Source organism: Comamonas denitrificans (assembly GCF_042654745.1).
GTDB lineage: Bacteria > Pseudomonadota > Gammaproteobacteria > Burkholderiales > Burkholderiaceae_C > Comamonas > Comamonas denitrificans.
This window is the reverse complement of sequence record NZ_JBHSEY010000014.1, coordinates 1-57,671: the sequence shown is the minus strand read 5'-3', so window position 1 is coordinate 57,671 and position 57,671 is coordinate 1. Positions and strand designations below refer to the sequence as shown.

Sequence of the window (57,671 nt, the reverse complement as noted above, 5' to 3'; positions counted from 1 at the left end):
GCGGGTGGCGGTGATGTCGGCCTCGTTGCGCAAACGGATTTCTACGGTTTGCCCATCCCGGGTGATGCCGCCATGGCGGATGCCCTTGTCCCGCAGCATGGTGCGCAAGTCACCCGCCAGGGATTCTGTCTTTTTGGTCAGCGCAGCGTCCATGTCCACCTGCAGCATGAAGTGCACGCCGCCGCGCAGGTCCAGCCCCAGGTACATGGGTTGGGCCCCCAGGGCCGAGAGCCAGGCGGGGGTGCGCGGCACCAGGTTCAGCGCCACGATAAACATCGGGTCCGTGGGGTCGGTGATGAGCGCTTTTTCAATGGCATCTTTGGCCTTGAGCTGCTCGTCGGGCGTGGCGAACCGGGCGCGAACCGAGTTGCCTTCCAGCCCCAGGGTGTCGGGCGTTACGCCGGCCGCTTGCAAGGCCGCTTCCACCTGTTTCAAGGTGCTCAGATCAACTTTGAGGGTGGCTTTGGCCGACGACACCTGCACGGCAGGGGCCTCGCCAAAAAAATTGGGCAGGGTGAAGATCACCCCAATCAGCAACGCTATCCCTAAGATAGCGTACTTCCAGAATGGATAACGATTCATAACGGCGCGAGGGTCAAGGCCTGCAGTGCGCTGCAGGACAGCGCCCCTGCAGCCGGGATTATTTCAAAGAGCCTTTGGGCAAGACTTGCGTCACGGCTTGGCGCTGCACTTGCACTTTCACGCCGCTGGCAATTTCGATAAACAGGTGCTGCTCGTCCAGATCGGCCACACGGCCCAGCAAGCCACCGGCGGTGACCACTTCATCCCCTTTGGCCAGCGCCTCCACCATGGCACGGTGCTCTTTTTGGCGTTTCATTTGCGGCCGGATCATGATGAAGTACAGGGCCACAAACATCAGCGCCAGCGGCAAGAACTGACCCAGCTGGCTCATGATGTCGCCACCGGCAGCGGGGGCAGTTTGGGCAAAAGCAGAAGAAATAAACACAAAAGACTCCACAAAAAAAGAGGGGGGGTAACGGGCAAGACAGTGCCCTCAGCGGGCCAGCCCAAGGCTTTGCTACAAACCCTTCATTGTAGGGCCACGCCTTTGGCGGCCACAAAAATCAACGCTATCTAACGAAGCCGGTCATGCCAAACGCACAAAAGCCAGCAAGGGTTTGTACTAGGTTTTTTTACGGAATGGCGCAGCGCATTGAAAAATCTGGCCTGAAAGCTATTTTTCTCTGCAGGCAAGGCCGACACGGTGACACCGATCCCCCCTACACTTGCGCCCGCAATTTGTAAGGAGACGATAAGTATGCGCATTTTGATTGCCGAAGATGACCAAGTCCTGGCGGATGGCTTGCTGCGCAGCTTGAGAACCTCTGGCGCCGTGGTGGATCACGTGGCCAACGGCGCCGAGGCCGATACCGCCTTGGTCACGCACAACCATTTTGACCTGCTGATTTTGGATTTGGGCTTGCCGCGCATCCATGGGCTGGAGGTGTTGCGCCGCCTGCGCAGCCGTGGTGACAGCCTGCCGGTGCTGATTTTGACGGCCGCCGATGCCGTGGAAGAGCGCGTCAAAGGCCTGGACTTGGGGGCCGACGACTACATGGCCAAGCCCTTTAGCCTGCAAGAGCTGGAGGCGCGGGTGCGGGCCCTGGCCCGCCGGGGCATGGGCAACTCCACCAGCACCATCAAGCATGGCCCGCTGACCTACGACCAAGCGGGCCGCGTGGCCACCATTGACGGCAAGATGGTCGAGCTGTCCGCCCGCGAGCTGGGCCTGCTGGAGGTGCTGCTGCAGCGCGCGGGCCGCTTGGTCAGCAAAGAGCAATTGGTCGAGCGCCTGTGCGAGTGGGGCGAAGAGGTGAGCAACAACGCCATCGAGGTCTATATCCACCGCCTGCGCAAAAAGATTGAAAAAGGCCCCATCCGTATCGCCACGGTGCGGGGCCTGGGGTATTGCCTGGAAAAAATTCCGGGTTGATCAGTGGTGGTGCCCGTGGCCGCCATGCACGTGGCGGTGGGCGATTTCTTCGGCAGTGGCCGCACGCACCTCGGTCACGCTGGCGGTAAAGCGCAGGGCTTTGCCCGCCAGGGGGTGGTTGCCGTCGAGCAGCACCACGGGGCCTTTGATTTTCACGACGTTGTACACCTGCGGCTCGCCTTGGTCGTTGCTGCCGCGCAGCTGGCCGCCGACTTTCACGCCGGGGGGAAAATCGCCTTTGGGGATGGTGCGCTTGAGGCTGTTGTCAATGGCACCAAAGGCATCTTCAACGGCCAGGTCCACGGTCACGCTGTCGCCCACGGTTTTTTCGGCCAGGGCCGCTTCCACTTTCGGAAAAATATTTTCATACCCGCCGTGCAGGTAGGCCATATGGCCTTTGTCCAGCAGTTTCAAGGCGCTGCCATTGGGCAGCAATTCATGCACGGTGTAGCGCAGGGTGACGGCGGTGTCTTGGGTAATTGGCATGGGATGGTGGGTGAAAACAAAACAAGGCGGCCATTGTCGCTGATGCCAACGCTGGGCCACTGGAGGGGGATTAGGCCGCTGCTGGGGGGCGCTCATCCTCGGTTTTTCCGGGGCGACGGGCAAAGCGCCGGGGCACGGGGCCGTGTACGGGGGCGCTTTCTGGCCAGGGCCAGCCACCGAACTGGGTGCGGCGGTAGTCGCTGATGGCTTGGTGGATTTCGGCCTCGGTGTTCATCACAAAGGGGCCGTAGCGGGCCACGGGCTCGTCAATCGGCACGCCTTGCAGCAGCAGCAAGGCGGCGGTTTGCTGGCCAGTGTTGTGCAGTTGCACGGCGTGCTGGCTGTCTAATTGAAGAGCTGTTTGCGCTTGCTCTGCTTTGTTTTCAATACTTAAACTATCACCTTCATACCAATAAAGTACGCGTCCAACTTCTTTATTGGTAGCAGCAGGCAGCTGCCACTGCGCCCCAGGGGCCAGTTCGATGATCCACACGGCCACATCGCTGCCGGCTTGGGCGGCCCACGAGGCCGGTGGTGGCGGCAAGGGTGCTTCAGCCCCCGGCAAGGGGCCCGCGACCACGGTGACGGTGGTGGTGTGGCCGGCTGCGTCGTGGTGGTGCAGGCGGGGGATGGTCTCGTTCCAGTACATGGTGAAGTGGGCGGGGTCCATCTTGTGGCTGGCGGGCAGGTTCAGCCAGATTTGGAAGAGCTGCAGCGGGTTGGGCCGATCGGTGTGCAGCAGGGGAAACATCTCGGTGTGCTGCACGCCGCTGCCCGCCGTCATCCACTGCACGTCGCCTTCGCCAAAGCGGGCCATGGCCCCGAGCGAGTCGGCGTGGTCGAGCATGCCCTGGCGCACCAGGGTGATGGTTTCAAACCCCCGGTGCGGGTGCACGGGGAAGCCCGGCACGGTGTGGCCGTGGTACATGTTCCAGCCGTCTTGGCCGCTGAAGTCATGGCCCAGATTGCGCCCGGTGAGCAGGGCCGCATCGGGGCCATACGCGCCATTGCCCTTTGGGTAGGCATCCAGGTGGTGGGCACAGAATAAAAAGGGGTTCATGCACGGCCATTGGCTGCCCAGGGGCAGGCGGCGCAGGATGGGGGAGGAGGAGGAGGAGGAGGACATCAGCAAACCTTTCAAACCAGCGCCAGCCCCAAAACACTGAGAACGTGTTCATGGTCTCGAATGAAGGTGTGGGGGATGCGGTTCGGGATGGGTTGCGAGGCGCAAACCACAGCAATAGCTTGGCTATTGCGAGGATTTGCAACGACGCAGACCGCCCGAAGCCGCGCCCGCACACCCATGAGGAGATCGTGAACACGTTCTGAGGGCCGCGCGTGATGAATAGTTGCAGCTTCAGCGCAGTTTTACTAGGGCCGCAATGCACAACACACTGTTGCCAGAAAAGCGCCGTGGGGTGCGTTAGGAGCTTACTGAATGCAAAGCGATGCGCAGACCATCGGCGTGCACCGTGATGTCGCCCACCGCCAGATGCAAGTGGCTTAGTTGCTGTTGCTGCTCAGCGCTCAAGGTGTACAGCGGCCAGTTTTGCAGCACGTGTTCGACCACATACGGGCCGTAGGCGCTGAACATTTGCGCCAACGCTTCGGGGGCTCCATCCAAGCGCATTTGCTGCACTTGCACCTGCTGGGCCTGTACGCTGGCGGTGGCCGCATCGAAGACCAGGGTGCAGCGCAGGCTGACCGCTCCGGTGTACACCTTGCCCAGCGCGGGGCCGGACAGCGCCGCTTGCAGCAGGGCCTCGATTTGCTGGGTTGGGGGGTGCAGGGTCAGCACCGGCTGGGCCAGACTCAATTGCAACAACCCCGCCAGGGGCAAGTCATGCGGAAAACGCCGCTGCAGGGCCGCCTCGATGGTTTCAGTGCCAATGAGCCACTGCGTGGGTACCGCCGGGCTGCAGGCGGCAAGCAAGGCCCCCAACGGCAGCACAGCAAGGAAAGAACGGCGTTGCATGACAACTCTTTTGTAAAAGGCAATGTGAAAGGCGATGGCAGAGTGCGCCGGGGCTTGCGGCCGGGGTTGGACCTGCAGGCCCTCCAAGATGTCGGCCAGTGTGTTTATTTCAAGGGGCTTTTGACCGATTCAGCCTGAAAAAATCGCGCTCACCCGCGCAAACAGCCTAATGCTGGCATCATCGCGGGCTTTGGTTTTTTCTTTGCAGCCTTGGCTGCCCGCCCATGACTGATACCACCGCTGCTGCTGCCTCGCCCGAGGCCTCGACCTTGCCCCCCGCCAACACGGCCGCCGTAAAGCGGGGCCCGCACCCCGTTTTGCTGCAATTGGCGCAGCTGTACCCGGCCCTGTTTGGGGCCACCGTGCAGCCGCTCAAACGCGGCATTTTTCAAGACCTGCTGGCCGCCCATGGCGAGACGCTGGACAAAGCCGGGCTGAAAGTGGCCATGGCCATCCACACCCGCTCCACCCGCTACCTGCAGGCCGTGGCCAGCGGGGCGCAGCGCCATGATTTGCAAGGCAATGCGGTCGAACCCATGGCCCCCGAGCATGTCCTGCACGCCGTGCTGGAAGTGTTCAAACGCCGCAAACCCCGCCCCGGCGAGACGGTCGAAGAGCAGCAACAGCGCCTGCAACGGCGCATTGCCCAGCTCTTTATGGACAGCGGCCTGACGCGCGAAGCGTTTTTAGAGCGGGCCAACACCAAAGAGCCCAAGGCGCTGGAGACCATCACCGCCGCGCTGGACTACGCCGCCGAGCAAGATGCCCGCGCCGAAGCCGTGCAGCGCTCCTTTGCGGCCAGCGGCGCGGCCACCCCGGCCGCCTTTGCCCAGATGTACGGCATGCACCCCAAAGCCGTTGAGCGCCAACTGGCCCGCGCCGCGCAGCTGCAAAACCTGCAGTCTTAGAACGTGTTCACGCTCTGCGCGCGAAGGGGTGCGGGATGCGGATCGGGATGGGCTGCAAGGCGCAAACCACAGACATAGCCGTAGCTATGGCGAGGATTTGCAACGCCGCAGACCGCCCGAGGCCGCGACTGCACACCCGCGAGGAGAGCGTGAACACGTTCTGAAGCCACCCCCAACGCCACAACACCGCCCTGGGCGGTGTATGGTTTGCGCAGTTTGACTTTGCCCACTGCTGCGCTATGACTTCCACGCTTCTTGGCACCCTGCACACCGTTTTGCGGGGCCGCGCCCGCCCCTATGCCCGATTCGATGGCCGCCCCGGTGGCATGAGCGGCATCGACAAGCACCCCGTCACCGGCCCCGTTACCCTCACCGCCCAGGGGCTGGAGGGCGATGAGCAGGGCGACCGCAGCGTACACGGCGGGCCGGACAAGGCCATCCACCACTACGCTTGGGAGCATTACGCCACCTGGCAAGCCGAACTGGGCGACCTGCCAGTGCTGCGCCAGCCGGGGGCCTTTGGCGAAAACTTTTCCACCACCGGCATGACCGAGGCCAGCCTGTGCTGGGGCGACCGCGTGCGTGTGGGCAGCTGCCTGCTGGAGCTGGCCCAAACCCGCCAGCCCTGCTGGAAGCTCAACACCCGCTTTGGCCACGCCCACATGGCCCGGCAGGTGCAAACCACCGGGCGCACCGGCTGGTACTGGCGCGTGCTTGAAGGCGGGCAGGTGCAGGCGGGCGATGCGCTGTATTTGCGCGAACGCCCCCACCCCGATTGGCCACTCACCCGCGTGCTGCAAGTGCTCTACCACCAGTGCTTGGACAGCGCCAGCCTGCACGCCCTGGCGCAATTGAATCTCCCCCCGTCCTGGCAGCGCCTGGTGCAGGGGCGGCTGCAGCGCCTGCAGGTCGAGGACTGGGACAAGCGCCTAGAGGGTGCGCACGATGCATAAGGCCCACCCCCCAATGACCAGCCCGCCCCTGACCCCCGGCTTTCTCGCCCTGCACGGCAACTGCGCCGAAACCCTGGCCCAGGCCCTGATCGACTGGAGCAGCGCCCACCCCCTGGGCCCGCTGGAGCAAGAAGTCGTTTTAGTGCAAAGCAACGGCACGGCCGAATGGTTCAAGATGCTGCAAGCCCAGCACCAAGGCATTTGCGCGGCCACGCGGGTGGAGCTGCCCGCACGGTTTTTGTGGCGCAGCTGGCGGCAAATTTTGGGGCCGCAGCGCGTGCCCAGCCTCTCGCCGCTGGATGAGCAGCCCATGGCCTGGCGGCTGATGCGCCTGCTGCCCACCTGCCTCGCATTGCCGGCCTTTGCCCCCATCGCCCGCTTTTTGCGCGACGACCAGCCCCAGCGCCTGCTGCAATTGGCCAGCCGCCTGGCCGACTTGTTTGACCAGTACCAGGTCTACCGCAGCGACTGGCTGCTGGCCTGGGAGGCCGGGCGCGACCACCTGCCCGGCTTGCCCGGCCAACCCGACACCCCCCTGCCCGAAGGCCAGGAATGGCAACCCCCCCTGTGGCGGGCCGTGCTGGCCGACCTGACGGCGCAAGAGCGCAGCGTCACCCGCCCGGCCCTGCGCCAGCAGGTGCTCGATGCCTTGCGCACCGCCGACATTGGCAGCCTGCCCATTGCCCGGCGCGTGCTGCTACTGGGGCTGACCCAGGTGCCGCTGGAGATGCTGGAATTTCTCCAGGCCATCGCCCGCCACAGCCAAGTGATTCTGGCCGTGCCCAACCCCTGCCGCTACCACTGGGCCGATGCCATCGACGGGCGCGAACTGCTGCGCCAGCAGCGCCGCCGCCATCCCAACCGGGGGCAGGATTTGGCCACCGTCTCGCTGGAGGCCATGCACGCCCACGCCCACCCCTTGCTCATGGCCTGGGGGCGGCAAAGCCGGGACTACGTGCGCTTGCTCGATGATTTAGAGAGCAGCACCCGCTTAGCACAAGCCATTTCTCGGATTGATATCTATGACGAAGCGCCTAATGACCAAGGCAGCCTGCTAGAACAAGTGCAGCGCAGCATTCGCGACCTGCTGCCGCTGGCCGAACACCCCAAGGCCACCCAGCCGCAGCACTGCATCGCGGCGGCCGACCAATCCATCGTCCTGCACAGCGCCCACAGCCTGGTGCGCGAACTGGAAGTGCTGCACGACCACCTGCTCACCCTGTTGGCCGCACCGCCCCCTGCCGGGCAGGCCCCGCTGCAGCCGCGCAACATCATCGTCATGCTGCCGGACATTGCCGCGGCCGCCCCGGCCATTCGCGCCGTGTTTGGCCTGCACGCACACAACGACCCGCGCCGCATCCCCTTTGCCATTGCCGACCTGGCCGCCCAGGCCCACAGCCCCCTGGTCGTGGCCTTGCAATGGCTGCTGCGCCTGCCGCAGCAGCGCTGCCATTTCAGCGATCTGGCCAGCCTGCTGGACGTGCCCGCCGTGGCCGCCCGCCTGGGCCTGGACCCGGCCGATGCCCCGCAACTGCGCCACTGGATGGCGCAAGCAGGCATCCGCTGGGGGCTGAACGCCGAGCACCGCCGCCAGCTCGATCTGGCCGCCTGTGGCGACACCAACAGCGCCTGGTTTGGCCTGCAGCGCATGCTGCTGGGCTATGCCAGCGGGGCCGCCCCCATCGAGCACGACGGCCTGCCCACCTGCGCCGACTGGCAGGGCATGGCCCCGCTGCCCGAGGTAGAAGGCCTCAGCGCCCACCTGGCCGGCATCTTGGCCGCCCTGCTGGCCTGCCTGCAAAACTGGTGGCAAGCAGCCCAAACCCCCGCGCCGCCCCAGGTGTGGGCCCAGCGCCTGCGCCAACTCCTGGCCGATGGCTTTAGCGCCCAAGACAGCGTCGATGCCGCCGTGCTGCAAGGGCTGGAGCACAGCCTGCAAACCTGGCTGCAAGCCTGCGAGCACGCCCGCTTTGAGCAAGCCGTGCCGCTGGAAGTGGTGCAGGCCGCCTGGCTGGCCGCCCTGCAAGCGCCCGCGCTGGAAGAGCGCTTTCACGCCGGCGGTGTCACCTTTTGCACCCTGCAACCCATGCGGGCCATTCCGTTTGAGGTGGTCTGCCTGCTGGGCATGAACGATGGCGACTACCCGCGCCGCGCCAGCAAAAACGGCTTTGACCTGATGCAACACCCCGGCCAAACCCGCCCCGGCGACCGCGCCCGCAACGATTACGACCGCCAGCTCATGCTCGATGCCCTGCTCTCGGCCCGCCGCCAGCTCTACCTCAGCTGGGCCGGTCACAGCGTGCGCGACAACAGCCCCCAGCCCCCCTCGGTGCTGGTGGCACAGCTGCGCGACTACCTGGCCGCCGGGTGGCAGGGCGAAGACCCCGCCCAGCCCGGCCGCCCTGGCGGCGATGTAGTGGCCCAGCGCAGCTTTCACCACCCGCTGCAACCCTTTAGCCGCCGCTACTTTGAAGTCGGCAGCCCGCTGACCACCTACGCCCGCGAATGGCAAGCCGCCCACCAGGGGGCCGATGCGCCTGCACCCGCACCCTCGCCAGCGCCCACGGCAGCAACAGCCACTACACCCGCCCCCGCCAGCACACTCCCCGCGCTGAATTTGCCCACCCTGGCCCGCTTTATGCGCCACCCGGCGCGCAGCTTTTTGCGCCAACAGTGGCAAGTCAGCTTTGAGCTGGCCGAAGACCTGCCGCTGGATGAAGAATGCTTTGCCCTGGGCGGGCTGGCCGCCTATGGCCTGGTCGAGCAACTGCAAACCACCTTGGCCGCCGCCACCCCTGCCTGGGCCAGCGCCCCCCCAACATCGCAGGCACTGAGCACCTTGCTGACACACCAGCTGCAACACCTGCAAAACGCCGGCAGCCTGCCCCTGGCTGGGCTGGGCGAACAAGAAAAAGCCGCCCTGCACGCCAGCACCAGCAGCAGCTTGCAGGCCTGGGCGCAATTGCAGCAGCGCTACCCCGTCGAAGCCCCCCACCAGGCGCTGCACATTGCGCACCAGGGCATCGTGCTGGACGACTGGCTCGATGGCCTGCGCCAACGCCATGCAGCGGCCCCGCCGGTGCGCATCAGCCTCTCGGCCAGCAAAGTGCTGCTCGGCGAGGGCAACAAAGCCCAGCCGCGTGCCGACAAACTGCTCACGCCCTACTTGCACAGCCTGGCCGCCGCCGCGTGCGGCATCGCGCTGGAGCAATGGCTGATCGGGCACGATGCCTGCCTGCACATCGCCGCCACCGACCCGGCCGAAGCCACCTCGGCCCTGCACGCCTGGCTGGCCACGTGGCAAGCGGGGCAAGCCCAGCCGCTGCCCCTGCCCTGCAAAACCGCCTTGGCCCAAGCGACCAACGGCAAACCGTGGGAAACCTACGACGGCAGCCACCACAGCGATGGCGAAGCCACCGATCTGGCCTGGGCCCGCTTCTTCCCCAACTTTGCCGCCCTGAGCGCCGACGGGCGCTTTGCCCACTACGTCGAGGCGCTCTACGCCCCGCTGGTCACCTGGGTGGCGCAATCGGTGCAGGTAATTGCGTGGGAACAACTAGAAGAGGCCTGCTGCTCGACGTTGAACCACAAGACTGGTGGTACAACCCCGGCACAGACGTAAATGAAAGCCCATGCTCAAACTAGAAGAAATCACCAAGGACGCTCAAATCACTGGATTACTCCCCGATGAGGTCGTCAAAGTAGTTAATGTTGAAGAGATTGGCCCCAACGCCCGCCTGGTGGCCTACCGCAACGCACAGGGCAAGCTGGAGGAACAGACACTTTTCCGGCAAGACGAGCACCGCCTGTCGCTAGCCGTAGCTGGCCGAGCCTGGGCTTTTGATGCCGACCCTGCGGGTTTCAAGCTGGCCCTAGAGGCCTACCGCATCAGCCTGGCGCATCTGTTCGACCCCTTGATGGCGGTACACACCTCCAACGTCGAACCCCTGCCGCACCAGATTTCCGCCGTTTACGAATCCATGCTGCCGCGCCAGCCGCTGCGCTTTGTGCTGGCCGACGATCCCGGTGCCGGCAAGACCGTGATGGCGGGCTTGCTGATCAGAGAAATGACCTTGCGTGCCGATGCCCGGCGCGTGCTCATCGTCTCGCCCGGCTCCCTGACAGAGCAATGGCAAGACGAACTGCGCGAGAAGTTCGGCCTGGACTTCGAGCTGTTCAGCCGCGAAAAACAAGAGCAGTGCCACAGCCGCAACTACTTTGCCGAACAAGACCGCTTGATTGCCCGCCTGGACCAACTCTCGCGCAACGAGGAATACCAGCAACTGCTGGCCCAGACCGAGTGGGATTTGATTGTGGTGGACGAGGCCCACAAGATGTCGGCCAACTACTTTGGCAACAAGGTTAATGAAACCGCGCGCTTTAAGCTGGGCAAGTTCTTGGGCGGTCTCACACGCCATTACCTGCTGATGACGGCCACGCCCCACAACGGCAAGGAAGAAGACTTCCAGCTCTTCATGTCGCTGCTCGACGGTGACCGCTTCTACGGCAAGTTCCGCGAAGGCGCTCATAAGGTGGACATCACCGACATGATGCGCCGCATGGTCAAGGAAGAGCTGCTGCGCTTTGATGGCAAGCCCCTGTTCCCCGAGCGTTGCGCGTACACCGTCAACTACACCCTGTCAGATGCCGAGGTGCTGCTCTACGACCAGGTTACCGACTACGTGCGCAATGAGATGGATCGTGCTGACCGGTTGGACGGCAAGCGCAAGGGCACCGTGGGCTTTGCCCTGACCCAGTTGCAGCGCCGCCTGGCCTCCAGCCCGCAGGCCATCTACACCTCCCTATCGCGCCGCCGCAAAAAGCTCGAAGCCCGTTTGGATGAGCTGCAACTCAAGGCCCGCGCCGATGTGCTGCGCGAGAACCTGGGGGAATACGTCGTCAAGCGCCAGCTCGATTTGCCCGACAACCTGGACGATGCTGCCGACGAACTCAGCGCCGAAGAATACGAAGCCGTGGCCGACCAAGTGGTGGACCAAGCCACCGCCGCCGAGACCATCCCTGAGCTGCAAGCTGAAATTCTGATCTTGCGCGAGCTGGAAAGCGCCGCCGCCTCCGTCGTGCAATCGCGCAGCGACCGCAAGTGGGAAGAGTTCTCGCGCCTGCTGCAAGACCAGCCCGAGATGCGCACCGCCGATGGCCGCCGCCGCAAAATCATCGTCTTCACCGAGCACCGCGACACCCTCAACTACCTGCTGCTGCGCATCCGCGACACGCTGGGCAGCGAACAGGCCGTGGTCACCATCCACGGCGGCATCAACCGCGACGACCGGCGCAAGGTGCAAGAAGCCTTCCGCAACGACCCCGACGTGCTGGTGTTGCTGGCCACCGATGCCGCTGGCGAAGGCGTGAACCTGCAAAACGCCAACCTCATGGTCAATTACGACCTGCCCTGGAACCCCAACCGCATGGAGCAGCGCTTTGGCCGCATCCACCGCATTGGCCAGCGTGAGGTGTGCCACCTGTGGAACCTGGTGGCAGCCCAAACGCGGGAAGGCGAAGTGTTCAAGACGCTGCTGGACAAGCTCGCTGTAGAGCACAAGGCCCTGGGTGGGCGCGTGTTCAACGTGCTGGGCGAAGCCTTTGACAACATCTCGCTCAAAGACCTGCTGATTGACGCTATCCGCTACGGCGAGCAGCCCGAAACCCGTGCCCGCATGGAGCAAGTCATCGGCCAGGCGCTAGACACCCAGCACCTGCAAGACCTGATGGCCCGCAACGCCTTGGTCGAAAACCACATGAGCTTGGATGACCTTTACGCCATCCGCGAAGAAATGGACAAGGCCGAGGCGCGCAAGCTGCAGCCGCACTTCATTAGCGCTTTTTTTCGCGAAGCCTTCCAGGTGGTGGGCGGCGAACTGCGCAGCCGCGAGGCAGGCCGCTACGAGGTGCGCCATGTACCAGCCGACGTGATAGAGCGTGACCGCGTGATTGGCCATACCCGCACCCCGGTGCTAAAAAAGTACGAACGCATCTGCTTCGACCGCGAGCGCCGCACCATTTACGGCAAGCCCACCGCCGACCTGGTCCACCCGGGCCACCCCCTCATGGCTGCCGTCACCGATCTGGTGCTGTCCAGCCACCGCAACCTGCTCAAACGCGGCGCCATCCTGGTCGATCCCCACGACGACAGCACCGCGCCGCGCGTGCTGTTCATGCTGGACCACAGCGTGCGCGAAACCGCTGCGCCCAACGGCAGCACCCCGCGCGATGTATCCCGCCGCTTGCAGTTTGTGGAAATGACGGCAGACGGCACCGCCACCCCCGCCCCCTTTGCCCGCCACCTCGATTTGGTGCCCATCACCCCCACGGAAGCTGCCCAGGTGGCCGACGTGTTGCAAGCCGACTGGGTCACGCACCACATCGAAGCCCGCGCCCTGGCCTATGCCGTGGAACACCTGGTCCCTGAGCACACACAAGAAGTCGCCAGCCGCCGCCAGCGCCAAGCCGATAAGCAACTGGCCGCCGTGCATGAGCGCCTGGTCAAAGAAATCCAATACTGGTCAGACCGCGCCATCCGCTTGGACATGGACGTGCGCGCAGGCAAGCAACCCCGACTGCAACCTGAAAACGCCCGCCGCCGTGCCGAAGAACTCAGCGCCCGCCTGAAACAGCGCACCGCCGAACTCCAAGCCATGCGCAACGTCGCCTCTGGCACGCCCAACGTCATTGGCGGGGCGCTTGTTATCCCCGCTGGGCTGCTGGCCCAGCGCAGTGGTGCGCCCGATTTCAGCGTGGATGCTGCTGCCCGCGCCCGCATCGAGCGCATTGCCATGCAAGCCGTGTTCGACGCCGAACACGCCCTGGGCCACCGCACCAAAGATGTGTCTGCCGAAAAATGCGGCTGGGACATCACCGCCTACATCGACCAGCCCGAAGGCTTGGCGCTAGAGCGCCACATCGAAGTCAAAGGCCGCGCCAAGGGGCAAGACACCATCACCGTCACCGCCAATGAAATCCGCCACGGGCTTAACCAGAAAGAAAAATTCGTGCTGGCCGTGGTGGTGGTCGATGGCGACAGCGCTGAATCGGTGCATTACATCCCCACGCCCTTTACCCAAGAACCAGATTGGGCTGAGGCCAGCAAGAACCTGGATTTGGGATTGCTGCTGGGCAAAGCCTTGGCGCCCAAGGTGTTCCATGGTTGAACAAGGCCGCCACAAATTCAGAGGGCATACGCCATGCGATTGAAAACCGTCACGCTGAAAAATTTCCGCTGCTTTGAATCCCTGACGCTAAATCTGCACCCGCGCCTGACCGTCATCGTCGGCGAAAACGGTGCCGGCAAGACAGCCGTGTTGGATGGCATCGCCAGTGGACTGAATCCAGTGCTTACCTACCTGTCATCGGCCAATCAGCGTTTAACCGGACGAGGCATCAAAGACGCAGACTTTCGTTTGCAAAGCGCTGAGGCCCCTCGTGGAAAAAAACAATGGGGAGCGGCTGATTTCGCCCAAATTCTGCTGGAAACCTATGAAGGCCTGCGCTGGGATTACTGGCGCCCCTCTGGCAACGCTCAAGGAGCAAAACCTAATGAGACCTGGGGAGAGAAGGCGCTCAAAGAGCACATCGCAACCATCGTGGCCAGCTATAAGACAGCACTGCCAGAGCTCACCCCTGTGTTTGCCTACTACGGTGCCAGCCGTGGGCACATCGAGGTGCCCGAGCGCCTGCGTTCTGCAAAACTCAATTACGAATACCCGGCAGCTGCCTTGGTGGACTGCTTCAACCCGCTCAGCGATTTTCGAGAAATGCTGGCCTGGTTTGATCTGGAAGAGTCGTCTGAGCTGCGTGAAAACAAAAATGCCACGGATGAAACCTATTCGCCGTTTCCCTCCTTAGAGGCTGTGCGCTCCACCGTGCTCTACATCCTGGGCAACGCCTACCGCAGCCCACGGTTCAATGCCAGACACAAATTTGTCTTGGAGCGCATCAGTGACGGTGCAGAAATGCAAGTCAACCAACTCAGCCAAGGCTACCAAAGCATGTTGGCACTGGCCATGGACTTTGCACGCCGCTTGGCGATTGCCAATAAATATCGCGATGAGCCGGACGCCGCATCCGCAAGCTTTATTGGTGAAAACTTGGCGCTGTTAGAGCCTTGGGATCCTGCCAATGTGCCGGGCCCATTTTTGGTGCAGCCTTTTTTAAGCGCCCCAGCCATCATGCTGGTGGACGAAATCGACCTGCACCTGCACCCATCGTGGCAGCAGCGGGTTTTGCAAGACTTGATGCGGGCCTTCCCATTGACCCAATTCATCGTCACCACCCACAGCCCCCAAGTACTGACCACCGTGCCGCGCGACAACATCCGCATTCTTGACCAGGACGAAAACGGTCGCATAGGCGTGCGCACGCCAGATTTCAGCCCGCTGGCCCATGAGTCGGGCGATGCCCTGGCCAAAATCATGGGCACCCACCGAGAGCCACCGCTGGCATTGCAAGACGACATTCGGCGCTACGAGCAATTGGTGCGCGCTGGCCAAGAGCAAACCGAAGCAGCGCAAACCTTGCGGGCAACTTTGGACAAAGCTGGCTACCAATTTCACGAAAGCGACCTCACCACCTGGCGCTTTCTGGCAGCACGCAAAGCAGGCAGGGTGAACTGACCATGGTGGAACTGCAACACCGCACCGTGCCCACACCTGCGCTGACCGCTTTCAATGCCGCCCAACCGACAGCCACCGTGGCTGACTTCAATAGCCTGGCCTTTCAATCGGTCAAGGCGGCTGTGAAGGCCGATCTGAACGCCGACCAGGCTGGCCTGTGCGTTTATTGCGAAAAACCGCTTGCGCCTACCGAAGGCCAGGTAGAACACATCAAGCCCAAGGCCGGTGCCAACGCCCACCCGCACCTGTGCTTCACCTATACCAATTACGCCCACAGCTGCATCAGCAAGAAAACCTGCGGCCAAAGTAAACGCGATCGTTTTTTGCCCATCGAACCCTCACCAGGCTGCAATGCCCAGTTTGCTTTGTCCACCGACGGCACCATCGAACCCATTGCAGGCTTAACCAAAGCCCAGCAACACACGGTGCGCCAAACCCGCGACATGCTGGGCTTGAACGCCGACTCCAATCTGGTCGATGAACGCAAGCGCTGGCTGGCACACGCCATCGCGGTATTGCAGCAAGCCCCCAACGACATCCAAGACTTTCTGCAAACAGCGCCCTACCGCTACATGTTGGCCACTGCCCTGTAAGCCAACCATCACCCGTTTTTTATCTCCCATGTCCCAAATCCGCACCCCCAAAAAACTCATCGAAGTCGCCCTGCCGCTGGACGACATCAACGCCGCCAGCGCGCGCGAAAAATCCATCCGCCACGGCCACCCCAGCACGCTGCACCTGTGGTGGGCGCGCCGCCCGCTGGCGGCTGCGCGTGCCGTCATCTTTGCCCAAATGGTGAACGACCCCGGTGGCGAGCGCGGCTACTACGCCGGCAAAACCCGCGCCCAGGCCGATGCCGAGCGCGAAGAGCTGTTCCACATCCTGCGCGACTTGGTGAAATGGGAAAACACCAACAACGAAGAAGTGCTCGCCCGCGCCCGCGCTGCCATTGCCAAAAGCTGGCGCGAGACCTGCGAGCTGAACAAAGGCAAACCCGGCTTTGACCCCGACGTGCTGCCCGCCTTCCACGACCCCTTTGCCGGTGGGGGCGCGCTGCCCCTAGAAGCGCAGCGCCTGGGGCTGGAAAGCCACGCCTCTGACCTCAACCCCGTGGCCGTGACCATCAACAAGGCCATGATTGAAATCCCGCCGCGCTTTGCGGGCCGTGCGCCGGTGGGGCCAGCCATCGAGGCCGAGCGCGGCACCAAGAAGGCGACGAAGGACGCTTTTGACGACTGGAGCGGTGCCCGCGGTCTGGCCGAAGACGTGCGCCGCTACGGCGCGTGGATGCGCGAACAGGCCCAGCAGCGCATTGGCCACCTGTACCCCTGCATTGAAGTAACTCCTGAATTAATAGCTGTAAGCGCTTTATCCACGGGCGCTAAAGGCCAAAAAGACCATCAAAACGCCGGACTGACCGGATTGCAGCCGGGCCAGCAGCTCACCGTGATTGCCTGGCTGTGGGCGCGCACCGTGAAAAGCCCCAACCCGGCCTTTAGCCATGTGGACGTTCCTCTCGCCAGCAGCTTTATTTTGAGCAGCAAGGCGGGCAAGGAAGCCTATGTGCAGCCCGTGGTGGAGGGCGACAGCTACCGTTTTGAGGTGCGCACGGGCAAGCCGCCGGAGAGTGCCAAGGCTGGAACGACAGCGGGCAAGCGCGCCGCGTTTATATGCCTGATGTCCGGGGTGCCCATTGATTACAAATACATCCGGGCGGAGGGCGCTGCGGGACGCATGGGCCAAAGGTTGATGGCCATCGTGGCGGAAGGCCAGCGAGGGCGCATTTACTTGGCCCCCACAGCTGACCAAATCGCCATTGCTGAAAGCGCCAAGCCTGTCTGGTCGCCTGAAATGGATTTGCCCAACAATCCGCGCGACTTCAAGACGCCAAACTACGGCCTGACCAAGTTTGGCGACCTGTTCACCCCCCGCCAACTGGTGGCGTTGACCACGTTTTCCGATCTGGTGCCCGAAGCCATCGCCCGCATCCGCGCCGACGCCCTGGCCGCAGGCATGGCCGACGATGGCCGAGGGCTGGATGCAGGCGGCAACGGTGCTACGGCGTATGCGGAGGCTGTGGGGGTGTATTTGGGGATTGCGCTGAGTCGTTTGACCGATATTTGCAATGCGCTATGCCGCTGGGAAAGCAGCAAAACCCAGGTGCGAAATCTGTTCGGTAGGCAATCCATCCCAATGCTGTGGGACTTCGCTGAAAACAACGTTTTTGCGGAGGCAGCGGGGGACTACGGTGTAAGCCTTGGCAACATGGTTCGTGCTCTTTTGGAGTTGCCAGCAGTTGGTGATGGTTTAGCCACCCAATCCGATGCCCAATCTCAAACCATCAGCGCGAACAAAGTCGTCTCCACCGACCCACCGTATTACGACAACATTGGCTACGCCGACCTGTCCGACTTCTTCTACGTCTGGCTGCGCCGCAGCTTGCGCCCCATCTTCCCGAATCTCTACGCCACGCTGGCTGTGCCCAAGGCCGAGGAGCTGATTGCTACGCCCTACCGCCACGGCAGCAAGCAGGCAGCAGAGGTGTTTTTTCTGGATGGCATGACAGCCGCCATGCACAACCTGGCCGCGCAGGCGCACCCGGCCTTTCCGGTCACCATCTACTACGCCTTCAAGCAAAGCGACACCTCCGAGGGCGACGGCACCCACAGCACTGGCTGGGAGACGTTTTTGGAAGCGGTATTGCGCGCCGGTTTCACCCTCACCGGCACCTGGCCCATGCGCACAGAATTGGGCAACCGCATGATTGGCTCGGGCACCAATGCCCTGGCCTCCAGCATCGTGCTGGTCTGCCGCAAGCGCGATGCCGCTGCCGAAACCATCAGCCGCCGCGACTTCCAGCGCCAGTTGCGCGAACACCTGCCCGAGGCGCTGGAAACCATGATTGGCGGCACCAGCGGCCAAAGCCCCATTGCCCCGGTCGATCTGGCCCAGGCAGCCATTGGCCCCGGCATGGCGATTTACAGCCAGTACGCGCAAGTGCTCAACCAAGACGGCACCCCCATGCGCGTCCACGACGCGCTGGTGCTTATCAACCGCGAAATCACCGACTACCTGACCCCCGACGCGGGCAGCTTTGACGCCGACACGCTGTTTGCCAACAGCTGGTTTGAGCAATACGGCTGGGCCGAGGGGCCGTTTGGCGAGGCCGATGTGCTGGCCCGTGGCAAAGGCACCAGCGTGGCCGGGGTGGCCGAGGCGGGCGTGGTGCAAAGCGGCGCGGGCAAAGTGCGCCTGCTGCGCTGGGCCGACTACCCCACCGGCTGGAACCCCGCCACCGACCACCGCGCCCCCGTGTGGGAGGCCACGCACCACCTGATTCGCGCCCTCAACACCCAAGGCGAAGCGGCAGCCGGTGCCCTGCTGGCCGCCATGCCTGACAAGGCCGAGCCGGTGCGCCAACTGGCTTACCACCTCTACACCCTGTGCGAGCGCAAAAAATGGGCCGACGACGCCCGCGCCTACAACGAACTCATCACCGCCTGGCACGCCGTGCTAGAAGCCAGCCGCGAAGAAGGCCCGCGCGGGGAGCAGATGGGGTTTGAGGCGTAGATACACCGGAGGGAAACAAGATGCTTAAAACACTCAAGATCAGCAATTTCACGGTGTTTGATAACGTGGATTTCGAGTTCTCGCCTGGGCTGAATGTCATCGTGGGTGAGAACGGCACGGGCAAGACGCATGTGCTCAAGCTGGGGTATTTGTTCTCGCGGGCGTGGCCTGATTTGATGGCCAAGCGGTTGCGCATGACGTCCCAGGGTGCAGAGGTTTATCTGGCCGAACGGTTGGCGGGGTTGTTCCAAGTTTCCAATCTGGCGGCGCTGATCCACAAAGATCATTCGCTGGCACGTGTGCAAGCAGAGGTCGATGGGCATATCCCGACAAGGCAGATACGGATGCCACAAGAGCCTCCATTTCTCAGCCCAGGTTTGCCAGAACCCATGCCCTGGAAGGTGCAGATTGAACGCACATCTTCAGGAGCCGATGGTTTCAAAGCCATCACAGTGCCAGAAAGCGCTGCCCAAAATGCCTTTGTGCCACAACAGGTGTTTGTGCCCAGCAAGGAGATCGTGTCGCTGTTCAAAGGACTGGTCGCCTTGTTTGACAAGTACCGGGATTTTCCGCTGGATGGAACCTACCGCGATTTGGCTGTCGCCATGTCCACGCTGGAGCTTCAGCAAGCTCCACTGCTGGATGCGCAGGCTATGCAAAAAATAGAGACCGTTTTGGGCGGCAAGCTGAAGTTGGATGATGGTGATTTGGTGTTTGAGCGAATGGATGGCTCACGCCTTGAGGTTCCGCTGATGGCAGAAGGTCACCGCAAACTGGCCTTGATGATTTATTTGTTGCGCTACGGTGTGCTGGAAATCGGCAGCACCTTGTTTTGGGACGAGCCTGAAGCGAACTTGAATCCTGCCGCTGGCAAGTTGCTGGCTGCTGCGCTGCATTTACTGGCCCAGTTGGGCATTCAGGTGGTTCTGTCAACGCACAGCTATTTCCTGTTGAAAGAATTGGAGTTGCTGGCGCGTCAAGAGCCTGTGCCCTTGCGTTTCATGGGTTTGAGCAAGACAAAGGAAGGCATCGTGCTTCAGCAGGCCGACAGTCTTTTAGGCTTGGATCACATCGTTGCGCTTGACGAGGAGCTGGCCCAGTACGACCGGGAACTGCAAGGGCAGGCGCATGGCTGAGCCCACCCACCCTATTTACGAAGGTGCTGCAGGGCGACAACTGCGCTTTGACTTTCCCGAGCCTTGGCAGGCGCTGAAGTTTGACGAATCGGCCTGGTACCGCAACACCATCAAAACCCGCGTGAAAGCCATGGACCTTGTGGCCTGCCTGGATGCCACCCATTGGTGGATTGAGGTCAAGGATTGCAAGGGTTTTGAGGCCGACAACCTGCCGCGCCTGTCGCCCAGCGACCCCGCTGAGGTGGCCGTAGTCAGGACGTGGGCCAAAAGCCAGGGGCACGATCGGGCGGTGTCCATCCAGCGCGCAAAGCAGTTTGTCGTGGATGAGGTGGCCGAAAAGCTGGAGGGCACGCTGGTCAGTCTGATGGCAGCAGCGCGTGCAGACGCGCAGAACGCCGATGCCCAAGCATTGCTTCCTTTTGCGCATCTGCTGGAGGGTGCAGCGCAATGGTCGGTGGTGCTGCTCTTGACCTGGAACCCTGCCGCGCGCGACTTTGGCCGCCTGGCGATGCGCTTGCGTGACAAGTTGCGCCAGCGCCTGGCCGCCTATAACGTGCAATGTTTTGTTTTGAATGAAAGCGAGTCCGCGCTGCACCAGCCGTGGACTGTGACCCGAGTAGAACCATGACCATTAAACCTTGGCGCGAAGTCGCCCACCCCCACAAAGACGTGCTGGAAGGCACGTTCAAGCAAAGCGAATTTGCTGCCGACATTTCTCAAGTCCACGCTGGCACCGCGCCTGAGGAGTACCAGGACGCGGAGAAATTTTTTGCGCGCACCTTTATCACCGAGGGCATGCGCCTGCTGCTGCAAAGCGTGGCCGAGCGGCTTTCGGGCCGGGGTGGCGATCCGGTCATTCAGCTGCAAACGGCCTTTGGTGGCGGCAAAACGCACACGCTGCTGGCGGTGTACCACCTGGCCAGCCGCCAGTGCCCCACCGAGCGGCTGGCAGGCATTCCGCCCATTTTGGATGCGGCGGGCATTGCCTCGCTGCCCCAGGCGCGCGTGGCGGTGGTCGATGGCATCAAGTTCTCGCCCAGCCTGGCGCGTTCGCATGCAGGCATCACGGTGAACACTTTGTGGGGCGATTTGGCCGTGCAACTGCTGGGGGCCGAGGGTTACGCCCTGCTGGCCGAGGCCGACCAGGCCGGTACGTCACCGGGCAAAGAGGCTTTGACCACGCTGCTGCAACGCGCCGCGCCCTGCGTGGTGCTGCTCGATGAGCTGGTGGCCTATGTGCGCCAGTTGGAACCGGGCAAGAGTTACCCCGGCGGCACGTTTGACAGCAACATCACCTTCATCCAGGCGCTGACCGAGGCCATGAAGGGCGTGCCCAACGCCATCTTGCTGGCCTCGCTGCCCGAATCAGAAACCGAGGCTGCAGGCACCCAAGGCCAGCGTGCCCTGACGGTGCTGGAGAAATACTTTGGCCGGGTGGAGTCGGTGTGGAAGCCGGTGGCTGCGCAAGAGGCGTTTGAAATTGTGCGCCGCCGCTTGTTTGACTCGGCTGGCGACCCAGTGCAAATACAGGCCACCGCACGGGCCTTTGGCGAGCTGTACCGCCAGAACCCCAGCAAGTTCACGGCTGAGGCACAAGAGGCGCGTTACGAGGAGCGCATTGCCCAGGCCTACCCCATCCACCCCGAGGTGTTCGACCGGCTGTACGAGGACTGGTCCACGCTGGACAAATTCCAGCGCACGCGCGGGGTGTTGCAGTACCTGGCCATCGTCATCCACCGGCTGTGGAACAGCAACGACAAGGATGCGCTCATCATGCCCGGCTCGCTGCCGCTGGACGATGCCGTGGTGCGCAACAAGAGCATTCACTACCTGCCCAATGGCTGGGAACCCGTGATTGAGAGCGAGGTGGATGGCCCACGCTCCACCGCCGCCGATATTGATGGCCATGACACCCGCTTTGGCAGCGTGCAGGCGGCCCGGCGCGTGGCGCGCACGGTGTTTTTGGGCAGTGCGCCGTCGAACGCCGCACAGGCGGTTCGGGGCATTCGCGTGGAAGGCATTTTGTTGGGCGCTGCCCAGCCTGGGCAGGCGGTGGGCACCTATGAAGACGTGATCAAGCGGCTGCGCGATCGCCTGCATTACCTTTACGGCGAAAAGGACAGCTACTGGTTTGACACCCGCCCCAACCTGCGCCGAGAGATGGAGGCGCGCAAGGCCAACCTCAAGGAAATCGAGGATGTGCTGCCGCTCTTGAAAGAGCGTGTGAACCGCGTGTTTTCCAAGGGCAACCATTTCGCTGCCATCCATGTGTTTGTGCCATCGGCAGACATTCCGGATGAGTTGGGCAGTGGGCCGCGCCTGGTGGTGTTGCCCCCCAGTGCAGGCTACCGCAAGCAAGATGAATCTCTGGCGCGATTGGCAGCCACGGAGGTGCTGGAAAAGCGCGGCGATACGCCACGGCTCAAACGCAACCGTTTGATTTTCTTGGCCCCCGATGGCGATGCCGTGCAGCGCTTGCGCGATGCCGCGCGCACGTATCTGGCCTGGAAATCCATCGTTGAAGATGTACACAGCCGTCGCATGGATTTGGGCACTTACCAGGCCGACCAAGCCAAGCGGGCCATGGAGGGTGCGGACAATGATGTCAAGCAGTTGGTGCGCCAAACCTACTGCTGGCTGATGGTGCCCACCGAGGAAATGTCGCGTGGCAAGCTGCAACTGCACTGGGAAGCAGCGGCGCTGTCCGCATCAGCTCCTAGTCTGGTGGAGGCCATTGAATCCAAGCTGCGCGAGGAAGAGTGGCTGATTTCTGCCTGGTCACCCGTCCACTTAAACCGGATGCTGAACCAGTGGTACTTCAAGGAAGGGGTGACCGAGGTATCGGCCCTGAAGGTGTGGCAAGACAGTTGCCAGTACCTGTACCTGCCGCGCCTGCTCAATGCCGAGGTGTTTGTGGACACCGTGGCTGCAGGCTGCGCCACGCGCGATGGGTTTGCCTATGCCGCAGCCAAGGACGCAGGGCGCTGGCAGGGATTTGCGTTTGGTCGGTCTGCACTTGTCACGTTGGATGCCGATAGTTTGCTCATCAACCAAGCAAGCGCATTGCAGCACCAGCAGCAATTGGATGCAGAACAACAGGCCAAAGCTGCGGCCGAGGCTAGCCTGGGCGAATCAAGCACCCCTCTGCCAGCGGTTAGCACCACGGGGCAGGTGCGCAGCAGTCTGCCAGCCCAGGGAGTGTCTCCACCCGTTCCCGATGTGCCAGCGGCGTTACCGCAGCGCTTTTTTGGCACAGTAGAAGTAAGCCCCACCACAGCAACGATGGATTTTTCAACCATCGTGAACGAGGTCATCCAGCACTTTGCTGCGCAAACGGGCACCGAAGTCACGATTACGGTGGAAATCGCCACCCAATCAAACGACGGATTTGATACGCAGTTTCAACGCACCGTGAAAGAAAACTGCGGTGTACTGAAATTCCGCCATGCGAGTTTTGAGTAGCAACACGGGCTGAAAGACGGCACTAGGCCGCTAGGGGCAAGGTGCCGCACGACTTGTAGGCCATCCATAAAAAAATTCTCTCTGTCATGCCTGAAACCCTGCACCCACTGGCCCCCCTCACCTTCCCCCTGCACGGCAGCCGCTTGATAGAGGCCAGCGCCGGCACCGGCAAAACCTGGACGATTGCTGCCCTGGTCGTGCGCCTGGTGCTGGGCCACGGCGGGGCCAATGCCTTTGCCCCGCAGGGCCAGCCCTGCCCCCTGCAACCGGCGCAGATTTTGGTGATGACCTTCACCCGCGCGGCCACGCGCGAGTTGAGCGAGCGCATTCGCGCCCGGCTGGTGGAGGCGGCCGCCTGCTTTCGCGGCCACAGCGCGGGCGATGATTTTTTGCACGATTTATTGGCCACCTACCCCGAAGCCACCCAGCGCGAGCAAGCCGCCTGGCGGCTGGAGCTGGCCGCCCAGGGCATGGACGATGCCGCCATCTTCACCATTGATGCCTGGTGCCAGCGCGTGCTGCGCGAACATGCGCTGGACAGCGGCAGCCTGCTGGACGAAACCCTGGAGGCCGACGAGGCCCAGCGCCTGACCGAAGCCCTGCAAGACTACTGGCGCCAGCAGTGCTACCCGCTGGACGCGCCGAACCTGGAGCGCCTGCAAGCGCAGTGGAAAAATTTTGCGGCCTTTGCCAACGATATTCGCCCCCTGGCCCAAGAAAACCTCGACCCCGCCCTGGGAGCGGGCGACCTGGCCGATCTGCTGCCCCACTGGGAGGCGCAAGCCCACGCCCGCCTACATGCCCTGGCCCACGGCTGGGCGCAAGCGGCCGAGGACTACGAAATCTGGCTGGAAGGGCAGTGGGCCCACAACAAGGACGCATGGGATGGCCGCCGCTTGCAGCGAAAAAATTGTTTGAAATGGCTGCAAGCGCTCAAAGACTGGGCCGCCGCGCCCCACGCCGATTTGGCCGGGGATATGGCCACTGGCGCGTGGCGCCTGACCCCCGCTGGCCTAGACGATGCCCGCAGCGGCGCTGCGCCCGTGAACTACCCACCGCAAGCGGCCGCGCTGGAACGCCTGCTGGCCGAGCTGGCCGCCCTGCCCTCACCCCACCTGCGCCAGCACGCGGCCGCCCGCGTGCAACAGCGCCTGCAGTGGATCAAAAGCCAAACAGCCACCTTTGGCTTTACCGACATGCTCCAGCGCCTGGATGCGGCCCTCACCGGCCCGCAAGGGGCGGTGCTGCGCCAGCGCCTGCTGCAGCAGTACCCGGTGGCGCTGCTGGATGAATTTCAGGACACCTCCCCGCTGCAATACCGGCTGTTTTCCAGTGTTTACAGCCCAGAAACCAATACCAGCGACCGCGCCCTGCTATTGATTGGTGACCCCAAGCAATCCATCTACGGCTTTCGCGGGGCCGATATTTACAGCTACCTGCAAGCGCGGCAGGCCACCGCCGGGCGGCACTATGTGCTCGATAAAAACTACCGCTCCAGCCATGCCCTGGTCGCTGCCGTGAACCACTGGTTTGCCCAGGCCGAAAACCGGCCGGGCAGCGGTGCGTTTCGCTTTCGCACCCACAGCGCGCACAACCCCCTGCCGTTTATTCAGGTCGCCGCCCAAGGTCGTCCCGAAGTGCTGCACGCCAACGGCACCCCCGTGCCCGCCCTGCACATGGCCTGGCACGCCGCGCCCGAGGCCGTCAGCGGCCAGGACTTGCGCACCCTGTTTGCCGCCGCCTGCGCCGAGCAATTGGCCCAGTGGCTGAACGACCCCGGCATGGGCTTTGCCCAGCCCGATGGCCGCTTTGTGCGCCTGCGCCCGGGCGATGTGGCGATTTTGGTGCGCCAGGGCAAAGAGGCCGCCGCCGTGCGCCAGGCGCTGCGCCAGCGCCGCATTGCCTCGGTGTATTTGTCCGACCGCGAATCCGTCTTTGCCAGCCCCGAGGCGCACGACCTGCTGTTTTGGCTGCGCGCCGTGGCCGAGCCGCTGAACACCCGCACCCTGCGGGCCGCCTTTGCCACCCGCCTGCTGGATCTGCCGTTTGCCGATTTGCAGCAACTGGCGCACGACGATGCCCTGCTGGACCAGCGCACCGCCCAGCTGCACCGCCTGCACCAGCTTTGGCAGCGCCAAGGCGTGCTGGCCATGCTGCGCTCCAGCCTGCACCAGCTGGGCTTACCCGCCCGCTGGCTGGCCGAGCCGGACGGCGAGCGGCGGCTAACCAATGTGCTGCACCTGGGCGAGCTGCTGCAACAAGCCAGCGCCACCGTGGAGGGCGAGCAAGCGCTCATCCGCTGGCTGCAAGAATCCATCGCCAACCCCAACGGCGATGCCCAAGCGCAAACCGTGCGCCTGGAAAGCGATGCCGACTTGGTGCAAGTCATCACCATCCACAAAAGCAAGGGCCTGGAATACCCGCTGGTGATGCTGCCCTTTGCCAGCGACTTTACGGAGAAAGAAAGGGCCCGCACCCCCTTTGTGCGCCGCCCCGATGGCCGCCTGGTGCTGCAAGTCAGCGACCACGACCTGGCCCAGGCCGAAGAAGAGCGCCTGCGCGAAGACCTGCGCCTGTTCTACGTGGCCGCCACCCGCCCGCGCCACCTGCTCTGGCTGGGCCTGGGGCCGATCAAAAAACGGAAAAAATCCTGCCAAAACGAGCGCAGCGCCACCGGCTATTTGCTCGCCGGGGATGCGCCCCAAAGCGCCGCGCAGTGGCAAAGCGCCCTAGAAACCCTGGCAAAATCTTGCCCAAATAGCACGCTAACGCTTATAGATAAAGCGCCTACAGCTACGCTTTTTAAGAACGAACGCCAGCCAGCCGCCTTGCGCCCGGCCCCCCCCTACGACGGCCAGTTCGACCGAAGCTGGGGCGTGGCCAGCTTCTCGGCCCTGGTGCGCGACCTGGGCGCGGCCCCCCGGCCTGACGAGGCCCTGCTGGCCCAAACGCCCGCCGAGGACGAACCCGCCGCCCCCCCGTCCACCGCCGCGCCCAGCAGCGCCAGCGCCGTCTGGCACCGCTTTCCCAAGGGGCCGCTGGTGGGCAACTTTTTGCACAGCCAAATGCAGTGGTGGGCCGACCAGGGCTTTGCCCCGCTGGATGGCCCACTGCGCCAGGCTTTGCTGGGCCGCTGCCTGCGGGCCGGCTACAGCCAGCCCCAAGCCGAAGACGTGGCCCACTGGCTCAGCACCCTGGGCCACACCCCGCTGCCGCCGCTGGATTGCGCCTTGCCCGCCCTAACCACCCAACTCACCGAGATGGAGTTCTGGCTGCCCCTGGCCCCACTCTCCAGCAGCGCGGTCGATGCCCTGTGCCAGCAATATTTACTCCCCGGACAAGCACGCCCCGCCCTGCCCCAGCGCCAGCTGCACGGCATGGCCATGGGCTTTGCCGACCTGGTGTTTGCCCACGGCGGGCGCTACTGGGTGCTGGATTACAAAACCAACACCCTGGGGCCCGACGGCAGCGCCTACACCCCCACCACCCTGGCCGCTGCCATGCTGCAGCACCGTTACGACGTGCAAGCGGCCCTCTACACCCTGGCCCTGCACCGCCTGCTGCGCCAGCGCCTGGGGGCGGCCTACCGCCCCGAAGACCACCTGGGCGGGGCGCTCTACCTGTTTATGCGCGGGCTGGATGGCACCTGGATGCAGCACCTGCCCATCCCCAGCGCCTTGCTCGATGCCCTGGAAGCCCTGATCACCGCCCCCGCCGAGGCCTGCGCATGAAGCACGACGACCCCCACACCCTCGACCTGTTCGCCCCCGAAGACAGCGCCTTGCCCCTGCGCGACCAATTGCACGCTTGGCAAACCCAGGGCCTGCTGCGCCCGCTGGACATCGCCTGGATGCAATTTGTCCACACCCACCACCCCAGCGCCCCCGATTGCGTCCTGCTGGCCAGCGCCCTGCTGGCCCATGTGGAAAGCCGGGGCCACAGCTGCCTGCCGCTGGCCGACCTGGTGGCCGCCCCGCAGCGCCTGCTCGCCTGGGACAGCAGCACCCACCCCGACATCACCGCCCAATGGCGGCAATTGCCCACGCTACTGGATGCCTGGCTGCAGGCTTTGCAGCACTGCCCCCTGGTGCGGGTCGTGGGGCGGGATGCCGATAGCGGCCAGCCCATGGTGCTCACCCCCCACCCCAGCGCGCCCAAACTGTATTTGCGCCGCTATTGGCATTACGAACGCACGGTGGCCCAGCACATCCTGCAGCGCTGCCGGGCCACGCCCGACCCCAGCACCCCCACCGCCACCAACATTGATCCGCCCACCATCCGCCATTGGCTCGATCGCCTGTTCCCCAGCCAGCCCAGCTCCGCCACCGAAAACGCCGATTGCGACTGGCAAAAACTGGCCTGCGCCCTGGCCCTGCGGGGGCGGCTCACCCTGATCACCGGCGGCCCCGGCACGGGCAAAACCTATACCGCCGCCCGCCTGCTGGCCCTGCTGTTTGCCACCGCCGCCCAGCCCGACCAACTGCGCGTGGCCCTGGCTGCGCCCACAGGCAAAGCCGCCGCCCGCTTAAAGCAATCCATCGACCAGGCGCTGCTGGGCCTGCACACCAGCATCGGCCAGGACGTGGACATTGCCGCCCTGGTGCAGCGCACCGGCGCAGCCCGCACCCTGCACAGCCTGCTGCAACTGCGCCCTGGGCAGGCCAGCACCATCACCCCACTGGAGGTCGATGTGCTCATCGTCGATGAAGCCTCCATGGTGCACCTGGCCATGATGGCCACCCTCTTGCAAGCCCTGCCCCCCCAGGCCCGCCTCATCATCCTGGGGGACAAAGACCAGCTGGCCTCGGTCGAAGCCGGGGCCGTGCTGGGCGACCTGTGCCAAGGGGCCGAAGGCGGGCACTACCACCCCGACACCGTCGCCTTTGCCCAGGCGGCGGCCGGGCAAACCATCCCTGCCGCTTTGCGCGATCCCCACGGCAGCGCCTTGGCGCAAAGCACCGTCATGCTGCGCCACAGCCGGCGCTTTGGCGGGCCGATTGGGCAGCTGGCCCTGGCCGTCAATCGCGGCGATGCCCGGGCCGCGCAGCAGGTACTAGACACCTGCGCCGATGGCAGCCTGGCCTACCACCGCAGCGGGCGCACCGAAGCCATCTGGCGCACCGCCCTCGCCAGCGACCAGCCCAGCTACCACGATTACCTGCACGCCCTGCACGCTGGCCCGCAGGGCGATCACACCCTCTGGGTGAAACAAGTTTTGCAGGCGTTTGAACGCTTTCGCCTACTGTGCGCCGTGCGCGAAGGCGACTGGGGCGTGACCGGCCTGAACACCGCCATCGAACGCGAACTCATCGCCCGCAAACGTTTGGTGAAAGACGGCCCCTGGTACGCCGGCCGCCCCGTCATGGTGACGCGCAACGACAGCGCCCTGGGCGTGTTCAACGGCGACATTGGCATCACCCTGCCCAGCCCCGACGGCCTCTTGCGCGTGTATTTCTTGGATGGCGACCAGCTGCGCAGCGTCGGCGTGGCGCGGCTGGCGCACATCGAAACCGCCTTTGCCATGACGGTACACAAAAGCCAAGGCTCGGAATTTACCCATGCCGCCTTGGTCCTGCCGGCCTACGGCGGCAGCGTCTTGGGGCGCGAACTGGTGTACACCGGCATCACCCGCGCCAAAGCACAGTGCACCGTCTTTACCCAGCACCCCAAGGTATTGGCGCAGGCCCTGGCCCAGCCCACGCAACGGCACAGTGGTTTACTAGAATTTTTTGATAGCTAGAAGCGCTAAAAATTGCTTAATATCAACAATATAAAGACTTAAAAACCAATAAATACCAGCGCAAACAGCTCTTAAAACCTACACTGCAATCCTCCCTAGAATAGATTTTTTTCCAAGGACTGACTGACCATGACACTTCGCCCTTTTCTTGCCGCCGCCACCCTGCTTGCCACCAGCTTCACTGCTTGGGCCGAGGCCCCCGTCCAGATTGAAGCCCCCTGGGCCCGCGCCACCGTCGCCGGCCAGCAGGCCAGCGGTGCCTTTATGCGCCTGACCGCCCACGAGCCGCTGCAGCTGGTGGGCGTGCGCACCGATGCCTCCGCCGTCTCTGAAGTGCACGAAATGACCATGGAAGGCGACGTGATGAAAATGCGCGCCATCCCCAGCCTGGACCTGCCCGTGGGCCAGACCGTCGAGCTCAAACCCGGCGGCTACCACCTGATGTTCATGCAGCTCAAAGCCCCGCTGGTCGCTGGCAGCCAGATCCCCGTCACCTTGCAATTTAAAAATGCCCAGGGCCAAACCCTGGAGCACCCCGTGCAAGTGCCCGTCCAAGCCCTGGGCCAAACCACCAGCGGCCACGGCCATGCCATGCCCCAGCACGGCGCACCTGCCCAGCACAAAGCCGGTGGCATGCAGCACTGACATGCATTAAGCTTTCACGATTGCACTCACAGGAGGTTGCCATGAGCGACGCACAGGCTTTTGGTTTTGGCCAATTCATTCCCGGATACGATTTTTTCCAACAATTGAGCCAGTCGAGCAAAGGCGCTGCACTGCCGCCGTTCTCCAGCTGGGTGGCCCCCACAGTGAGCGTCGAAGAAATCGACAAACGCATCGAAGAATTGAAAGCCGTGCAGTTCTGGCTTGACCAAAACGGCAAAGCCCTGGCCGCCACCGTGCAAGCGCTGCAGGTGCAAAAAATGACGCTCTCGACCCTCAAGGGCATGAACGTCAATTTGCAAGAATTTGCCCAAGCCGTCGGTGCCACCCAAAGCGGCGACCTGTCCAACTGGCCCATGGGCACCACGCAAAAAGCGGCGGCAGCCCAGCGCCAGGCCAGCGCCGCAACGCAAGCGGCGGCCGACACCCCCCCGCCCGAGCCCGCAAAGCCCACCGAACCCACCGGCACCGCCCCCCACCCCATGGCCGAGCAGGCCCAGCAGTGGTGGGGCTCCCTCACCCAGCAGTTTCAGCACATCGCCCAGCAGGTGCTGCAAGATCCGGCACAAAAAAACGCCATGGCCCAAGCCGCCAGCATGGCCAGCGATTTCACCAAAGTCGCCGCCCAAACCGCCAGCGACATGATGCGCCAAGCCGTCAGCCAAGCCACCACCGCAGCGCAAACCGCCGCCCAGGCGGCAGCCGCCATCACCCCCACTGCGGCCCCCAAAAAAGCGCCAGCCAAAAAAGCAGCGGCCCCAGCCACCGCCAAGACGGCGGCTGCACCAGCCCAAGCACCGGCTGCATCCGCGGCCAAAACCGCTACAAAACCCGCTGCAAAATCCACCGCCACCAAGGCCCGCAGCACCAAAAAACCCTTTTGATACAACCAACTGGGCTTGGCATGCCCAAGGCCAGCTCCCCCCGGGCGCGGCAATGGTCGGCCCGGGTGCCCTGTGGTTAGCGGCCTGGGTCTTGGTACACCCGCACGCAGTCGCGGCCAGCGGCCTTGGCCTGGTAAAGGGCGTGATCGGCAAAGCTCAGGTGCAACTCCAGCGGGTTGTCCGCGTCCCATTGGGTGATGGCCGCCACCCCAATGCTGCAGGTCACACCAATCACATTGTTGCCCTCCAGAACAATCTCCAGCTGGCGCAATTGATCGCCAATGTGCTGGGCCACCCGCTGGGCCTGCGCCAATGCGGTGCGCGGCAAAATCACGACAAACTCTTCCCCGCCCATGCGGCCCAGCACATCCTCGGGGCGCAATACGGCCTGCGTGCTGCGCACAAAGGCCTGCAACACCTTGTCGCCATTGGCATGGCCGTACAGGTCATTGACTTGTTTGAAGTAATCCAAATCAATCATCAGCAGCACCATGGGCTGGCCTTCGCCACGCATGCGCTGCAGCAATTTACCGCCCCGCTCCAACAGGGCGCGGCGGCTCAGGGCCCCGGTCAAGGCATCGTAATCCACCAACTGGCGCAACTGGCCCAGGCTTTGTTGGCGCAGGGCATAGGTGCAGGCCACGGTCAAAGGAGCCAACGAGAGCAGCGCTACCCCCAAGCGCAGCGAGGTGACATCATTGATATCAGCCAAGCTAAAGGTGAAGCTGCCGATGGATATGGACAGCATTTTCCACAGACTCAGCACCAAATTGAGCAGCACCGTAGGCCGCACCCCATAGGCCATGGCGTACCAAATCATGGCTGGCACGGAAAAGCCCAGCGTTCCCGGCCCCTTCATGGCTAAAGCAACCACCTCGCTCGCAATCAAAGTCACCAGCGGCAAGGCGTAGTGCCAATCCATGGGCTTGTCTGGCCACCAACGGCGCCACGACCACACCTTGGTGCGCGCAGCGACCAAAAACACCGGCACCGTCAAAATAAACGCGGCAAATTCTGACACGGCCCACATGGCGTAGGCTTGCCACCAAGGTATTGCGAACAGCTTCCAGGACAAGGGGCCCCCCACCATCGCGCTGGCCAGGGCCGCCACCAGACAGGCTTGCAACAATTCGAGCACCGAGTGCGATTGCTGCAGCTCCCGCACCCTGCGCGGCTTGCGCATGAAAAGCCACCACCCCACGGCCACGCCCAACTCATTGGCCGCTGCCATGCCAAAGGCCCCGAATGGGGCCGTGCCCGTCAGCCAATCGGTCAGTGCATAAGCTGCATAGGCATACGCCCAGGTACGCCAGTCGCGCCCCCAGCTGGGGTTGCGCAGCAGCAGGCCCAGCATGACGGCATTGGCGCCCCAAAAGGGGGCCAAATACCCGCTTGTGCGGGTGCCAATCCCCAGCAAAGAAAAGCCGACAACGCACAGCACCACCAACAGCTGCCCTTGCCACAGGGGGCGCTTGGTGCTGGAACTCAAAAAGGACAGGCTGACCATGCAATCATTGTGGCGCAGCTTGTTCGCCTACCACGGTAGAAAAGCCGCTTTATCAACCCCAGCCTACACCCCCCGCGCCCGATCGGTCTTGAACTGGGCACGGAACTGGGCAAACTGCCCGGCATCCAGCGCGTTGCGCACTTCCTGCATCAGGTTCAGGTAGTAGTGCAAGTTGTGGATGGTGGTCAGCATCGGCCCCAGCATCTCGCCGCAGCGGTCCAGGTGGTGCAGGTAGGCACGGCTGAAACCACCGCGCCCGCCGTCTTGCCAGCTCACCCCCTCCACCCCAGCGCAGGCATGGCAAGTGCAGGTGGGGTCCAGCGGCTGGTGGTCGGTTTTATGGCGGGCGTTGCGCAGCTTCAAATCGCCAAAGCGGGTAAACACCGTGCCATTGCGGGCATTGCGCGTGGGCATCACGCAGTCAAACATGTCCACCCCGCAAGCCACGCCCTCGACCAAATCCTCGGGCGTGCCCACGCCCATCAAATAGCGCGGTTTGTGCGCGGGCAGGCGGTGCGGGGTGTGCGCCATGATCTGCAGCATTTCGTCCTTGGGCTCGCCCACGCTGACACCGCCAACGGCGTAGCCCGGAAAGTCCATGGCCACCAAGGCATCGAGCGACTCCTGACGCAGATGGGGAAACATGCCGCCTTGCACGATGCCAAATAGTGCGTTGGGGTTGCCCAAGCGGTGAAACTCCTCCTGGCTGCGCTTGGCCCAGCGCAAGCTCATCTCCATGCTCTGGCGGGCCTGGGCCTCGGTGGTCAGCACGCCGTTGGTTTCATACGGTGTGCATTCGTCCAGCTGCATGACGATGTCCGAATTGAGCACGGTCTGAATCTGCATGCTCACCTCGGGCGACATGAACAGCTTGTCGCCATTGACCGGGCTTTGAAAATGCACGCCCTGCTCGGTGATCTTGCGCATGGCCCCCAGGCTCCAGACCTGAAAGCCACCCGAGTCGGTCAGGATGGGCTTGTGCCACTGCTCAAAACCGTGCAAGCCGCCAAAGCTTTGCATGATGTCCAGCCCCGGGCGCATCCACAGGTGAAAGGTGTTGCCCAAAATAATCTGTGCCCCCATGTCGTGCAGGCTGCGCGGCAGCACGCCTTTGACGGTGCCATAGGTGCCCACGGGCATGAAAATAGGGGTTTGCACAACGCCATGGTTCAGCGTTAAACGGCCACGGCGGGCGTGGCTGGCGGGATCGGTGGTGAGCAGGTCAAATTGCAGCATAGGGGCGCTATTGTCCCAGAAGCGCAAGCGCACTCGAAACGCTGGGCACGAATAACGAAGAACGAATAGCGCGCCCCAGCGCCTGCCCACCCCAGCCCCTTGCACCCGCTGGCGTGCAGCTGGGGGCCGCGCATCCCTGGTTATAGTGGGCACCGCATTTTCATGAAAGGCCGATATGGACGAAAACACCCAAACCCTTGCCATCGCCGTCGATGGTTCTGACACCGCCCTGCAAGCCGTGCGCCAAGGCATCGCCCTGGTGCAAGGCGGCCTGAACGCGCAGCTGGCCCTGCTGCATGTGCAAGAACCGGCCTCCTTCCTGGAGCTGGCCACCAACGACTCTGACCTGATTGCCGGCGCGGCCCTGGAAGCGGGCAAAGATTTACTGGCCAGCGCCGAAGCCTTGGCGCAAGCCGCTGGCGTGCCCTTTACCAGCGAAATCGCCCTGGGCGAACCGGCCACCGAGCTGCTGGATCTGGCCGAAAGCTTTAACGCCAGCATGCTCATCATCGGTGCCCGTGGCGTGGGCGCGCTGCAGCGCGCGCTGATGGGCTCGGTGTCGCAGGCGGTGCTCAACCGGGCCAATCTGCCGGTGTTGATTGTCAAGCCCGTAGAAAAAGAAGAAGCTGAATCCGCTGACCAATAAAGGGATTTCGGCATCTTTATCCATAAAAACAAGCTATTTCAAGCGTTAGCAGCACCTATTTTTAAGAAGTAAGCCATAAAAAAACCCCGATGCAGGCATCGGGGTTTTTTGTTGGGATCAGACCACTTTAGAAGTTGTGGCGCACGCCCAGGGCGAAGGAGGAGAAGTTATCGCCTGCGTTGGTGCCCGTCTTGATGCTGTTAAAGCTGGCAGCGCCGCTCGAGTAGTCCATGCCCTTGCCGCTGTTGATGCGGGTGTAGTAGGTGTAGATTTTGGTGCGCTTGCTCAGGTTGTAGTTGTAACCCAGCGTCCACTGCGTAGCAGCCGAGTCGCTCACATTGCTCCACTTGTTGGCACGGCCCACGTTCACGTGGAATTCCGAAGCGTTCATCACGTACATGGCCGACAGGCGGAAGTTGTTGCGGCTGCCAGCACCGGTGCCCAGGATGGCGTTGTCGTCTTTGTTACGCTGGTAGTAAGCACCCACGGTGAACTGACCGAAGGTGTACAGGCCGCGCAGGGCAGCTTGGTAGTTGCTGTTCCAGTAGCTGTAGCCAGCGCCCAGGGACAGGGGGCCGTTGTTGTAGTTGGCAGCCAGGTCGTAGGCGTTTTTGTTCACCTTCACTACCGGGTTATTGGCTTTTTCGTGCAGGCTCACGCTGGCTTCGGCCCAGAAGTTGTTGAAGGTCGGTGTGCGGTAAGCGACCTTGTTACCGGTGCCATTACCATCAAACCAGGCAGCGTCGTAGTACAGCACATCGGACGACGAACCGGTTTCGTGGTTGTGCATGCTGATGTAGTCGGACGTGGCGTAGTAGGACTCAGGGTAGAAGTTACCCAGGCGCACCATACCGAAGTTGCCCGACAGGTTCACTTCGCTTTGGCGGGCGAAGGTCAGGGGGCCAGAGCCGTCGTCAGAGTTGAAGCCAGCTTCCAGCACAAAACCGGCTTTCAGGCCGTTGCCCAGGTCTTCCACACCTTTGAAACCGATGCGCGAGCGGTTGTTAACCAGGCCAGTGGCTTTGTTGTCGCCCAATTTTTGGTGCTCAACGGTGGTATTCACACGGCCATAAATGGTCACGCTGCTTTGGGCCATGACAGCCGAAGTACCGCAGACGGCCACAGCGGCCAGCATCAGGCGAGAGAGTTTCATCATGTCAAATCCTTGTGGGAAGAATAAAAAAGGGTTGCGCTCTGGTTTGTCTCCGTAAAGCCCAGTAGCGCGGGTGGGCGGATTTTAGGAGGGCCCCTGCGTGAAGGGCCTTTTTTGCGCAGGAAGTAGGCTTTTTGGTGCAGAAAAACAACAGGCCAAGCACCTGCCCACGGTGCTTTGTCGCTGACACCACGGCAAATCGTCATTGCGCCGCCACAACCTACCGCCTTTTTCCATGCGCTTTCACGGGGCGGTTCAGCAGCCACCCAGGCGGCGGGAGCCAGCGGTTGCAGGCACAAAAAGTCCACACCCCGTAGTAACCCTAGGCACTTGTTTTTCCATATGAAATTTCCAGTGAAAACCCTGTCAATTTTCGTCAAACCGAGTAAGCAAGCGGTCAGACCGAATTTCCAGAATACCGCTGTCAGCAAAGTCTCCAGACTTACTGAATGCTGACAATCTCGCAACATAAGGAGGCAAACAATGACTGATCCCATTGTTCAAAAAATCCAATCTCATCCTAAGTACCAGGAGCTGCGTGCCAAACGCAACCCGCTGGGTGTCACCCTAACCATCCTGATGCTGATCGTGTACTACGGGTACGTCGGTCTGATCGCATTTGACAAAGAGTTTCTGGCCGCGCCCCTGGGGCCTAACGGCGTAACCACCCTGGGGGTGCCCATTGGGTTGGGGGTGATTTTGTTCACCATCGGCATCACGGTGTACTACGTGCGGGTCGCCAATAACAAATTCGACACGCTGACCGAAGAACTACTCAAGGATGTGACCAAATGAAGCGCGTACCAAAGCATTTTGTCGGCCCCGCCCTGGCCCTGGCGGCCTTGGCCACCAGCCCGCTGGCACTGGCCGCTGGCGGTGACATTGGCGATGTCAATAAGCAGGCAACCAACTGGATTGCCATCATCATGTTTGGCGTATTCGTGGCGGCAACGCTGTGGATTACCAAATGGGCCTCGGGCCGCACCAAATCGGCCGCCGACTTCTATACCGCCGGGGGCGGGATTACCGGCTTCCAAAACGGTTTGGCGATTGCGGGCGACTACATGTCGGCCGCCTCCTTCCTGGGGATTTCCGCGATGGTGATGGCCACCGGCTACGACGGCATCATCTACTCCATCGGCTTTTTGGTGGGCTGGCCCATCATCACCTTCCTGATGGCCGACCGCCTGCGCAACCTGGGCAAATTCACCTTTGCCGACGTGGTGGGCTACCGCTTCAAGAACGGCCCCATCCGCTCGTTTGCCGCTTCGGGCACGCTGATCGTGGTGGCGTTCTACCTGATCGCCCAAATGGTCGGTGCCGGCCAGCTGATCAAACTGCTGTTCGGTCTGGACTACTGGATCGCCGTGGTGCTGGTGGGCGCGTTGATGATGATCTACGTGATGTTTGGCGGCATGGCGGCCACCACCTGGGTGCAGATCATCAAGGCGGTGATGCTGCTGTCGGGCGTGACCTTCATGGCCTTCATGGTGCTGGCCAAATATGGCTTCAGCCCCGAGGCGCTGTTTGCCGACGGCGTGCGCGTGCGCACCGAAGTGGCGGCCAACGCGGGCAAAACGCCGGAAGAAGCGGCCAAAGCCGGCCTGTCCATCATGGGCCCTGGCGGCTTCTTGAAAGACCCGATTTCGGCCATCTCCTTCGGCATGGCGCTGATGTTCGGTACCGCTGGTTTGCCCCACATCCTGATGCGCTTCTTCACCGTGCCCAACGCCAAAGAAGCCCGTAAATCGGTGGGCTGGGCCTCGGTGTGGATTGGCTACTTCTACATCCTGATCTTCATCATCGGCTTTGGTGCCATCACCTTGGTGCTGACCGATCCGACCATGGCCGACACTGCCAAGGGCGTGATCCACGGCGGCGCTGGTGCGGCCAACATGGCGGCAGTGCTGGTGGCCAAGACCGTGGGCGGCGACGTGTTCTACGGCTTTATCTCGGCCGTGGCGTTTGCCACCATCCTGGCCGTGGTGGCTGGCTTGACCTTGTCGGGCGCCTCCGCTGTGTCGCACGACTTGTACGCCACCGTGTTCAAGGGCGGCAAGGCCGATACCGCAGCCGAGCTGAAAGTCACCCGCATCACCACCTTTGCACTGGGCATCATCGCCGTGCTGCTGGGCATTTTGTTCGAGAAGATCAACGTGGCCTTCATGGTGGCCTTGGCGTTTGCCATTGCTGCATCGGCCAACTTCCCGGCGCTGATCATGTCCATCCTGTGGAAAAACTGCACCACCCGTGGCGCGGTGATCGGTGGCTTCATGGGCCTGGTCTCTTCGGTGGTGCTGACCATTGTTTCGCCCTCGATCTGGGTGGCTACCCTGGGCAATTCGCCTGAGTCGGTGCTGTTCCCCTACTCGTCGCCGGCGTTGTTCTCCATGCCGCTGGCCTTCTTTGGCGTGTGGTTCTTCTCGATCACCGACAAGAGCGCCCGTGCCGAAATCGACCGCGCTGGCTTCCCTGCCCAGCAAATCCGTTCGGAAACGGGCCTGGGCGCTTCGCAGGCTTCTAGCCACTAAGCACAGCGGCTGCGCACAACAAAAACCGGGCTTAGGCCCGGTTTTTTTATAGCTGGATGCGCTGATTAAATAAAGATTTCAAGAAGATTCATTGCAAAACGATTGTTTTATAAGCGCTAGGCGCTATGGTTATTGACAATCTTTACCGGCAGGCCGTTTGCAGCATCCGGTCGCTGGCCAGCACCATTTCCACCGCCTGGCCTGGCTGCTGGGCGCGATGGGCCGGATCGGGCAGCGCCACGCGCTCGCGGCTGGTGCAGTTGAGCACCTGGTGAATTTGCAGCATGCGCTCCGAGGGGTCTTTGATGAAGCGGTAAACGATGTACTCCACAATCGTGTCGCCCTCCTGCTGGTGCCGTCGGTACTGGCCATCGACCACGTCAAACTGGTTCACCGAGGGGGCCAGGTAGCTCCAGGGGCGAAAAAAATCTGGCTCACGGTATTCTTGAATCACCACCGAACCCTCTGGCAGCTGGCTGCGCTTGAAATCAAACCATGCATAGTCGTAATACGCCAAATACGCAAACATACCGCCCCCTGCCGCAATCGGAATAATCCATTTTGGCAGGCGATTTTTACTCAGCTTGCGCAGTAAATATCCAAATGCCCCGGTACACAAGCCAATAATAAAAACCCCAGCCAAATTCCAAATCATTTTTTATCTCCCTGACAAAAATGGGCTTTCCGCAGAAAGCCCATTGGTTAGCTATTTAATAAAACCTTGCACGCCAAGCTTTAAGGATAGCGTACACGGCGCACCATTTCCTGGATCTCTTCGCTGGGCTCTTCGCTGGCCAGCGAGACACCAATGGCCACGACGAAGTTGGTCACCGCACCGATCACGCCCACGGACAGGGGCGAGATGCCCATGATCCAATGCTCTGGCGTATTCGGGAAGGTGTTGGTGCCCGGAATAAAGAACCAGCCCAGGTACATAAAGATGTAGCCAATGGTCAGGGCCGCACCAGCCAGCATGCCGGCCACCGCGCCCTTGTTGTTCACGCGCTTGACAAAAATCCCCATGATCAGCGCCGGGAACAAGGTGGCAGCGGCCATGCCAAAGGCCAGCGCCACCGTTTGGGCGGCAAACCCAGGGGGATTCAAGCCCAACCACGTGGCCACGATGATGGCCCCGGTCATGGCCAGGCGGGCGTAGAGCATTTCCGTCTTCTCGGAAATGTGCGGCATCAGCGTGTTTTTCAGCAGGTCATGGCTGACCGCCGAAGAAATCGCCAGCAACAAGCCAGACGCTGTCGAAAGCGCGGCCGCAATACCACCGGCCGCCATCAGGCCAATAAGCCAGCCAGGCATGTTCGCCACTTCGGGCAAAGCCAGCACCAGGATGTCGTTGTTCACGGTCAGCTCGTTGCCTTCCCAACCACGCTCTTTGGCCGTGCCTTCAGCAAAGGTTTTGTTGCCCTCGTTGTAGAACTGGATGCGGCCATCCTTGTTCTTGTCATCGACTTTCAACAGACCAGTTTGCTCCCAGGTTTTGAACCATTCCGGGCGCTCGTCATAGGCCAGTGCCGGTTTGTCGGTGCCTTGGGGGTACACCGTCTCCAGCACATTCAAGCGGGCCATGGCCGCCAGCGAAGGCACGGTGGTGTAGAACAGCGCAATGAACACCAGCGCCCAGCCAGCCGACCAGCGGGCATCTTGAATATTGGGCACGGTGAAGAAGCGGATGATGACGTGCGGCAACCCAGCGGTGCCCACCATCAGCGTCAGCGTAAAGAGGAACATGTTCCACTTGTTGCTCACGTCGGCGGTGTAGTCCTGGAAGCCCAGATCGCGCACGACCAGGTTCATCTTTTCCAGCAGCGGCAGACCCGAAGCGGTGTGCTCACCAAACAAGCCCGTTTGCGGCAGGATGTGGCCGGTCATCATCAGCGACAGGTAAGCCGCCGGAATGGTGAACGCCAAAATCAGCACGATGTACTGCGCCACCTGGGTGTAGGTCACGCCCTTCATGCCACCCAGCACGGCGTAGAAAAACACCACCACCGAAGAAATCAGCAGACCGTTGGTGCTGCTCACCTCCAGGAAGCGCGAAAAAGCCACGCCAGCACCGGTCATCTGGCCGATCACATAGGTCAGCGAGATGATGAGCAAGCACCCCACGGCCACCACGCGGGCAGTTTTGGTGCCGTGGCGCTTGCCCACGAAATCGGGCACGGTGTAGGCACCAAAGCGGCGCATGTACGGGGCCAGCAAGGTGGCCAGCAGCACGTAGCCACCCGTCCAGCCCATGATGAACGAGGAGTTCACGTAGCCCACCGAGATCAAACCGGCCACCGAAATGAACGAGGCCGCCGACAACCAGTCCGCCGCCGTGGCCATGCCGTTCATCACCGGATTGACCTCCCCCCCGGCAATATAGAACTCGCGTGTGGATTTGGCCCGGGCCCACACCGCAATGGCGGTGTAAATGACAAACGAGCCAATCACAAAAGTAAAGTTAATCCAAAACTGGCTCATGGTTTATTCCTCCAAACCAAAATCTTTGTCCAGCTTATTCATGCGCCAGGCATAAAAAAAGATGAGTGCGAGAAACGTCAGAATGGAACCTTGCTGGGCAAACCAAAAGCCCATATCGGCCCCTCCAATTTTGATTCCCATGAGCAGGGGGCGCAGCAACATGCCAAAGCCATAAGAAACCAGCGCCCAAATACTAAGGCACAAGGCAATGAGTTTGACGTTCGCATGCCAATAGGCATGGTCTCGCTCGGTAAGTGGTTTTAACATTTTGTCTCCTGTTTAATTTAATAATCTATTACCGTATAAATTTTTCAATAAGATTATTTATTCAATGCATTAAAAAAGTAGTACCGCATTACTCAATGGTGAATGACCTCCATTTCCTTCGGCTTTGTCAAGTAATTGACATTGACTCTCTGCATAAGAAGGCAAAACGGTATCCGCTCCAGATGGACACCGTTTCACACCCGCCATCATTTGCCTTAAGCTTACGAAATTCTTACTTCTTGTAAGCAATGGCGACAAACCTAGGGAAAACTCGTAAAAAATATAAAAATTTAAAATAAACAACAACTTGCACACCCAAATACAGGATTTAAAATATTTTAGAATAGGTATTAATACTTAAATTCTTCAAAAGAAATCCACTTGACAGGTGTCTGCGCCACGTTCTATTTCTGGATAATTTTCCAGAAATACTAGAAAATCCACGAAATAATCCGCACCTTCTGCCCCTGAATTTATGACTGATTTTTCCGCCGCTGCCACCCCGATTACGGCCGACACTTCCGGCTTATTGGGCACCCCTTTATCGGCCCTGATTGCCCGCGCACCCTTGTGTTTGCCACCCGATGCCAGCATCCAAATGGGTGCCCAAGCGATGCGCGATGCGGGGGTGTCCTCTGTGCTGCTGATGCAGGGAGCGCAGCTGTGCGGCATCGTCACCGACCGCGATCTGCGCAACCGTGTGGTGGCCCAGGGCCTGTCCCCCGCCCTGCCGCTGCGCCAGATTGCCAGCACCGCCTTGCACAGCCTGCCGCCGCAGGCCAGCGCCCTGGATGCGCTGACGCTGATGGCGCAGCACAACATCCACCACGTGCCGGTGCTGGACCAGGCCCGGGTGCTGGGCATCGTCACCCCGCGCAATGTGGACGCGCGCCAAAGTCCCAGCGTGGTGCAATTGGCCCGGGGCATTCACAAGGCACCGGACATTGCCACCCTGGCCCAACTCAGTGCCCAGGTGCCAGCCCTGCAGCAAGCCCTGGTACACGGCGGGGCTGGGGCGCAGGGCATTGGCCGCATCGTCACCACGGTGACCGATGCCATCACCACCCGCTTGATTGCCCTGGCAGAGCAGCAGCTCGGGCCTGCGCCGGTGCCCTGGGTGTGGGTGGCCGCAGGGTCGCAGGCGCGGCAGGAGCAAACGGCCCGCACCGACCAGGACAACGCCTTGGTGCTGGCCGACGAGTACGACCCGGTGCAGCACGGCGCGTACTTCGCCGACTTTGCCCGCTTTGTCTGCGATGGGCTGGATGCCTGCGGCTACATCCATTGCCCCGGCGAGATGATGGCCATGAATGCGCAGTGGTGCCAACCGCTGGCGCAATGGCGGCGCTACTTTCGCAAATGGATTGACCAGCCTGAGCCCATGGCGCTGCTGCACAGCAGTGTGTTTTTTGACTTGCGGGCCGTGGCCGGGCACACGCCGCTGCTGACCCAGTTGCGCCAGGAAGAGCTCTCCCGCGCTCAGCGCAGCCAATTGTTTTTAGGGCATATGGTGGGCAATGCCCTGACCCAGCGCCCGCCGCTCAATTGGCTGGGCAACATTCGCCCCCTGCGCGGGCCTGCCCATGCCGGGTGCATTGATTTAAAGCACAGCGCCATTGCCCCCATGGTCGATTTGGCCCGCATTTACGCCCTGGCCGGGGGGCTGGAGGCCGTCAATACCCAAGAGCGCCTGGCCCAGGCCGGGGCGCTGGCCGGTGGCGAGGTCAGCGCCGCAGCCGCACAAGATTTGGGCGATGCGCTGGCCTTTATTGCCGCCGTGCGCTTGGTCCACCAAGCCCGCCAGGCCGATGCCCAGCAGCCCCCGGACAACTTTCTGCCGCTGGCCAAGCTGTCGCGCTTTGAGCGCCTGCAGCTCAAGCAGGCCTTCAAACTCATCCAGGCGCAGCAGGCGGTGCTGGCCAAGCGCTACCCCATCAGCCGCTGATGCCTGTGCCCGCCGTTCGATCGGATTCTTAATACTCTTAATACTTCAGGCGGGCAAAGTAGGTTTGCTGCGCCGCCTCGCGCGCTTGGCCCAGGGTGTGGATGCCCATGGCCTGCAGTTGCCCCAGCAGGTGCAGCCAGACCTCGGCCGTGACCATGGCATCGCCCAGCGCGGTGTGCCGCCCCAGCACGGGGATGCCAAAGCGCTCGGCCAGGGCTTCCAGGCGGTGCGATTCCTGGTGGGGATGCACCACAGCCGACAGCAGCAAGGTATCGAGCACCGGCTGGCGAAACGCGATCCCGGTGCGCGGCTCCAGCATCTGCAAAAACTTCATGTCGAACGCGGCGTTGTGCGCCACCAGCACGCTGTCTTCGGCAAAGCGCTGAAACACCGGCAGCACCGCCTCAATGCGCGGCTGGTCGGCCACCATCTCGGGGGTGATACCGTGAATGGGGATGCCCGCCTTGGGAATGCTGCGTCCGGGATGCACCAATTGGTCAAAATTCTCGTGCGCCAGCAATTTGCCATTGACGATGCGCACCGCACCAATTTGCAAAATCTGGTCGCCCCCAGACGGGTTCAGTCCCGTGGTTTCGGTATCAAACACCGTGTAGCGCAGGCTCGCCAGGGGCCGCTGCTCCCAGGCGCTGTCCGATTCTTCGTGCTGAAAAAGGTCAAAGTCGTAAAACTCGGGGCGGCTTTCAATGGCGGCCGTCTCCTCTGGGGCGCTGGGCACCGGCTCCAGCGGCAAGGCAAAGCGGAAAAAAGCCGTATGGCGCACCCGCTCGCGCTCAAACCACATTTGCCCCCGGTGGCGGGCCACCACTTCGCGCACCGACCAGGTGCTGTGGCCGCTGCCCACGGCCATGGGGTCCATCTCCCAGCTCATCACGGTTTCGGTGCTCATGGCGTGGCCCGTCCAGACCAAATCCAGGTGGGCGCGGGGCGCTTGCGCATCGTCGCTGGCCGGCTGCAGGCGCAGCTCTAGGCTGCGCACGGCAAATTCATCAACCAAACGCTGCCCCAGGTACTGCAAGACCTGGAGCAAGGAGTAGCTGTCCAGCCGCAGCCACAGCTCGTCAGGGGCCGGGGCAATCACCAAGGGGCAGGGCAGGCGCTCGGCCAAGTGGTGCTGGGCCGCCGCCAAAAATTCTTGCCCCAGCATCTCCTGCAATGGCCAACGCGCCTGCAGCGCCTGGGCCGAGCGGGCGGCCAGGGCATCAATGCGCTCGCCCATGCGGCCCATTTCTTCTTGCACCAAGTGCAGCAGCTGCTCGGGCAAGGGGCCATCGCCCGCTTGCTGGCGCAGTTGCTGCACGGCGTTGCGCATGGCCGCCAGGCTGGCGCGATTGCCTTCGGTCAGGCTGTGCAGCACGCTGTCGCGCTCATGCTCCTGGGCAAAGCTTTGCGTCACATCGTCCAGCAACAGCACAAAGCCCGACAGCGCCCTGCCCTGCTCGTTTTGCTGGGTCAGGACGGGGGTCATCTGCACGCGCAGCCATTGGCCCGAGGGGGTGTAGGTGACAAATTGCGCCACGGCCCGGCCCGTGCCCCGGGCCAAGCGCTGGCCAATGGTGTGCAGCGCATGCTGCATCAAGCCCCGGTCCAGCAGCGCATACACCGAGCGGCCCATGCCGACCACCGGGCCTTGGTGGGCCGCGCCCAACTCGGTGCGGGCGCGGTGGTTGTACAGCAGGATGCGGCCATCCAGGTTGCACACCAGCACCGATTGCTGCAGCTCGGCAATCAGGGCGGCCAGGCGGTCTTTCTCTTGCTGCACCCGCACGCTGGCCTGCTGCACCTGCTGGGCCATGTCTTGGCGCAAGCGGTCGCGCTGGGCGGCCAGGGTTTGCACCTGCTGGGCCAAGGCCTGGGCCAGCGGGCCGCGCCCCTGCAGGGGCGGGGCAAGCTCCATGGTGCAGGCCACCCGCACTTGCTCGGTCAGGCGGGCCAGCTGGCGCTGGGGGCGCTCCACCCCGTACCGCCAAGCCAGGCTGGCGGCGGCGGTGCCCACGGCCCACAGGCCGCCCCACAGCAGCACTTGCCCCGGCAGCGGCTGCGCCCCCAGCCAGGGCACCAGCAGGCCCAGCACCAGCAACACCCCCGCCCACAGGCTGCCCGCCCCGGCGATCACCCATACCCACTTGGCTTTTGCTTGCATGACGGCATTGTTTCCTTTATTCCCCGCGCAGGGGCTGATGAGATTAAAAAAGAGAGCGCTTACCGCTTTCAAATAAAGAGTTTCAAAGTCAAAAAATAAAAATACCTTTTAAAAATAAGCGGAACAAGCTATTTTTTATAAGGCAAGCAAATGGCGTAGCTTGGTAAACGCCATGGCCGCCATGACGGCATCGTTCAAGGCATCGTGCGCTTCGCGCGGGGGCAAGGCCAAATCGGCCAGCAAGGTGGTAAAGCGCAAATCAATCTCGACGTTGCCCTGCTGGTGGTGCGGCGGCAACTGGGCAAACTTGAAGTCGTGGTACAGGGCCGAGACTTCAATGCGCCGCTGCGGCAGGCCCAGGCCCAGGATGGGCACAATCGCGCGGTTGAGCATGGCCACGTCAAACTCCAGGTAATAGCCCACCAGCGGGCGGCTGCCAATAAAGTGCAGCAAGCGGCGCATGGCCTCGTCCAAGGGCAGGCCGTCTTGCAAATCTTGCTGGCGCAGGCGGTGCACACGCACGCTGTCGGCGCTGACTTGTTTGTCTGGGCAGATGAGCAGTTCCAAGCGCTGGCTGGTCAGGATTTTGTCGCCCACAATGCGCACCGCACCGACGGAGATGATGGCATCGGTGCGCGTGTTCAGCCCCGTGGTTTCGCAGTCCAGCGCCACCCATTCGTTGGGCGGTGGCGGCTCCAGCACACAGGCAAACTCTGCGGCCCGCAAACGCCGCCGCAGCCACTGGCGGCGCAGCTGGGCCCAGCGCGTTGGCAGCCAACCGGGCAGCTGCGCACTCATACCAAATCCAGGCGCAAGCGCTGGTGCAGCACGGCCTTGAAGCGTTTGACCACAGCCAGCGTGTCTTTGAGCAAATCGCGCTCCAGGCTGCTGAGGGTGCTGGGATCGACATTGCCGCTGATGGGGCGGTGCAGCGCCCACTCGTGCAGCCCTGCCTGCAGGCGCAGCCCCATCAAAAAGTACAGGCTTTCTTGCAATTCCTGGCCCAGCTTTGGGTCCAGCACCTGCTGGGCGACCAGCGCATCCAGGCGCTCGGCCGTGCTGGTGGCCCCAATCCCCTGGGCCAGGGCCAGGCTGCGCACGCCGTGCACGATGGGAAACAGCCCGGCTTTTTTCAAATTCACCTGCTCGGTCCCATCGCGCCCCAGCAAGCGCCCCCACCAGCTGGCGGGGCTGCCAAAGGCATCCACCGCTGCGGCAAAGCGGGCCACTTGCACGTCGCTGTCTAAGGTAAACGCCTGCAGGTTGTCGCGCACCTGGGTGAGCAAATGCGCATCGCCCGCCACGGCCAGGGCATCCAGAAAAATGCCCAGGTGCATTAAATCGTCGGCCCCCTCGGGCACCAGCAGCCAGCGCTTGAGCCGCTGGGTAAATTCTTTCACCGTGCCGCGCCAGGCCGGGTTGTTCAGCATGATGCGGCCCGGGCATTCGGGGTAGCCAAAGCGGGCCAGCGCATCAGAGAACTGCTGGCAAATCTCGGCCAGGTTGTGCGGCGGTTGGTAGCCATCGCGCAGCAGCAGGCCATTGTCTTGGTCGGTTTTCAAAAGCTGCTCGCCCCGGCCTTCGCTGCCCATGACAAACAAACAGCTATTGGCCTGCAAATCGCTGGGCGCAATCATCCCCCAGGCGCGTTCAAACAGGCGGGTGTTGAGCTGCTGCACCAGCCGCGTCATCAGGCCAATGCGCATGCCGCCCCGGTGCAAGGCGGCGATCAGTTGCGTAATCAAGGCGGCGGCGTGCTGCAAATCTTCTAGCGTGCTCGCCTGCTCAATTTGCACGCCCACCAGGTGCGATTGGTTGGCCACAAAACTGAACAAATCCAGCGCCCGCAGCAGGCCTTGCACCTGGCCGGCTTCATCGACCACCACCACCCGATGCACCCGGGCGCGCAGCAGCACGGCCATGGCATCGCCAATGGTGTCGCTGGCCTGCACGGTGACCACCGGGTACACGGCCAAATCCCCCACGGGCAAGCGGTCCAGCGGCCGGCCATCGAGCACCGCATGCTGCAGCGAGGTGGCGGTAAAAATCCCCAGGCCTTGCGCCCCCCGGCTGGGGTCTTCGACCAGCACGCTGGTGGTGCGCTGGTCTTTGAACACCTGGGCCACTTGCACAATGCTGGCGCTGGCGGGCACCGTGTGCGCCGGGCGCAAGTAGGCTTGATCGACCCGGGCCATCAGCAGCGACTGGGTTTCATGCTCTTCGGCCCGCTGGGCCAGGGCGCTCAATTTGTTGCCCAGATCCGAGAACAGCAGCGCCCCAAAGGTGGCATTGCGGGCAATCAGCTCTTGCACCGTGGCGCGGGCCAGTTGGTACACCAGCACCTCCTCGGCCGCGACAAAGCGGCTGCTGGCGCGGCCCGCGACCAGGCTTCGGCCATCAAAGCAATCGTCCGGGCCAAAGGTGGCCTGCACCTCGTCACCGTCCATTTGCGTGACGTAGCCTTTGATGATGACGAACAGGTGGGTGGTCTCGGCCCCCACCTCCAGCACCACCGCCTGGGGCTGGAAGTAGGCAATATCGACGTTGCTGCGCACCAGCGCTTGCTCGTCGGTCGAGAGACAGTCAAACGGCGAGGCCGAGAAATTAAAGGCATTGGGCATAGTGCCAACGATTCAACCGGGCCAGGCTTGCACCACGCTTGCAAAACCTGCGGGCCGGCGGCTTACGGACTAGCGACTTACCCTAGGCGCTTGGCCAGCACTGCCCGTGCCACGCGCGAGCCGTTGGGGCGGCCCAGGGAGTCGCTGATGAACTGGCCCGCGTCGATGAGCTTGTCCAAATCAATGCCCGTTTCAATGCCCATGCCGTGCAGCATGAACACCACATCCTCGGTTGCTACGTTTCCGGTAGCTCCTTTCGCATACGGACAGCCGCCTAAGCCCGAAACAGACGATTGAAAGTTCCACACCCCAACGGAGACTGCGGCCAAGGTATTCGACAGCGCCTGCCCATAGGTGTCGTGAAAGTGGCCGCTGATGTGCTCCAGGTCGTAGTGCTTGAGCGTGGCCTCAATCGCCCGGCGCACCGATAGCGGGTTGCCCACACCAATCGTGTCGGCCACATCCACGCGCTGCACGCCAATGCCCTTCATCAGCCCGGCCAGGTAGCTGACCTGTTCCGGGGCAATCTCGCCCTCGTAGGGGCAGCCCACGGTGCAGCTCATGGCGCCGCGCACGGCGATGCCGGCGGCCAGCGCGGCCTCGACCACCGGGGCAAAGCGCTCGATGCTTTCGGCAATGCTGCAGTTGATGTTTTTCTGGCTAAAGGCCTCGCTGGCCGCGCCAAACACCACGATTTCATCGGGGCGGGTGGCGATGGCCGCTTCAAAGCCTTTCAGGTTGGGGGTGAGCACCGAATAGCGCACATCCGCGCGGCGTTCAATGCCGGCCATGACCTCGGCGTTGTCGGCCATCTGCGGCACCCACTTGGGGCTGACAAAGCTGGTGACCTCAATCTCTTTCAGGCCCGCCTCTTGCAGGCGCTGCACCAGCTCGATTTTGATGGCCGCCGGCACGGGCTGCTTTTCGTTTTGCAGCCCGTCGCGCGGGCCGACATCAATGAGGCGCACTTGGGTGGGATAACTCATGCAACAACTCCTTGCGTGAAAGGTTTACGCCGTTTTCAAACTGAGCAGCTCATCGCCCTCGGTCACCTGGTCGCCGGGGGCAAAGAGCAGCTCGACCACCTCGCCATCGGCCGGGGCGGCCACGGTGTGCTCCATCTTCATGGCTTCCATCACCGCCAGGGGCTGGCCCTTGGTGACTTTGTCGCCCGCCTTAACAGCAAACGACACCACCTTGCCCGGCATGGGGGCCGTCAGGCGGCCACCTTCGTTGCCGCTTTGGCCGGCGTGGGCCAGCACATCCAGCTCGGTGATTTGGGTGGCACCGCGGCGGGTGAACAGGTATTCGGTTTCGCCCAGGGCGTAGTCAAACACGCGCTCGCGCAGGCTGCCAAAGCGCAAGTCCATGCTGCCATCGTCGTTGAGGGTGGCCGCCAGGGGCTGGAAGTCGCCCGTGCCCACTTGCAGTTGCAGGCCGTCGCGCGCATAGCGCAGGGTGGCCACCACCGGCTCGCCCTGGTATTGCAGGTCGATGCGGCGGCTGGCCGCGCCGTGCGAGTGAAAACCATCGGTGCGGCTGAACGGGTCGGCGCTTTGCTGGGCCTGTTCGGTGAGCACGGTCTGCGCCACCGCAGCGGCCACGGCCAGCTCTAGGCCCAACTTGTCTTGGTTGAACAGCACCTCGCGCTCGCGCTCGATCAGCGCCGTGTCCAGCTTGGCCTGGGCAAAGGCATCGCTGGCCAGCACGTAGCGCAAAAATTGCACGTTGGTGGCCAGGCCGACAATGTGCGTTTGCGCCAGCGCGGCATCCAGCCGGGCCAGGGCCTGCGCCCGGTCATCGCCATGCACGATGAGCTTGGCGATCATCGAGTCGTAGAAGGGGCTGATGGCATCGCCCTCGCGCACGCCGTCGTCAAAGCGAATATCGCTGCGGGCAAAGGCGCTGTGTGCGGGCTTGCGGTAGATGGCCAGGGTGCCGGTGGCAGGCAAAAACTGGTTGTCCGGGTTTTCGGCGCAGATGCGCGCCTCGATGGCGTGGCCGATGATCTTCAGCTCGTCCTGGCGCTTGGGCAGGGGCTGGCCCGCAGCCACGCGCAGCTGCCACTCGACCAGGTCTTCGCCGGTGATGGCTTCGGTCACGGGGTGCTCCACCTGCAGGCGGGTGTTCATTTCCATGAAGTAAAACTTCATCTGCTCGGGGTGCTCGTAGCCGCCGGGCTGCTCGACGATGAATTCCACCGTGCCCGCGCCCACATAGCCCACGGCCTGGGCAGCGGCCACGGCGGCCTCACCCATCTGGCGGCGCAGGGCCTCGGTCATGCCGGGGGCGGGGGCTTCTTCCAGCACTTTTTGGTGGCGGCGCTGCACCGAACAATCGCGCTCGAACAGATAGACGCAGTTACCGTGGCTGTCGCCAAACACCTGGATTTCAATGTGGCGCGGGCGCAGCACGTATTTTTCGACCAGCACGGCATCGTTGCCAAAGCTGTTGATGGCTTCGCGCTGGCAGCTGGCTAGGGCGGCGGCGAAGTCTTCGCTTTTCTCCACCAAGCGCATGCCTTTGCCGCCGCCACCGGCGCTGGCCTTGATGAGCACGGGGTAGCCAATGCGGTCGGCCTCGCGCTGCAGCAAGGCGGGGTCTTGGTCTTCGCCCTGGTAACCGGGCACCAGGGGCACACCGGCTTTGTCCATCAGGCGTTTGGATTCGGCTTTCAGGCCCATGGCCTGAATGGCGCTGGCCGGTGGGCCAATGAACACCAGCCCAGCGGCCGCGCAGGCGTTGGCAAAGTCTTCGTTCTCCGACAAAAAGCCGTAGCCGGGGTGAATCGCCTGCGCCCCGGTGGCCTGGGCCGCGGCAATGATGCGCTGCCACTGCAGGTAGCTGTCTTTGGGGGCGCTGCCGCCAATGTGGATGGCCTCATCGCAGGCGGCCACATGCTTGGCATTGGCATCGGCGTCCGAATACACGGCAACGGTTTGCACGCCCAGGCGGCGGGCCGTGGCGGCCACGCGGCAGGCGATTTCACCGCGGTTAGCGATCAGGATTTTTTTAAACATAGGAAACTCAAAACTTTCAGTGTTTTTGGCCTCTAGCCCTTATGTAAAAAGCGCTAGCAGCTATGTATTTAATATCAGAACGTGTTTGCGATCTCCGCGCGAAGGTGTGCGGGATGCGGATCGGGATGGGCTGCAAGGCGCAAACCACAGACATAGCGCTAGCTATGGCGAGGATTTGCAACGCCGCAGACCGCCCGAGGCCGCGACTGCACATCCGCGAGGAGGTCGTAAACACGTTCTTAACCCAGCCAATTGGGCTTGCGCTTGTTCAAAAAGGCTTGCACGCCCTCTTTGCCCTCGGCGCTGGCGCGGATGTCGGCAATGCATTCGACGGTGCGGGCGACCAGCGCGGCGTTGATCTCGCGCCCGGCCACGTCATCGACCAGCCGCTTGCAGGCGCGCACGGCGGCCGGGCCGGCTGAGAGCAGGTGCTTGAGCAGGCCATCGACGGCGCTGTCCAAATCGTCGGCCGCCACCACCTGATGCACAAAGCCGATGCGCAGCGCCTCGGCCGCATCAAAGCGCTCGCCGGTCAAAAAGTAGCGCTGCCCAGCACGGGTGCCCATGGCCCGCAGCACGTAGGGGGCGATGGTGGCGGGGATCAGGCCAATCTTCACTTCCGACAGGCAAAAGTGCGCCTCCTGCACCGCCACGGCCATGTCGCAGGCGGCCACCAGGCCCATGCCCCCGGCGTACACATCGCCCTGCACGCGGGCGATGGTGGGGTGCGGGCAGGTGGCAATGGTGTGCAGCATGGCGGCCAGCTTGCCCGCGTCGGCCAGGTTTTCTTCGCGGGTGTAGTCGGCCATGGCCCGCATCCAGTTGAGGTTGGCCCCGGCGCAAAAGGCCGGGCCTTCGGCGGCCAGCACCACGGCGCGGACATCGTCACGCTGGCCGACTTCGGCAAACGCGGCGGTGATTTCGGCAATCACCACATCGCTGAAAGCGTTGCGGATTTCCGGCTGGCTCAAGGTGAGGGTGGCAACCCCGGCATTCACGGAAGTGATGATGGAACGGGTCATGGTTCGGCTCCTTGTTTCAACGTAGCGGTTACATGCGGAAGACACCGAACTTGGTGTCCTCAATCGGTGCATTGCGCGTGGCCGCCAAGCCCAGCGCCAGCACGCGGCGGGTGTCGGCCGGGTCGATCACACCATCGTCCCACAGGCGGGCGCTGGCGTAGTAGGGGTGGCCTTGGTCTTCGTACTGCTGGCGGATGGGGGCTTTGAAGGCTTCTTCTTCTTCAGCGCTCCATTGGCCGCCCTTGGACTCGATGCCGTCGCGCTTGACGGTGGCCAGCACGCTGGCTGCCTGCTCGCCACCCATAACGGAAATGCGCGCGTTGGGCCACATCCACAAAAAGCGTGGGCTGTAGGCGCGGCCACACATGCCGTAGTTGCCCGCGCCAAAGCTGCCGCCAATGATGATGGTGAATTTGGGCACGCTGGCCGTGGCCACCGCCGTGACCAGCTTGGCACCGTGGCGGGCGATGCCCTCGTTTTCGTACTTGCGGCCCACCATAAAGCCGGTGATGTTCTGCAAAAACACCAGCGGAATCTTGCGCTGGCAGCACAGCTCGATGAAGTGCGCCCCTTTCTGCGCCGATTCGCTGAACAAAATGCCGTTGTTGGCGATGATGCCCACCTGCATGCCCTCAACGCGGGCAAAGCCGCACACCAAGGTGCTGCCAAAGCGGGCTTTGAATTCGTCAAACGCGCTGCCATCGACCAGGCGGATGATGATTTCGCGCACATCAAACGGCTTGCGCGTGTCAGTGGGAATCACGCCGTACAGCTCTTTGCTCTCAAAAAGAGGAGCTACAGGCGCTTTATCACCGGGGTTTTGCACCTTGTTTTTATTCAAATTGCTGACGGCACGCCGGGCCAGTGCCAACGCGTGCAGATCGTTCTCGGCCAGGTGGTCGGCCACGCCCGACAGGCGGGTGTGCACATCGCCGCCGCCCAGGTCTTCGGCGGTGACGACTTCGCCGGTGGCCGCTTTCACCAGCGGCGGGCCGCCCAAAAAGATGGTGCCCTGGTTCTTCACGATGATGGATTCATCGCTCATGGCCGGCACATACGCGCCGCCGGCGGTGCAGCTGCCCATGACCACGGCAATCTGCGCGATGCCCTGGGCGCTCATGTTCGCCTGGTTGTAGAAGATGCGGCCAAAGTGGTCGCGGTCGGGGAACACGTCGTCCTGGTTGGGCAGGTTGGCCCCGCCCGAATCGACCAGGTAGATGCACGGCAGCTGGTTTTGCTGGGCGATTTCTTGCGCGCGCAAATGTTTTTTCACCGTCATGGGGTAATAGGTGCCGCCTTTGACGGTGGCATCGTTGCACACCACCATGCAATCGACCCCGGCCACGCGGCCAATGCCGGCAATCAGGCCCGCGCCGGGCGCGGCGTTGCCGTACATGTTCATCGCCGCCAGCGGGGCAATCTCGAGGAAGGGCGTACCGGGGTCGAGCAATTGCTGCACGCGGTCGCGCGGCAGCAGCTTGCCCCGGCCCAGGTGCTTGGCGCGGGCGGCTTCGCCACCGCCTTGGGCAATTTTTTCGCACTGGGCGCGCAGGTCATCGACCAGCGCCTGCATCGCGGCGGCGTTGGCCTGAAAATCCGCCGAGCGCGGGTTGAGCTTGCTGGTCGTCATAGAGAACCTCCTTCAGAAGAAAATAATTTTTCGCACATTTGCGCTGCGCCAGCGGAAAAACCACCTTGCCCAGCGCTAACAATCACGTTATGCACACTGTCGAAACCGTCTTGTTGGTACTGATGCTGGGGGCCTTGACCGGCATTGCCGCGCGTTACGTGCGGGCCATTCCCCTGCCGCTGATTCAAATTGCCCTGGGGGCGCTGATTGCCTGGCCGCAAGATGGCCTGCACATTGCCTTTGACCCCGAGCTGTTTTTGCTGCTGTTCATTCCGCCGCTGCTGTTTGCCGACGGCTGGCGCATTCCCAAGCGCGAATTTTTTGCCCTGGCCAAGCCGATTTTGCTGCTGGCCTTTGGCCTGGTGTTCATCACCGTATTTGGCCTGGGCTACCTCATTCACTGGCTGATTCCCAGCATTCCGCTGACCGTGGCCTTTGCCCTGGCCGCCGTGGTCTCGCCCACCGATGCGGTGGCCGTCTCGGCCATTTCGCGCAACCTGGGCATGCCCAGCAAGACCATGCACCTGCTGGAGGGCGAGTCGCTGCTGAACGATGCCTCGGGCCTGGTGGCACTGAAATTTGCTGTCGCCGCCACGCTGACCGCCGGTTCGTTCAGCTGGGAAAACGCCGCCAAAGATTTCACCTGGATGTCGGTGGGCGGCCTGGGGCTGGGCGCTTTGATGGGCTGGGGCTTTAGCCGTGGGCGCGACATGGTCACCCGCCGCGTGGGCGATGTGGCCGCCACGCAGATGGTGCTGCTCCTGATTTTGTTGCCCTTTGCGTCTTATATCATGGGCGAATACATAGGAGTGTCTGGTATTTTGTCCGCCGTGGCTGCGGGTATAGCTACCAATTTTGCCGATCTGGACCGCAGCAACTTCATCTCGGAGCGCCTGCAGACCGAAGGCACCTGGAGCATGGTCGAGGCCGCCTTTAACGGGGCCATCTTTTTGCTGCTGGGGCTGCAGCTGCCCTCCATCATTGGCGAGACGCTGCGCGGCGCAGCGCACCGCGATGTCTGGCTGCTGCTGGGCTATGTGGCCGCCATCTCGTGCGCCCTGCTGGCGCTGCGCTGGGCCTGGCTGATGCTGGGCGTGCGCAGCTCGCTGCACAAGGCGCACCGCCAAGGCCGCATGGTCGAGCGCCCCAGCGCCTTGCTCACCCTGGCCACCACCGTGGCGGGCATTCGCGGTGCGGTGACGCTGGCCGCGGCGCTGTCGATTCCCACCCATTTGGCCAATGGCCGCGTCTTTCCCGAGCGCAATTTGCTCATCTTTTTGGCCACAGGGACGATTTTGTTCACCCTGGTGCTGGGCAGCATCGTGCTGCCGCTGTTGCTGCGCCGCATTCCGCCGGTGGAAGACACCCAGGCCCAGCACGAAGAGCGCCTGGCCCGCACCGCCGCCTGCCAAGCGGCCATTGCCAGCCTGGCCCTGCCCGAGGACCAGGCCCAGCAGCACAGCGCCCAGTGGCTGGCCCAGCACCAGGAGGTGGCCGGGCGCATTACCCAGGAGTACCGCAACCGCATCCAGCTGCTGGACGAAAGCGGCGTGGCCAACACCCCCGAGGCGCAAAGCGATAGCCCCGAGGTGGTGCATGAGCGGCGCTTGCGCTACCTGCGCGAGATTGAGCTGCGCCTGCACTGCATTCAGGTCGAGCGCAACACGCTGTACGCCGAGCGCCAGGCGCACCGCATCAACGACGAGATGCTGCGCTCCATGGTCAGCGAGCTGGACATGTCCGAAGTCTCGCTGCGCAAACGCTTGGCCGTGGCCCGCCGTGCGGTGGGCCTGCCACCGCTGGAAGGGCATTGAACCAACGCTGCGCTGCGCAACAGGACGACGACGGCAGAGGGTCATGCCGTTTGTTCCGGCTGCAACTGCAGCTGCTGCATCATGGTTTCGCGGATTTTGAATTTCTGAATCTTGCCGGTCACCGTCATGGGGAAGGCCTCGACAAAGCGGATGTAGCGCGGCACTTTGTAGTGGGCAATCTGGCCTTGGCAGAAGGCGCGGATGTCGTCCTCGGTCACGCTTTGGCCGGGCTTGGCGATGATCCAGGCGCACAGCTCCTCGCCGTAGCGGCTGTCGGGCACGCCCACCACCTGCACGTCCTGCACCTGGGGGTGGCGGTAGAGAAATTCTTCAATCTCGCGCGGGTAGAGGTTCTCGCCGCCGCGAATCACCATGTCCTTGATGCGCCCGACGATGTTCACATAGCCCTGCGCGTCCATCACCGCCAGATCGCCGGTGTGCATAAAGCCCTCGTCGTCGATGGCTTCGCGGGTTTTTTCGGCATCACCCCAATAGCCGTGCATGACGGAATAGCCTTTGGTACACAGCTCGCCCGTCTCGCCCGGTGCCACGATGGCCCCCGTTTCGGGGTGGATGATTTTCACCTCCAGGTGCGGCTGCACCAGGCCGACGGTGGAGACGCGCTTATCCAGCGGCGTGTCGGTGGAGCTTTGGCAGCTCACCGGGCTGGTTTCGGTCATGCCGTAGGCAATGGTCACCTCGGTCATGTGCATATCGGCCTGCACGCGCTTCATCACCTCGATCGGGCAGGGGCTGCCGGCCATGATGCCGGTGCGCAGGGTGGACAGGTCAAACTCTTTGAAGCGCGGGTGGTCCAGCTCGGCAATGAACATGGTGGGCACGCCGTGCAGACCGGTGCATTTTTCGGCCTGCACGGTCTCCAGCACGGTGAGCGGGTCAAAACCGTCGTTCGGGTAAACAACGGTGCTGCCGTGGGTAAAGCAGGCCAGATTGCCCAGCACCATGCCAAAGCAGTGGTACAGCGGCACGGGAATGCACAGGCGGTCAGCCGCCGTCAGCTTCATGCACTCACCGATGAAAAAGCCGTTGTTCAAAATGTTGCGGTGCGTGAGCGTCGCCCCCTTCGGGAACCCCGTGGTGCCGCTGGTGAACTGGATGTTGATCGGGTCGGTGTTGCTGAGCGTGGCGGCCACGGCATCGACCTGCGGATCGTCGGCCTGGCCCTTGGCCAGCCAGTCGGAAAAACGCAGCATGCCCGGCTGGTTCGCCCCTTGCCCGGCAACATCAATCCACACCACCGTGCGCAGGCTGGGCAGGCGCTTGGCCGCCAGCATGCCGGGCATGCAGCGGCCCAGCTCCGGGGCCAGCTCGCGCAGCATGCCCAGGTAGTCGCTGGTCTTGAATTGCGCCATGGTCACCAGCGCCTTGCAGCCGACCTTGTTCAGCGCGTACTCCACCTCAGCGGTGCGGTAGGCCGGGTTGATGTTCACCAAAATAATGCCCACCTGCGCCGTGGCCAGCTGCATCAGCACCCATTCGGCGTTGTTGTGCGACCAGATGCCCACCCGGTCGCCCTTTTCCAGGCCCGATTGCAGCAAGGCGCTGGCCAGTTGGCGCACCGCCCGATGCAAACCGGCATAGGTATAGCGCAGCCCCTGGTGGCGGCTGACCAGGGCCTCGCGCTCGCCCTGGCGGCGGGCCATGTCGGCAAAAAAGTCACCGATCGTGGCTTCAATCAACGGGGTGTCCGTCGCCCCAAAAGCGTGGCTGGCAGACAAGGCGGTGGCAGGGCTGGTCATGGCAAATCTCCGGAATTTTTTTGTTCTCGGCCCCCAAGGGGCAGCGCACGCGCCCCGCAGAGGGTGGCGGCTCACGGGCAGACAGGGGCGCAGAATCACTTTCAGAATACGGGTAAGCCCCGCTCAGATGGGGCCAGCAGGGTTGCAATAATTGCCACCTATGGAAGTCCCTTACCCGTCTGCTTCGCCCCCACTGCCACCACCTGCGGCGGCCCATGTTGTCCCGGCCGGCTTGGGTGCGCCCCATCCGGCACTCACGCCAATGGCCTTTGTGCAGGCCGTGGTGCAAGCCTACCAACAGCGTGGCTTGTCCCCCGCCAGCGCCCTGGCAACGGCACAAATTGCGCCAGAAGCCGTGCAGCACCAGCACGCCCGCATTACCGCCTTGCAAATGGAGCTGCTCTGCGCCCACGCCATGCGCGAGCTGGACGATGAGGCGCTGGGCTGGTTCTCGCGCCGCCTGCCCTGGGGCAGCTACGGCATGCTGGCGCGTGCCAGCATCTCCAGCCCCAACCTGGGGCTGGCCATGGCCCGCTGGTGCCGCCACCACAACCTGCTTACCGACGACATCGCCCTGCAGCTGCACCACGATGGCCCCCAGGCCCGCATTGAGCTGCGCACCCTGCGCCCCCTGGGAGCGATGCAGGAGTTTTGCCTGCTGTCGGTGCTGCGCAACCTGCACGGGCTGGCCAGCTGGTGGGTGGACCACCCGATTCCTTTGCTGCAGGCGCGTTTTCCCTTTCCTGCCCCGGCCCATGCGCCGGTGTATGAGGTGCTGTTCCAGGCCCCGGTGGTGTTTGCTGCCCCGGTGACCAGTTTTTCCTTCGCCGCCGATTGGCTAACCATTCCCCTGGTGCGCGATGAGGCGGCGCTGACCGCCATGCTGCAACGGGCGCTGCCCATTCAGGTGCGGCCCTACCGCCCCAGCCACAACCTGGTGCAGCGTGTGCGCCAAGCACTGGCCGCCCATGCCTATTGCGGGCATACGGCCGAAAGCCTGGCCGAGCTGCTGCACCTGGCCCCGCGCAGCCTGCACCGGCAGCTGCAGCAGGCGGGCACCTCGCTACAACAATTGAAGGACGAGGTGCGCCGGCAAAAAGCCTGCGCCCTGCTGCTGCGCACCGACATGCCGCTCAAGCGCATTGCCCAAGCCTGCGGCTTTGCCAGCGAAAAAAGCTTTGGCCGCGCCTTTGCCCACTGGCTGGGCATGCCACCCCAGCAGTTCCGCGCGGCGCAGCGGCCATGAAGACGATTCTTCAGGCGCGCTGCGCCGCTTTTGTGTCGATAGCTGCTTTTTTTTCTTTTTTTAAGGCGGCTGGCCGGGACTCGCCCCGGCGGGCGACTAACTTTCTTGCCCGCGCAAGAAAGTCAGCAAAGAAGGCGTGCTGCGCAACTTGCGCCGTAAAACTCGCTTCGCGCCCTGCGGGCGCTGCGCTCAGACAGCTACGGCGAGCTAGCCCGGATATTTCACCGTAGTAGAGCCACAAACGAGTACGGCATTGCCCTTGTGTGCCCGAAAATC

General features: G+C 62.8%; 41 protein-coding genes (1 of these 41 running past the window's edge). 21 read left to right on the top strand and 20 right to left on the bottom strand.

Annotated features, from left to right (window positions below; translation table 11 throughout):
• Both secD and yajC read right to left on the bottom strand, forming a co-directional pair.
• Positions 1-582, bottom strand: partial view of a protein translocase subunit SecD gene (secD, locus tag ACFO24_RS03730; RefSeq protein ID WP_377736899.1) — the 5' portion only. It extends 1,362 nt beyond the left edge of the window; 582 of the gene's 1,944 nt are visible here — the first part of the coding sequence; it begins with the start codon at positions 580-582; its stop codon lies beyond the left edge, outside the window.
• Between the two features lie 58 nt (positions 583-640).
• On the bottom strand, positions 641-967 hold the full coding sequence (yajC, locus tag ACFO24_RS03725; protein ID WP_207575661.1) for a preprotein translocase subunit YajC: 327 nt from the start codon (positions 965-967) through the stop codon (positions 641-643).
• Positions 968-1,279: 312 nt separating this feature from the next.
• On the opposite strand from yajC, the gene ACFO24_RS03720 reads away from it, so the two are divergent.
• Positions 1,280-1,954 carry a response regulator gene (locus ACFO24_RS03720; RefSeq protein WP_207575660.1) on the top strand — a complete coding sequence of 225 codons (675 nt, stop codon included), beginning with the start codon at positions 1,280-1,282 and terminating at the stop codon, positions 1,952-1,954.
• Here the strand turns inward: ACFO24_RS03720 and ACFO24_RS03715 are convergent, their stop codons facing one another.
• The 3 genes from ACFO24_RS03715 to ACFO24_RS03705 form a co-directional block, all read right to left on the bottom strand.
• Complete coding sequence (locus ACFO24_RS03715) at positions 1,955-2,440, bottom strand: FKBP-type peptidyl-prolyl cis-trans isomerase (protein WP_207575659.1); 486 nt, start codon at positions 2,438-2,440, stop codon at positions 1,955-1,957. It abuts the gene before it with no gap.
• 70 nt (positions 2,441-2,510) lie between these two features.
• Positions 2,511-3,566: a pirin family protein gene (locus ACFO24_RS03710; protein WP_377736898.1), complete on the bottom strand. Its 1,056-nt coding sequence runs from the start codon at positions 3,564-3,566 to the stop codon at positions 2,511-2,513.
• A 297-nt stretch (positions 3,567-3,863) separates the two neighbouring features.
• The gene (locus ACFO24_RS03705; RefSeq protein ID WP_377736897.1) at positions 3,864-4,415 is read right to left on the bottom strand and encodes a DUF1439 domain-containing protein; all 552 of its coding nucleotides are present in this window, start codon (positions 4,413-4,415) and stop codon (positions 3,864-3,866) included.
• 224 nt (positions 4,416-4,639) lie between these two features.
• Here ACFO24_RS03705 and ACFO24_RS03700 point away from each other — a divergent pair, with 224 nt between their 5' ends.
• The 14 genes from ACFO24_RS03700 to ACFO24_RS03635 all read left to right on the top strand — a co-directional run bounded on the left by ACFO24_RS03700 (position 4,640) and on the right by ACFO24_RS03635 (position 30,358).
• Positions 4,640-5,323, top strand: coding sequence for a ProQ/FINO family protein (locus tag ACFO24_RS03700; RefSeq protein WP_207575656.1), 684 nt, complete (start codon positions 4,640-4,642; stop codon positions 5,321-5,323).
• 239 nt (positions 5,324-5,562) lie between these two features.
• Entirely contained in the window at positions 5,563-6,276 is a 714-nt protein-coding gene (locus tag ACFO24_RS03695) for an MOSC domain-containing protein (protein WP_377736895.1), read from the top strand.
• A 13-nt stretch (positions 6,277-6,289) separates the two neighbouring features.
• Positions 6,290-9,898 carry an exodeoxyribonuclease V subunit gamma gene (gene recC / locus ACFO24_RS03690; protein ID WP_377736894.1) on the top strand — a complete coding sequence of 1,203 codons (3,609 nt, stop codon included), beginning with the start codon at positions 6,290-6,292 and terminating at the stop codon, positions 9,896-9,898.
• A 10-nt stretch (positions 9,899-9,908) separates the two neighbouring features.
• Positions 9,909-13,442: a helicase-related protein gene (locus ACFO24_RS03685; RefSeq protein ID WP_377736892.1), complete on the top strand. Its 3,534-nt coding sequence runs from the start codon at positions 9,909-9,911 to the stop codon at positions 13,440-13,442.
• A 33-nt stretch (positions 13,443-13,475) separates the two neighbouring features.
• Positions 13,476-14,903, top strand: a complete 1,428-nt coding sequence (locus tag ACFO24_RS03680; protein WP_377736891.1) for an AAA family ATPase — start codon at positions 13,476-13,478, stop codon at positions 14,901-14,903.
• 2 nt (positions 14,904-14,905) lie between these two features.
• A complete protein-coding gene (locus tag ACFO24_RS03675) occupies positions 14,906-15,496 on the top strand; it encodes a retron system putative HNH endonuclease (RefSeq protein ID WP_377736889.1) in 591 nt (196 codons plus the stop codon).
• Positions 15,497-15,524: 28 nt separating this feature from the next.
• On the top strand, positions 15,525-18,473 hold the full coding sequence (locus tag ACFO24_RS03670) for a DUF1156 domain-containing protein (protein WP_377736888.1): 2,949 nt from the start codon (positions 15,525-15,527) through the stop codon (positions 18,471-18,473).
• Positions 18,474-18,493: 20 nt separating this feature from the next.
• Positions 18,494-19,609 carry an AAA family ATPase gene (locus tag ACFO24_RS03665; protein ID WP_377736887.1) on the top strand — a complete coding sequence of 372 codons (1,116 nt, stop codon included), beginning with the start codon at positions 18,494-18,496 and terminating at the stop codon, positions 19,607-19,609.
• Positions 19,602-20,237, top strand: a complete 636-nt coding sequence (locus ACFO24_RS03660) for a hypothetical protein (protein ID WP_377736885.1) — start codon at positions 19,602-19,604, stop codon at positions 20,235-20,237. Before ACFO24_RS03665 ends, ACFO24_RS03660 begins: the two co-directional genes overlap by 8 nt.
• Complete coding sequence (locus ACFO24_RS03655) at positions 20,234-23,071, top strand: ATP-binding protein (protein ID WP_377736884.1); 2,838 nt, start codon at positions 20,234-20,236, stop codon at positions 23,069-23,071. The genes ACFO24_RS03660 and ACFO24_RS03655 overlap by 4 nt, the downstream gene beginning before the upstream one ends.
• Positions 23,072-23,157: 86 nt before the next feature.
• Positions 23,158-26,802, top strand: coding sequence for an exodeoxyribonuclease V subunit beta (gene recB / locus ACFO24_RS03650; protein ID WP_377736882.1), 3,645 nt, complete (start codon positions 23,158-23,160; stop codon positions 26,800-26,802).
• The gene (gene recD, locus ACFO24_RS03645) at positions 26,799-28,811 is read left to right on the top strand and encodes an exodeoxyribonuclease V subunit alpha (protein WP_377736880.1); all 2,013 of its coding nucleotides are present in this window, start codon (positions 26,799-26,801) and stop codon (positions 28,809-28,811) included. The genes recB and recD overlap by 4 nt, the downstream gene beginning before the upstream one ends.
• Before the next feature lie 129 nt (positions 28,812-28,940).
• Entirely contained in the window at positions 28,941-29,456 is a 516-nt protein-coding gene (locus ACFO24_RS03640) for a copper chaperone PCu(A)C (protein WP_377736879.1), read from the top strand.
• Between the two features lie 41 nt (positions 29,457-29,497).
• Positions 29,498-30,358 (top strand): PhaM family polyhydroxyalkanoate granule multifunctional regulatory protein, encoded by an 861-nt coding sequence (locus ACFO24_RS03635; RefSeq protein WP_377736878.1) that lies wholly within the window; start codon positions 29,498-29,500, stop codon positions 30,356-30,358.
• 76 nt (positions 30,359-30,434) lie between these two features.
• Here ACFO24_RS03635 and ACFO24_RS03630 read toward each other — a convergent pair whose 3' ends face one another.
• Together ACFO24_RS03630 and tgt are read right to left on the bottom strand one after the other, a co-directional pair.
• On the bottom strand, positions 30,435-31,865 hold the full coding sequence (locus ACFO24_RS03630; protein WP_377736877.1) for a GGDEF domain-containing protein: 1,431 nt from the start codon (positions 31,863-31,865) through the stop codon (positions 30,435-30,437).
• A gap of 63 nt (positions 31,866-31,928) precedes the next feature.
• Positions 31,929-33,101, bottom strand: coding sequence for a tRNA guanosine(34) transglycosylase Tgt (gene tgt / locus ACFO24_RS03625; RefSeq protein ID WP_377736875.1), 1,173 nt, complete (start codon positions 33,099-33,101; stop codon positions 31,929-31,931).
• 175 nt (positions 33,102-33,276) lie between these two features.
• On the opposite strand from tgt, the gene ACFO24_RS03620 reads away from it, so the two are divergent.
• Entirely contained in the window at positions 33,277-33,747 is a 471-nt protein-coding gene (locus ACFO24_RS03620; protein ID WP_377736874.1) for a universal stress protein, read from the top strand.
• Between the two features lie 127 nt (positions 33,748-33,874).
• On the opposite strand, the gene ACFO24_RS03615 is transcribed toward ACFO24_RS03620, so the two are convergent.
• Entirely contained in the window at positions 33,875-34,903 is a 1,029-nt protein-coding gene (locus tag ACFO24_RS03615) for a porin (RefSeq protein ID WP_377736872.1), read from the bottom strand.
• Between the two features lie 480 nt (positions 34,904-35,383).
• On the opposite strand from ACFO24_RS03615, the gene ACFO24_RS03610 reads away from it, so the two are divergent.
• Both ACFO24_RS03610 and ACFO24_RS03605 read left to right on the top strand, forming a co-directional pair.
• Positions 35,384-35,695 (top strand): DUF485 domain-containing protein, encoded by a 312-nt coding sequence (locus tag ACFO24_RS03610; protein WP_207574100.1) that lies wholly within the window; start codon positions 35,384-35,386, stop codon positions 35,693-35,695.
• On the top strand, positions 35,692-37,431 hold the full coding sequence (locus ACFO24_RS03605; protein WP_377736870.1) for a cation acetate symporter: 1,740 nt from the start codon (positions 35,692-35,694) through the stop codon (positions 37,429-37,431). The genes ACFO24_RS03610 and ACFO24_RS03605 overlap by 4 nt, the downstream gene beginning before the upstream one ends.
• 142 nt (positions 37,432-37,573) lie before the next feature.
• Here the strand turns inward: ACFO24_RS03605 and ACFO24_RS03600 are convergent, their stop codons facing one another.
• From ACFO24_RS03600 to ACFO24_RS03590, 3 genes are all read right to left on the bottom strand, one after another.
• Complete coding sequence (locus ACFO24_RS03600; protein WP_377736869.1) at positions 37,574-38,086, bottom strand: hypothetical protein; 513 nt, start codon at positions 38,084-38,086, stop codon at positions 37,574-37,576.
• An 80-nt stretch (positions 38,087-38,166) separates the two neighbouring features.
• The gene (locus ACFO24_RS03595; RefSeq protein ID WP_377736867.1) at positions 38,167-39,909 is read right to left on the bottom strand and encodes a sodium:solute symporter family protein; all 1,743 of its coding nucleotides are present in this window, start codon (positions 39,907-39,909) and stop codon (positions 38,167-38,169) included.
• A 3-nt stretch (positions 39,910-39,912) separates the two neighbouring features.
• Positions 39,913-40,176: a DUF4212 domain-containing protein gene (locus ACFO24_RS03590; RefSeq protein ID WP_377736865.1), complete on the bottom strand. Its 264-nt coding sequence runs from the start codon at positions 40,174-40,176 to the stop codon at positions 39,913-39,915.
• A gap of 475 nt (positions 40,177-40,651) precedes the next feature.
• Here ACFO24_RS03590 and ACFO24_RS03585 point away from each other — a divergent pair, with 475 nt between their 5' ends.
• Positions 40,652-42,121 (top strand): DUF294 nucleotidyltransferase-like domain-containing protein, encoded by a 1,470-nt coding sequence (locus tag ACFO24_RS03585; RefSeq protein WP_377736864.1) that lies wholly within the window; start codon positions 40,652-40,654, stop codon positions 42,119-42,121.
• A gap of 37 nt (positions 42,122-42,158) precedes the next feature.
• Here ACFO24_RS03585 and ACFO24_RS03580 read toward each other — a convergent pair whose 3' ends face one another.
• The 7 genes from ACFO24_RS03580 to ACFO24_RS03550 form a co-directional block, all read right to left on the bottom strand.
• Positions 42,159-44,282 (bottom strand): 3'-5' exonuclease, encoded by a 2,124-nt coding sequence (locus ACFO24_RS03580; protein ID WP_377736863.1) that lies wholly within the window; start codon positions 44,280-44,282, stop codon positions 42,159-42,161.
• A 135-nt stretch (positions 44,283-44,417) separates the two neighbouring features.
• Entirely contained in the window at positions 44,418-45,080 is a 663-nt protein-coding gene (locus tag ACFO24_RS03575) for a 3'-5' exonuclease (RefSeq protein WP_377736861.1), read from the bottom strand.
• Complete coding sequence (locus ACFO24_RS03570) at positions 45,077-46,903, bottom strand: putative nucleotidyltransferase substrate binding domain-containing protein (RefSeq protein WP_377736859.1); 1,827 nt, start codon at positions 46,901-46,903, stop codon at positions 45,077-45,079. Before ACFO24_RS03570 ends, ACFO24_RS03575 begins: the two co-directional genes overlap by 4 nt.
• 77 nt (positions 46,904-46,980) lie before the next feature.
• Positions 46,981-47,889 carry a hydroxymethylglutaryl-CoA lyase gene (locus ACFO24_RS03565; protein WP_207574091.1) on the bottom strand — a complete coding sequence of 303 codons (909 nt, stop codon included), beginning with the start codon at positions 47,887-47,889 and terminating at the stop codon, positions 46,981-46,983.
• Between the two features lie 24 nt (positions 47,890-47,913).
• Entirely contained in the window at positions 47,914-49,923 is a 2,010-nt protein-coding gene (locus ACFO24_RS03560) for an acetyl/propionyl/methylcrotonyl-CoA carboxylase subunit alpha (protein ID WP_377736857.1), read from the bottom strand.
• A gap of 239 nt (positions 49,924-50,162) precedes the next feature.
• On the bottom strand, positions 50,163-50,945 hold the full coding sequence (locus ACFO24_RS03555) for an enoyl-CoA hydratase/isomerase family protein (RefSeq protein WP_377736856.1): 783 nt from the start codon (positions 50,943-50,945) through the stop codon (positions 50,163-50,165).
• Between the two features lie 28 nt (positions 50,946-50,973).
• Complete coding sequence (locus ACFO24_RS03550) at positions 50,974-52,575, bottom strand: carboxyl transferase domain-containing protein (RefSeq protein ID WP_377736855.1); 1,602 nt, start codon at positions 52,573-52,575, stop codon at positions 50,974-50,976.
• A gap of 89 nt (positions 52,576-52,664) precedes the next feature.
• Here ACFO24_RS03550 and ACFO24_RS03545 point away from each other — a divergent pair, with 89 nt between their 5' ends.
• Positions 52,665-54,389, top strand: coding sequence for a Na+/H+ antiporter (locus tag ACFO24_RS03545; protein WP_207574087.1), 1,725 nt, complete (start codon positions 52,665-52,667; stop codon positions 54,387-54,389).
• 41 nt (positions 54,390-54,430) lie between these two features.
• On the opposite strand, the gene ACFO24_RS03540 is transcribed toward ACFO24_RS03545, so the two are convergent.
• Positions 54,431-56,149 carry an AMP-binding protein gene (locus ACFO24_RS03540; protein ID WP_377736854.1) on the bottom strand — a complete coding sequence of 573 codons (1,719 nt, stop codon included), beginning with the start codon at positions 56,147-56,149 and terminating at the stop codon, positions 54,431-54,433.
• Positions 56,150-56,309: 160 nt separating this feature from the next.
• Between ACFO24_RS03540 and ACFO24_RS03535 the strand changes: the two genes are divergently transcribed.
• On the top strand, positions 56,310-57,395 hold the full coding sequence (locus ACFO24_RS03535; protein ID WP_377736853.1) for an AraC family transcriptional regulator: 1,086 nt from the start codon (positions 56,310-56,312) through the stop codon (positions 57,393-57,395).
• Between the two features lie 10 nt (positions 57,396-57,405).
• Here the strand turns inward: ACFO24_RS03535 and ACFO24_RS03530 are convergent.
• The coding region (locus ACFO24_RS03530) for a hypothetical protein (RefSeq protein WP_377736852.1) at positions 57,406-57,671 on the bottom strand (266 nt) is incomplete at its 5' end.

Bases quoted from the DNA above. Each gene is read 5' to 3' on its own strand.
- ACFO24_RS03720 (WP_207575660.1), top strand. From the start codon at position 1,280: ATGCGCATTTTGATTGCCGAAGATGACCAAGTCCTGGCGGATGGCTTG.
- ACFO24_RS03715 (WP_207575659.1), bottom strand. From the start codon at position 2,440: ATGCCAATTACCCAAGACACCGCCGTCACCCTGCGCTACACCGTGCAT.
- ACFO24_RS03710 (WP_377736898.1), bottom strand. From the start codon at position 3,566: ATGTCCTCCTCCTCCTCCTCCTCCCCCATCCTGCGCCGCCTGCCCCTG.
- ACFO24_RS03705 (WP_377736897.1), bottom strand. From the start codon at position 4,415: ATGCAACGCCGTTCTTTCCTTGCTGTGCTGCCGTTGGGGGCCTTGCTT.
- ACFO24_RS03700 (WP_207575656.1), top strand. From the start codon at position 4,640: ATGACTGATACCACCGCTGCTGCTGCCTCGCCCGAGGCCTCGACCTTG.
- ACFO24_RS03695 (WP_377736895.1), top strand. From the start codon at position 5,563: ATGACTTCCACGCTTCTTGGCACCCTGCACACCGTTTTGCGGGGCCGC.
- recC (WP_377736894.1), top strand. From the start codon at position 6,290: ATGACCAGCCCGCCCCTGACCCCCGGCTTTCTCGCCCTGCACGGCAAC.
- ACFO24_RS03685 (WP_377736892.1), top strand. From the start codon at position 9,909: ATGCTCAAACTAGAAGAAATCACCAAGGACGCTCAAATCACTGGATTA.
- ACFO24_RS03680 (WP_377736891.1), top strand. From the start codon at position 13,476: ATGCGATTGAAAACCGTCACGCTGAAAAATTTCCGCTGCTTTGAATCC.
- ACFO24_RS03675 (WP_377736889.1), top strand. From the start codon at position 14,906: ATGGTGGAACTGCAACACCGCACCGTGCCCACACCTGCGCTGACCGCT.
- ACFO24_RS03670 (WP_377736888.1), top strand. From the start codon at position 15,525: ATGTCCCAAATCCGCACCCCCAAAAAACTCATCGAAGTCGCCCTGCCG.
- ACFO24_RS03665 (WP_377736887.1), top strand. From the start codon at position 18,494: ATGCTTAAAACACTCAAGATCAGCAATTTCACGGTGTTTGATAACGTG.
- ACFO24_RS03660 (WP_377736885.1), top strand. From the start codon at position 19,602: ATGGCTGAGCCCACCCACCCTATTTACGAAGGTGCTGCAGGGCGACAA.
- ACFO24_RS03655 (WP_377736884.1), top strand. From the start codon at position 20,234: ATGACCATTAAACCTTGGCGCGAAGTCGCCCACCCCCACAAAGACGTG.
- recB (WP_377736882.1), top strand. From the start codon at position 23,158: ATGCCTGAAACCCTGCACCCACTGGCCCCCCTCACCTTCCCCCTGCAC.
- recD (WP_377736880.1), top strand. From the start codon at position 26,799: ATGAAGCACGACGACCCCCACACCCTCGACCTGTTCGCCCCCGAAGAC.
- ACFO24_RS03640 (WP_377736879.1), top strand. From the start codon at position 28,941: ATGACACTTCGCCCTTTTCTTGCCGCCGCCACCCTGCTTGCCACCAGC.
- ACFO24_RS03635 (WP_377736878.1), top strand. From the start codon at position 29,498: ATGAGCGACGCACAGGCTTTTGGTTTTGGCCAATTCATTCCCGGATAC.
- ACFO24_RS03630 (WP_377736877.1), bottom strand. From the start codon at position 31,865: ATGGTCAGCCTGTCCTTTTTGAGTTCCAGCACCAAGCGCCCCCTGTGG.
- tgt (WP_377736875.1), bottom strand. From the start codon at position 33,101: ATGCTGCAATTTGACCTGCTCACCACCGATCCCGCCAGCCACGCCCGC.
- ACFO24_RS03620 (WP_377736874.1), top strand. From the start codon at position 33,277: ATGGACGAAAACACCCAAACCCTTGCCATCGCCGTCGATGGTTCTGAC.
- ACFO24_RS03615 (WP_377736872.1), bottom strand. From the start codon at position 34,903: ATGATGAAACTCTCTCGCCTGATGCTGGCCGCTGTGGCCGTCTGCGGT.
- ACFO24_RS03610 (WP_207574100.1), top strand. From the start codon at position 35,384: ATGACTGATCCCATTGTTCAAAAAATCCAATCTCATCCTAAGTACCAG.
- ACFO24_RS03605 (WP_377736870.1), top strand. From the start codon at position 35,692: ATGAAGCGCGTACCAAAGCATTTTGTCGGCCCCGCCCTGGCCCTGGCG.
- ACFO24_RS03600 (WP_377736869.1), bottom strand. From the start codon at position 38,086: ATGATTTGGAATTTGGCTGGGGTTTTTATTATTGGCTTGTGTACCGGG.
- ACFO24_RS03595 (WP_377736867.1), bottom strand. From the start codon at position 39,909: ATGAGCCAGTTTTGGATTAACTTTACTTTTGTGATTGGCTCGTTTGTC.
- ACFO24_RS03590 (WP_377736865.1), bottom strand. From the start codon at position 40,176: ATGTTAAAACCACTTACCGAGCGAGACCATGCCTATTGGCATGCGAAC.
- ACFO24_RS03585 (WP_377736864.1), top strand. From the start codon at position 40,652: ATGACTGATTTTTCCGCCGCTGCCACCCCGATTACGGCCGACACTTCC.
- ACFO24_RS03580 (WP_377736863.1), bottom strand. From the start codon at position 44,282: ATGCAAGCAAAAGCCAAGTGGGTATGGGTGATCGCCGGGGCGGGCAGC.
- ACFO24_RS03575 (WP_377736861.1), bottom strand. From the start codon at position 45,080: ATGAGTGCGCAGCTGCCCGGTTGGCTGCCAACGCGCTGGGCCCAGCTG.
- ACFO24_RS03570 (WP_377736859.1), bottom strand. From the start codon at position 46,903: ATGCCCAATGCCTTTAATTTCTCGGCCTCGCCGTTTGACTGTCTCTCG.
- ACFO24_RS03565 (WP_207574091.1), bottom strand. From the start codon at position 47,889: ATGAGTTATCCCACCCAAGTGCGCCTCATTGATGTCGGCCCGCGCGAC.
- ACFO24_RS03560 (WP_377736857.1), bottom strand. From the start codon at position 49,923: ATGTTTAAAAAAATCCTGATCGCTAACCGCGGTGAAATCGCCTGCCGC.
- ACFO24_RS03555 (WP_377736856.1), bottom strand. From the start codon at position 50,945: ATGACCCGTTCCATCATCACTTCCGTGAATGCCGGGGTTGCCACCCTC.
- ACFO24_RS03550 (WP_377736855.1), bottom strand. From the start codon at position 52,575: ATGACGACCAGCAAGCTCAACCCGCGCTCGGCGGATTTTCAGGCCAAC.
- ACFO24_RS03545 (WP_207574087.1), top strand. From the start codon at position 52,665: ATGCACACTGTCGAAACCGTCTTGTTGGTACTGATGCTGGGGGCCTTG.
- ACFO24_RS03540 (WP_377736854.1), bottom strand. From the start codon at position 56,149: ATGACCAGCCCTGCCACCGCCTTGTCTGCCAGCCACGCTTTTGGGGCG.
- ACFO24_RS03535 (WP_377736853.1), top strand. From the start codon at position 56,310: ATGGAAGTCCCTTACCCGTCTGCTTCGCCCCCACTGCCACCACCTGCG.